Source organism: Francisella sp. SYW-2, from assembly GCF_008711475.1.
GTDB classification, from domain to species: Bacteria; Pseudomonadota; Gammaproteobacteria; order Francisellales; family Francisellaceae; genus Francisella; species Francisella salimarina.
In genome coordinates this window covers 1-47703 of the sequence record NZ_VXKO01000014.1, presented here as the reverse complement: position 1 = coordinate 47703, position 47703 = coordinate 1, and the positions used below count along the sequence as shown (strand labels likewise).

Here is a 47703-nt window from a genome sequence, read left to right as displayed (position 1 = left end):
GACTAGACATGATTGTAAATGCTATTCAAAAAATTGGATTTTATAGCAATGATTTCTCCTTGTGTCTCAAAATATTCAATAAAACTACTAAGGAACTTAAAATATGAAAAAATTATCGTGTACAGAGTATAATTTCTTATAAAACTTTAGTTCTATTTAGTATATCTTTATAGTTACATGTTTATTGCTTAGTTGTTGAGTATTTATTATATATTTTATAAAGAGGGTCTAATGTTAGTAACTAAATACCAAAAAATCGTTATAACTTTGATAGTTTTGACAGGTGTGTGCTCTGGCTTTGATATTGGAGTGATATCAGGAACATTACCGGTTATTAAAGATGAGCTATCTCTTAATCTTACGCAGCTATCTGAGATAGCTGGTATTGTGTTTTTTGGAGCTTTGCTATCAAAGCTAATATCAGGACCATTAATGGATATCTTTAGTAGAAAAAATATTTTGGCTTTTGGGGCGTTTCTATTTACAGTATCAATGATATTGATGATGGTATCTAATACTTATACAACTTTGATGCTATCAAGACTTCTACAGGGGGTGTCGATTGGGTTCTTGTTGACGGTAATTCCTGTTTATATTTCTGAAACTAGTGTAGCTAAGTTTAGAGGTAGGGTGATGGCTATATTTCAATTATCATTAGTTTCTGGAATTTTTTTGGCTAACTTTTTTGCAAGCTTATTTGTGGCAAGCTTTGGTTGGAGATTGATATTTGCTTGCGCTATCCCTTTTTCAATTTTACTTTTCATCATTAGCTTAATAGCACCATTTTCACCATCTTGGTTAATTTTAAAGGGTAGAAATGAACAGGCACTAACTATTAGTGAGCAATTAGCTCTCAAAGTTCAGCATTCATTAACCGAAAAAAATAAAACAGGTTTTGTTGAGTTTATTAAAATTGTTATCAAACAAAAATACTATTTATCTGTAATACTGATTAGTTTAATGGCGGTTTTAAATGGCTTTGTTGGTATTAATGTCTTTATAAGTTATGGTCCTACTATGTTTGGTCAACTCAGTAGTTGTAGTAATTGTGATGCTACTTATTATGGTACAGCAATGACATTAGTCAATCTTATAGCTACTGTATTTGGCTTATTCCTTGTCGATGTTATTGGTCGAAGAAAACTTATTATTAGTGGGTTATTAATTTCATTTGTATCTATATTTACAATGATCTTTTGTATAACAGCTGGTTATAATAATTTAGGTCTTCTGATGTTGATTATAGTTGTATTCGGAGGAGCTGTAGGTCCTGGAGTGTGTATATGGTTGGTATTATCAGAAGTTTTACCTGTACATATACGTGGTATAGGGATATCTGTAGCTCTTGTTTCAAAAGCATTAATAGAAAGTATGTTTATCTCGAGATTCTTGGATCTTACTCATAATTATGGTTATGCCCCTGTATTATATTTCATGGGAGCTTGTATTGTTGCATTTATATTTATTGTGTATAAGTTTTTGCCAGAAATGACAAATAAAGAGCTTATTTAAGATGTGCCACTAAATCATCAAGCTTATAGCTTGCGATATCTTTTTGTTTCGCATGATGCTCTTCTAAGAGTGCAAAGTCTGCATCAGCATAAGCACATAGATCGCCTTTTTCATTGAAAATATCAACTTTAATCCACACAGTAGTACGACCTTTACGAATTACGGTGGTTTTGAAAATATGTGCTACTTTACTATAGGTTGGTTTTAAGTATTTGATATTTAAGTTGCGGGTCATACAAAATGACTTACTAATACTTAAAACATGTTTGCCAAGAATATCATCGCATATAAGTGCGATAATACCACCATGAATAACATTGTCCCAGCCAACATGATTTGGCAGACATTTGAACTTTGTATACATATTTTCTCCGATATGATACAAAGGTAACCTCACACCAAGAGGATTCTTGGCTATGTCACTAAAGCAAGTAAAACTCCATGGAAAATCAATTGGTTTATAATTATCTAAATTTATCATTTTAGTTTAACCTATTGGATATTTAGTTATTTTTATATTAATGTTTAGGATTATTAGCTGCTAACAAGCTTCAATAATACCAGCTGCACCCATACCAGTACCAATACACATCGTAATCATAGCATATTTTTTACCAGTACGTTGTAGTCCATGTAACGCTTTGACAGTTAGTACAGTACCAGTTGCACCAAGAGGATGTCCTAAGGCAATAGCTCCACCACAAGGATTAACTTTATTCTTATCAAGTTTCAAATCATTAATAACAGCTAGTGACTGAGCTGCAAAAGCTTCATTTAGCTCAATCCAGTCAATGTTATCGATATCTAAACCAGTTTGTTTAAGCACTTTTGGTATAGCTTTGATTGGGCCAATACCCATAATGCGTGGATCAACACCAGCTACAGCAAACCCCAGAAACTTACCTAAAGGTTTTAGGTTGTGCTCTTTTAGGTATTTTTCACTAACTAAAATTACAGCTGCAGCACCATCTGATACCTGTGAGCTATTGCCAGCAGTCACAGATCCACCATTTGCAAAAGCAGGTTTTAGTTTAGCTAATGCTTCTAGTGAAGTATCTTTTCTAGCGCCTTCATCTTCAGTTATAGTTTGTTTGTGATTAATGATCTCACCAGTAGCTTCATCTGGTTTATTGTGATCAACATCTATAGGTAATATTTCATCTTTGAAATAACCGTTTTCAATAGCTTTGATTGCTTTTTGATGACTCCCAAGAGCAAAAGCATCTTGATCTTGTCGTGATACATTCCAATCTTTAGCAACCATCTCAGCAGTGATACCCATACCATAAGCTATGGCAACATTTTCATCTTTAGCAAAGATTTCTTTACTAAAAGACATTTTGTTACCACCAAAAGGAATCATACTCATACTTTCAACACCAGCACCGATAGCAACGTCGATATTACCTTGAGCAATCTCATTTGCTGCAATAGCAATTGACTGTAATCCAGAGCTACAATAGCGATTGATTGTAAAAGCAGGAACACTATTGGGTAGTCCTGCCAAAAGAGATGATATTCTTGCGACATTCAAGCCTTGTTCAGCTTCAGGCATCGCACAACCGACAACTATATCTTCTATATCATTAGGATTAATATTAGCTTTAGCGACAGTTTTTCTAAGTACATCGGCCAATAATTCATCAGGACGTTTTTTTGCAAAACCACCTTTTTTACCTTTTGTAACAGCAGAGCGTTTTGCAGCGACTATATATACGTTTTCACTCATGTCAATTACTCCTTAATTTCTTAGTGGTTTGCCAGTTTCTAGCATATATTTCATTCTAGCTTCTGTCTTCTCAGATATCGCAAGTTCTTTGAAGTTTATTAGCTCTCTTTCTAGTAGCCAATCTTCAGAAACCTCGGTATCTTTTTCTATTGGTCCACCACACATAGTATCTGCTAAATTTACTGCAATCTTATAATCATGTTCAGATATTTGATTACCATCACGCATATTTACTAATAAAGCTTTGATTGTAGCGATACCAGTTTCACCAAATACAGGGACTTTTTGTTTCAGAGGTGGTTGATAACCGGTTAGAGCCATAAGTTGAGCTTTTTTAATTGCTACAAGTAGGATCTCCTTAGTATTCATTACGATTATGTCATCATCACGCAAAAAGCCCATTTCTTTGGCTTCATAAGCACTTTTTGCAACTTGAGCAAGAGCAAGGTTTTTATAGCGATTTTCAAAGTCTTTCCAGTGATCTTGAGCTTGAGATGCTCTAATAGCCATTTCTTTTGAGCCGCCCCAACTAGGGATAATTCCCACAGCAGCTTCAACAAGGCCAATATAACTTTCATACGCAGCAACAGCAGCATCACTATGCAAGATAGTTTCACAACCACCACCAAAAGCAAAGCCTTTGACAGCTGCGACAACAGGTATTTTGCAATAGCGTAATTTTTTGCTGATAATACTATGCCCTTTACGGATTACCTCTTCGATAGCAGCTTCGCCATTCATAGCAAATTTGATACCAAATTCCTCTAAGTTAGCACCTACCGAAAATACATCTTGCTCTTGCCAAATAACAAGACCATCAAGATTTTCTTCAACATAGTTGATAGACTCGGATATACCATCTAAAACATCATCGCCAATAGCACACATTTTGCTCTTAAATGAGAGTATTCCTATATTGTTATAGTCATTAATTTGCCATAGTTTGACACCATCATTTTCATACAGTGTTTGTGTTGCTAAAGTACTAGTATGTTCAACTATATTATCAGCGAATAGTTGACGCTTATAAACATCTAGGTTATCACGAGATATTAGAGTTTTATCCCTAAAGCTAAACTCTTTATTATTTTGATAAACACCGATATCAAGAGTATCAACCCAGTTAGGTAGAGTATTTGTTGATAATGCTTTACCAGTTGAAACGTCATCCTTTAACCAATTAGCTACTTTGTGCCAACCAGCAAGTTGCCATATCTCGAAAATACCTTGTTTCCAACCAAATCCCCAACGAATTGCTAAATCCATATCTTTAGGGAAGTTTGATATATCTCCAACTAGATGAGCAGCATACAGAAACATTTCTCTAAAAGTTGCCCACAAGAATTGAGCTTGGGGATTATCGCTATTACGCAGACCTTCCAGTTTTTTGCTCCAATCTCTCTCAGCTAGTATATCTAAGACTTCTTTATCAGCTTTTTTATCAGAAGGGCGATATTCTTTAGTACCTAAGTCAAGTACTTTGATACCGTCAGACTCTTTGATATATAAGCCTTTTTTAGTCTTTTGACCAAGTGAACCTGAGTTAATTAGACTTTGAATCCAGTTGGGTGTGTTGTATAGTTTTTGCCAACCATCTTCGAGATTATCTTTCATAGTTTCAACAACATGAGATAACACATCTAATCCAACCAAATCAGCAGTTCTATAAGTAGCACTTTTTGCTCGCCCTAATTTTTTGCCAGTTAGTTCATCCACAATTTCTAAAGGGATATTCATCTGCTCTGTATAGTAGCAAGTGACTAGCATTGAAAAGACACCTAATCTATTAGCGATAAAATTTGGTGTATCTTTTGCGCGAATTATACTTTTACCAAGTTTTTCAACTAAGAATGTTTCTAGTTTATCCAAGATTTCAGAATTAGTATCTGCATGAGGAATTAGCTCAACTAAAGGCATATAGCGCGGTGGGTTAAAAAAGTGTACACCACAAAAATTAACTTTGAGATTCTCTGGTAATACCTCAGCTAATTTTGTGATACTCAAGCCAGAAGTGTTTGATGCTAAAATTGCATTTTCTTTGATGTGAGCAGAGATTTTAGAGTAAAGACTCTCTTTGATATCTATACGTTCGGCTACTGCTTCTATGATTAAGTCACAATCTGCTAAAAGTTCAAGATTATCCTCATAATTTGCAGGAGTAATGTATTTGATAGAATCTTTTGAACCAAAAGGCGCTGGGTTAAGTTTAGTAAGTTTTGCTAGAGAATCTTCAACAATAGCATTAGCGCTACCTTGTTGAGATTTTAAATCAAATAAAACAACAGGAAATCTAGCATTTGCAAAATGCGCGGCAATTTGAGCTCCCATAGTTCCAGCACCAAGAACTGCAATTTTATCAATAGCTTTACGCTGTGATTTATTTTCTACAGGTTCTAACTTATTTGCTATAGTGCTACTTGAGGTATTGCTACTTTCTCCAGCTGGGAGATATTCTTCGCCAAAAACTTTAAGATAACCTCGCATAGCATCTTCTTTTGACATACCTTTAATTGCATCCCAAGCCATCCACTTAGCTCGTTCAACCATTTTCAGTGCAGAAGGTTTTTTAGTATTATTATCACCTTCTTTTACTTGTTTATAAAAAGCATAGAGCTTTAACTTTTGACTATTATCAGGTTTGAAATCAATAGTTGCATCACGAACAGCCATTAACATTTCTTCAAATTTTTTCTCTAACTCTGTCATATTTTCCTCCCGATGTTGCTTTATACATCGTTTTTAGATTCCGTTCTTTAAACGAAATGACATTGGTACATATTATTTTTCGCTATTTTTTTGCCATTCTGGGTGAGCATTTTTAGGTCCTAAAGCATAATCGTCAAACTCATCTGTTTGAATTATATTATTAACCTTTGTAAGCATCTCATTAGCAATATCTGCCTCTTGTTGAGAGATTATTTTATTCTCTAAAGCTATTTCAATAGAGTCTTGCCAGCTTGCTTTTGGTAGCTTAGAAGTTTTGATAGCATCAATAATTTTTTTCTTAATAGGTTGTGTAGTTAGTGATGCAAGATAAGCATTCTCAACTCTACCAATTGGATCATTATCATCATTTGGTATATAGCACTTATCTTTCATCCATTGTCTTGTATCGCTATTGCTCACTAATGATTTACAAATTTGTGCTTCAAGCTTGTCAGATGGTCTTCTGAATTTTTTACCGTAAGGAAAAACAAAAAGTTTCATCTTGGTAGCAAATATTCTATTTGGGAAATTTCTAAATAAGTCTAACATCGCTTGTTGAGCTTGGTATAGACAGTGCTGAATACTCCAATCAACATAGATATCATCACTTTGAGGTTCGCCTGTGTCCTTATAGTATTTCAACACAGCTACAGCCATATATAGATAACTCATGATATCTCCCAAGCGAGCGGATAATCTTTCTTTACGTTTTAGGCCTGCACCTAATACTGTTATTGAAATATCATTAACATAAGAATAAGCAGTACTCATATGTGAGATATAACGATAGTAACGCTTAAATTTAGAAGGATAGCTAGGAGCTGTAAAGCCTCCACTTAAACCATACCAAAGAGTACGTGAGCCATTTAGAGCCATGTATTTAAAATGACCTTTGAAATTGTCTGTAAATTGTTTTTCATCCTCATTCATTAGGCTTTCTATCTCGTTACGAATATATGGGTGACATTTCATCGCACCTTGACCAAAAATCATTAGATTTCGAGTCATAATGTTGGCACCTTCAACTGTTATGCCAATAGGAGTTGCCATATATGGAATAGCTAGATAGTTATTTGGACCCATAATGATTGCTCGACCACCATGGATATCCATAGCATTGTTGATAGTTGTACGTCCCATCTCAGTTAGATGATATTTTGCAATTGCAGATGATACAGATGGTCGCAAACCACTATCAACAGCAGAAACTGTGAATTGACGAGTAGCATTGGCAATATAGGCAAGCCCTGCAGTTTCAGCTAGTTTTTCTTGAACTCCTTCAAATTGAGCAATAGGAACTTTGAACTGTTCACGCACACTTGCATAAGCTGCTGTCATTACAGCTGACATTAATGTGTTGGCTGTACCACATGCTGGCAATGAAATAGCTCTACCTATAGATAAGCACTCAACTAGCATTCGCCAACCCTCACCAGCCATTTTTTGTCCGCCGATTATCCAGTCAATTGGGATAAAGACATCTTTAGCTTTGATATAGCCATTCATAAAAGCTTGACCTAGAGGAAAGCCACGTCTACCAATTTCTAAACCTTTGTGATTATATGGTAGTAGGGCGCATGTTATACCTTCATTACCTGTTTCACCAAGTAAGCCATCAGGATCTTGTAGTTGAAAAGCTAAACCAACTAGAGTGGCAATAGGAGCTAATGTAATATAACGTTTGTTGATATTTTTTAGTTTGATACCTAAAGTTTTTTTGCCATTGAACTCTTCATGGCAGACAACACCATAGTCAGGTAATGAAGTCGCATCAGATCCTGCTGTTGGTCCTGTTAAAGCAAAACATGGTATCTCTTGACCAGAGGCTAATCTAGGTAGATAGTGATCTTTTTGCTCATCTGTACCATAGTGAACTAGAAGTTCACCAGGCCCGAGTGAATTAGGTACCATTACAGTGATTGCTGCAGTGACACTTTTGGTTGCTAGTTTCATAACCACTTCTGAGTGAGCCGCTGCTGAGAAGCCTTTACCACCGTATTGTTTGCTAATAACTAAACCTAAAAAGCCTTTTTCACGCATGTATTTCCATGCTTCAACACTTAGATCTTTGTCTTGATAATTAATCTTCCAATCATCAATTAGCCTGCATAACTCGGTTGTTTCATTATCTAAAAATGATTTCTCTTCAGCTGTTAGTTCAAATTTCTTTAAACTATGTAACTTATTAAAATCAGGTTTCCCTTGAAATATATCTTGTTCAAACCAGTTATCACCAGCATTTAGGGCAGTTTGTTCAGTTTGAGAAATACTAGGAGTAGCCTTTTTTGCAATATTATAAATTTTGTTGAACATCTTTAGCTCCTTAAGCAAAAAGCTGTTTAGTTATTTATTTTCATATTTTTCAGCATATTCTTTTTGTAATGCATTTACATCTATTTTTCCAACAGTATTTTTAGGTAACTCATCTATGAAAATTATTTTTCTAGGTAATTTATAATGAGCTAATTTAGTTTCACAGTATTTAAAAATTTCTCTTTCAGTAAGTTTTTTGTCATTTTTTAGTACAACAAAAGCAACTGGCATTTCACCTGTTTCGTTAGAGTGCCCTTTGATAACTGCTGCATCCTTAATCTCTTCTTTTTCAGTTAATACTAATTCAACTTCTTTAGGAAAAACATTAAAGCCTGAGACGATAATCATGTGTTTAATGCGTCCTGATATTACTAGGCGACCTTGCTCGTCAAGATAGCCCATATCCCCAGTCTTAAGCCAACCATCCTCAGTGAAGTGCTCTCTATTAATCTCTGGAAGACTCCAGAATCCCGGTGACTTTTGTGGGCCTGCTACCCATATCTCTCCTGTTTCACCTTGTGGTAACTCATTACCTTTATCATCATAAATTTTGATATCAGTATTTGGTAATGGAAATCCGACACTACCACTGAAATCTTCCTCAAGTAAAGAGTTTACAGTTACAACAGGCGACATTTCTGATAGCCCATATCCCTCTTTAATATTTACATCTGTGATTTTTTTCCATTCTTTAGCTACAGCTTCAGAAGTTGGCATGCCACCACTTATTGAGAGCTTGAAATTAGGGAACTTACTTTGTCTAAATTTTTTATTGTTTAATAGAGCAATATAAAGAGTATTTACAGCAAATATAGTTGAGAAATTACTTTTTCTCATTTCAGCAACTAAGCTTTTGATATCTTTAGGGTTAGGTATAAGTATTTGAAAGGCTCCAGAACAGTAAAAAAGAAATAGATTAGCAGTTAAGCTAAATATATGATAAATCGGTAGGGCAGTTAAGACAATTTGTTCACTGAGCTCGATATCAAACCCTTCTGTCCAAGCTTTTACTTGATAGATATTTGCAACAATATTTCTATGTAGAAGTATTGTGCCTTTAGGTGTACCTGTTGTACCACTAGAGTATTGAAGTGCGGCTATATCATCAGACTTTAATTCAATATTTGTATAGTCTGGAGTGTAGTCTGATTTTAGAGCATCTGTAAATGTATCAAACTTATCTTTTGAATATTTATCTTTCATACCTTTGATATATTTTACTACAAAGGAGATTATTTGTTTTTTTGGAGTAGGATAAAGATCAGCAATATCTGTAACCATTTTATATTTTAAGTCTTCACATTCATCAGCTATAGCTTCGACATTATGCGCAAGTCCAGATAATACAATTACTCCTTTAGCTTTTGAATCTTGTAGGATTCCTTTGACTTCTCTACTTGTATAGAGTGGGTTTATATTTACAAGAGCACAACCAAGTTTTACCAAAGCGAAAATAACAATTGGGAACTGTAATAAATTAGGCAGCATAATGGCAATATGGTCGGCTTTTTGTAATTTCCATTTGTTTTGTAAGAATCCTGCGAATTTATCAGAATAGCTGTTAATCTCGTCAAAAGTTAGTTTTTCACCGTGACAGCTAAGGGCATTTTTATTGTTGAAGCTTTTAGTAGCTTTTTCAAGCATATCTTTTAGAGTAATATTAGGGATATCTATATTCAGAGGAACCTTGTCGGGATAGTTTTTTGTCCATGGCTTAGTGATCATAAAGACCTCCTGATATCTTATAATTTGGTTGTTTTATTACCTTTATACTATTCTTGCACTCCAATGTATTTCTTATAAATTAATATAATTTATAGTTAAATATTATATGTTATTTAAGCGTATTTATATAATAATCATTCTTAATCGATTATTTTTATGATTTATACACCAATGTAATTTATAATAATGATAACGTTAATTGAATCACTATTTTTATGAAAATTTATCATAATCCAAAATGTTCAAAATCACGTCAAGCAAAGCAAGTTTTGGATCAAAACAGTATCAATTATGATACTCATTTATATTTAGATAATCCTTTGACAGTAAAAGAGATCGAAGAATTATTAGCAAAATTGAAACTTTCTATAACAGATATCATTCGTACTAAAGAAGCTATTTGGAAAGAGAACTTTAAAGATGGTGAATTCACCAATGATGAGCTCATACAAATAGTAGCTAGCAATCCTAAGTTATTAGAGCGACCGATTATTGAACACAATGGCTTTGCTGTAGTGGCAAGGTCTGACGAGAAAATACAAGAAATATTAAATACGTACTAGTTTTGTGTTAGTATTTGAAAGATGAAATTCTATCAATAGGAGATTTTTTTATGCATAAAATATTTTATACATTCACAGATGAGGCGCCAGCTTTAGCGACAGGTTCATTTTTACCAATAGTTGAGAGCTTTACTAAAGTTGCTGATATCGAGTTAGAAACAAAAGATATATCTTTAGCAGCGCGTATATTAGCTAACTTCAATGATTGTCTTACAGACGAGCAAAAGTGCTCTGATAATCTAGCAATACTTGGGGAGCTAGCGAAAACTCCAGATGCTAACATTATCAAGCTTCCTAATATTAGTGCATCAATCCCTCAACTTACTGCAGCTATCAAAGAACTTCAGTCAAAAGGCTACAAAATTCCAGACTATCCATTTGAGCCAAAAGATGACAAAGAGCAAGAAATTAAAGCTCGCTATGCAAAAGTCTTAGGTAGTGCGGTAAACCCTGTCTTAAGAGAAGGTAACTCGGATCGTAGAGTTGCAGATGCAGTTAAAAAGTACGCTGAAAAACATCCACACTCTATGGGTGCATGGACAAAAGATTCTAAATCTCATGTTGCTAGTATGGCAGATAATGATTTTTATGCTAATGAGAAATCTTATATTGTGCCAAAAGCAACTAAGGTTAAGATAGTCCATACAGATACTAAAGGTACTCAAACACTACTTAAAGATAATCTTGCTTTAGAAGAAAAAGAAATCATTGATGCTACTAAGATTTCAGTAAAAGCACTAAGAGAGTTCTACAAAACTGAAATTGCTAAAGCTAAAAAGGAAGGTACACTATTATCACTTCATCTAAAAGCTACAATGATGAAGGTTTCTGATCCAATATTATTTGGTCACGCAGTAGAGATTTTCTTTGAAGATGTTTTCAAAAAGTATGCTAAAGAATTTAAAGAGCTTGGTGTGAATCCTCGCAATGGTTGGGGTGATGCAGTAGAAAAGATTAAGCAACTGCCTCAAGATGTTCAAGATAAAATCAATGCTGATATTGAAAAGGTATTTGCTAAGCAACCAGATATTGCGATGGTTAACTCTGATAAAGGTATCACAAACCTTAATGTGCCAAGTGATGTAATTATTGATGCCTCTATGCCTGCAGCTATTCGCTCATCTGGTCAAATGTGGAACAAAGATGGTAAGCTTCAAGATATGAAGGCTATGATTCCTGATAGATGTTATGCAGGTGTATATGCTGCAACTATCGATTTCTGTAAAGAAAATGGTGCTTTTGATGTGACTACTATGGGCGATGTTTCTAATGTTGGTCTAATGGCAAAAAAAGCAGAAGAGTATGGTTCTCATGATAAGACATTTGAGATTCAAGCAGATGGTAAAGTTGAAGTTATTGATGCAGAAGGCAATGTTATATTTGAGCATAGTGTTGAGAAAGGCGATATTTGGAGAGCGTGCCAAACTAAAGATATTGCTGTTAAAGACTGGGTTAAATTAGCTGTTAATAGAGCTAGAATTACTCAAAATCCTGCGATTTTCTGGTTAGATTCAAAAAGAGCGCATGATAGAAATTTAATTGCTAAAGTTAATGAATATAAAATGTTGCATGATACTACTGGTCTAGATATCCAAATTTTAGCGCCGATAGAAGCTACAAAATACTCTTTAAAGAGAATGAAAGAAGGCAAGAATACAATTTCAGTAACTGGTAACGTTTTGAGAGATTACTTGACAGATTTATTCCCTATCTTAGAGCTTGGTACTTCTGCTAAGATGCTTTCTATTGTGCCTCTTTTAGCTGGTGGTGGATTATTTGAAACTGGAGCTGGTGGTTCTGCACCTAAGCACGTTGAGCAACTTATTGAAGAAAATCATTTAAGATGGGATTCTTTAGGAGAGTTTTTGGCGTTAGGAGCTTCATTAGAAGACCTAGCAATCAAAACTAGAGATCCTAAAATCAAGGTATTAGCAGAAGCATTATCTCAAGCAAACCAAGATTTCTTGGATAATGATAAATCACCAAAGCGTAAGGTAGGTGAGTTAGATACGAGAGGAAGTCATTTTTATTTGGCTTATTATTGGGTCAAAGCTTTGGCTGAGCAAACTGGTAATGCTGAAATCAAAGCTAAATTTGAACCAATTTATGCAGAGCTAAAAGCTAATGAAGATAAAATTGTCAAAGAGCTTAACGACGCTCAAGGTAAAAAAGTAGATGTTGGTGGTTATTACTTTATGGATAGTGATAAGCTAGCAAAAGTAATGAGACCAAGCAAAACTTTAAACTCAATTTTAGCTAAGCTATAGTCCTTTATTAAGTCAATTATTTCTTATTCATGCTATAATTCTTTACTAAGAATATGCAATTTCTACCATAAAATTATGAAATTTAAAACGCTACTATCATTATCAGAGCTTTTTTGGAATATTTTTAAAGATATATTAGTTTTATTATTTTTGGCTATTTTTGTATTTGTAAGTAGAGTCGTGATGATTTTTCTGAGATTAATTAATAAGATTCTAAAAATTACTGGTATAAAAAAGCGTCTAATGCAGTAGCATGAATACAAATAAAACTTTATTTAATGATTATCTTAATCAGATACCTACCAAACTTCGTGGCAAATTTATTTCAGCCATTAATAACAACAAGTTACCAAGACAGCAGCTACTGACTGATTTACAGCTTTTAGCGGAGCAAACTAGCCAAAAGGTCTTGCCTAAGATAACCTACCCGGATCTTCCTGTTGCTGAGAAAGTCAATGATATAAAAAAGCTTATACAGGATAGTCAAGTTATCGTTGTAGCAGGAGAGACAGGTTCTGGTAAGTCAACTCAGCTGCCTAAGATATGTCTTGATTTAGGGCTAGGCAAACGCGGATTAATTGGACATACTCAGCCGAGAAGACTCGCAGCTAGATCGATTGCTACTAGAGTAGCTACTGAGATTGGTGATCAATCAAAAGTATCTTTTAAAATACGCTTTTCAGATCAAACTTCTGAAAATACTTTAATCAAAGTGATGACAGATGGTGTGCTGCTATCTGAAATCAAGAATGATAGATTTTTATCACAATATGAGGTTATCATTATTGATGAGGCTCATGAAAGAAGTTTAAATATTGACTTTCTACTTGGCTGTATAAAAAAGATATTACCATATAGACCTGATTTAAAAGTAATCATTACCTCAGCAACTATAGATCATCAGAAGTTTATAGATTATTTTCAAAATGCTAAAGATATTACAATTAGTGGTAGAACATACCCTGTTGAAATCCGTTATCAAAATGATGAGGATTTTGAGGAGTTTTCATTACAAGAAAGAATATTGTATGCTCTTGATGAACTTGGCAGGGGAGATGTTTTAGTCTTTTTGCCTACAGAAAGAGATATCCATGAAACATTAGCATATTTAAATAAACAAGATCTTAGATTTACAGAAGTTTTACCTTTGTTTTCGAGATTATCAAATAAAGATCAAAACAAAATATTCAACCCAGAAGGCTCTGTACGTAGGGTTATTTTAGCAACTAATGTTGCAGAAACATCTCTAACAGTGCCGCGCATAAAGTATGTTATAGACTCAGGTTTAGCGCGAATAAGTAGATACAGCTATCGCACTAAGGTACAACGCCTACCGATAGAGAAAATATCTCAAGCAAGCGCTAATCAAAGAGCTGGTCGCTGTGGTAGATTATCAGCAGGTGTTTGCATACGTTTATATAGTGAGGAAGATTTTAATAATCGTAAAGAATATACTGATCCTGAGATTTTACGTACTAATTTAGAGTCTGTTATTTTGCAGATGTTGTTTTTAAAATTAGGAAGTATTCAAGATTTTCCATTTATAGATTTACCTGATTCAAGATTTGTTAAAGATGGCTTTAAGCTCTTGTTTGAATTACGAGCTATCTCCGAGCTTAATTATTCAAAGCCTAAAATTACTGATGATGGTATCAAAATGGCAATTATGCCTTTAGATCCTAAGTTGGCAAAAATAATTATAGAAGGTTATAGACAAAATACACTCAGAGAGATTGTCTCAATTGTTAGCTTTTTAAGTGTACAGGACCCGCGTGAGAGACCTTTGAATTTTCAGCAAAAAGCTGATGAAAAACATGCTATTGATAAAGATAAATCTTCTGATTTTATAGCGATTTTAAATTTGGCAAATAGACTGAATTCTGATTTAAAGAGTTTATCTAATCGAGAAAAAAAAGAATATTTTAAAAAGAATTTTATTTCACCGGTTAGGTTTAATGAGTGGAATGATATTTATCGACAAATTGTTGAAGTTGTTCATCAGTTTAAATGGAAATTATCGTCAAATGAAAAGCTTAATTATGAAAACCTACACAAAGCCATAGCCAGTGGATTTTTGAGTAACATCGGATTTAATTATGAAAATGTTGAATATCTAGGAGCTAGGGGGCTTAAGTTTTTTATATTCCCTGGGTCTTCTCAGTTTAAAGTAAAGCCAAAGTGGTTACTTTCATCGGAAATAGTTGAAACTACCAAGACATACGCTCGGAATGTTGCAAAAATAGAGCCTGAATGGTTAGAGGATTTAGCTGAGCATCTTATCAAAAAGCATTATGACGAGCCTATTTGGAGCAAAAAGCGTAGAGCTGTTGTAGTTAATGAAAGAGTAACTCTTTATGGCTTAGAGATAGTTTCAAAAAGATCTGTGCAATACGCTAAGATAAATCCTCAAGAGGCTAGAGAAATATTCATTCGAGAAGCTCTTGTAAATGGTGATTTTGATTCTAAAGCGTATTTTTATCAGCAAAATCTCAAGCTTATAAATCAAGTTGAAGAGCTCGAAAACAAATCACGCCGAAAAGATATTTTGGTTGATGAAGAGGTAATGTTTGCACATTATGATAGCTTTATCCCAGATGATGTTTGTAGTGGTGCAACATTTGACAAATGGTTAAAGTGGGTCACAAAAGAGCGGCAAAAAGGCTTTATCTTTGATATGGAAAGTCTAATGCAGCATGATGCTAAAGAAATTACGCAACAGAAGTTTCCAGATGTTTTGACTGTTGGAGATATGCATTTGCCATTAGAATATCACTTTGACCCATTGGATGAGAGGGATGGTGTAACAGTTACTGTACCAATAGTTTTTATCAATGATATAAACCCTACTGTTTTAGAGTGGGGAGTCTATGGTTTTTTGTATGACAAGATTGTCGCTTTGTTACGTGCTTTACCAAAAAATATTCGCAAAAATTGTGTGCCAGTGCCAACTTATGCTCAAGCTATATTTGAATCAATAGATTTTGATAAGGATAGGTACTCTCCTTTGAAGTCTGTTATTGCTAAACATATTACGCGAATAGTGGGTTTTGTGGTAGATGAGACAGTGTGGCAGGATGAGGAGTTGGAGAAACATCTCGTGCTGAATGTAAAAGTTGTTGATGAGCAAGGTAAAACACTAGCAGTTGGTAAGGATATTCATATATTAAAGCAAAAGCTTAAAAACCTTGTAGCTAAACCAAGCCAAGAAGTTGATGAGATGGTTTATTATGATTGGGATTTTGCAGATATTGCCATGACTAGTCAAATCAAAGAGTACGGTATAACGGTCAAAGCCTATAATTGTCTGGAGGAGTATAAAGATGGTGTGAAGCTATCTTATAAGGCAACATTTGATGAAGCCAGACTATGTATGCAAAAGTCTTTGAAAAAATTAATTAAACTACGCTTACAGAATCAGTTATCAAAAAATATCAAAAGTAATGACCTAACAAGCTTATCAATGTCATTGAAACTAAGTGGCTCAAAAGATAGTGTGATTGATAAAGCTATAGATTTGAGTTTTTTTGATAATATTGAATTGCCATATACTAAAGTAGATTTTGAAAACTTCTATACTTTAGGAATGCAAAAAGTTGCTTCAAATAAAATCAAAGTTGAAGCATTGCTTTTAGAAATAACAAAGTTTAAATCGCAGCTTGAAAAAAAGCTTAATGTTAAAAAAATAACACTTAATTTTATCGAACTTTTTACAGATGTTAGAAATGAGCTTAATGAGCTTTTTACAGATGATTATATGTCTCAATCTGTAGAGTTTTTACAGAGGTATAAATACTATCTCCAAGCTTTGGAGAATAGGTTAGAAAAAGCTAAATTAAATCTCCAAAGAGATCGAGGATATCAAATAGAAGTTGATGAACTAAGATCTAAATTAGCTAAAAAAATAACAGCTAATCATATTGATAAAAGTGAGTTTGTTGTTGTGAAAATTTATAATTTAATACAAGAGTTATGGATATCATGGTATTTGCAAAATGTTAAGACCATCGAATCAGTATCATATAAGAAAATTTTAGCTTACATAAATGAGATATAGTTATGATACTTTGATATAATTAACAAACTATAGGTATTATTTTTGCTTTATGAAATATTTCTACGATAAGAGGGTTCTTAATTTTGCAGTGATTATAGTTCTGACTATTGTGACTGTTAACTGGACTTCTTATATTTTTAAGCAAGATGTTAATACATATCTTCTACTTTCGCTTATTTTTTTGAGATGTTTGACATCTTTTTTACTTTTGCGTGATTATATGGCTAGTTGGCGTAAGTCGACACAGAAGACTTTTTTGCGTAAGGTATTTATTAATGTTCCTGTGTTTTTTATAGTGGCTTTTGCCTTTTATGGTCAGGTTAGATTTGCACTTATTTTCTCTGAGTTTCTATCTTATGTGTTTTTAATCAATTTGAGTGTATATTTTTATTGGTACCTTACAAATAGAAGTCAAATAGAGAAAACGAAAACAGCCGTCATTTATGGGGCGGGTGCAGCTGGAACAAAAATAGCTCAAGAGTTATCAGCGACAGGTTATCGGATTAAATTTTTTGTAGACGATGATAAGGCGTTACAAAAGAGAAGTATTGATGGCAAGAGAGTTTTGTCAAGCTCGAAACTGCGTAAAGAGCTACGTTCTTCAAGGTTCGATTTGTTGGTTGTTGCACTGCCTAAGAGCGCTAATCATATAGTTAAAAAAATTTATAAAAAACTAGAATCAAACTTTAATCAGATTAGGATTATGCCTCCTCTTGAGGATGTACTTCAAGATGAAAGTTTTATGTCACAGCTAAAGCCTGTTTCGGTATATGATCTTCTATCAAGAGATTCTAAGAGCCTTGATCAAAAATCTATCTCAAAATTTATCAAAGATAAAGTTGTCCTAGTTACAGGTGCTGGTGGTAGTATAGGATCTGAGATTGTTAGACAATGTATTAAGTATGAGGCAAAACAGATAGTCCTACTTGATCACAGTGAGTTTAATTTATATAAGATTACAGAAGAGTGCCATGGATATAATATCAAAAGTATCTTATGCTCAGTATGTGATCGAGAATCATTTGTCAAAGTTTTTAGCAAATATTCGCCAAATGTAGTTTTTCATGCAGCGGCATATAAACATGTCCCTTTGGTTGAGGAGAATATCTCTCGGGCTATCAGAAACAATATTCTAGGCACAAAAAATGCTATAGACTTAGCTATTAATTCAGGTGTTGACTCATTTATCTTGATATCTACAGATAAAGCTGTGCGCCCAACTAATGTTATGGGAGCCACCAAAAGGGTTTGCGAGTTATACTTACAAAATGTTGATTCAAAAAGTACCAAGCTTGCTGCTGTTAGGTTTGGTAATGTGCTAGGAAGTAGTGGTAGTGTTATACCAAAATTTGAAGAGCAAATCAGAAACGGAGGTCCTGTTACAGTTACACATCCGGAGATTACAAGATATTTTATGCTTATACCGGAGGCTTGTGAATTGGTATTACAAGCTGGTGCAATTGCAAAAAATTCAGAGGTTTTTGTGTTGGACATGGGTCAGCCTGTCAAGATATTAGATCTTGCTAAGCAGTTTATTAAACTATCAGGTAGAGATGATATTAATATCGAGATAATAGGTCTACGCCCAGGTGAGAAACTGTATGAAGAGCTACTTATTGATGAAAACGATATTAGTACTGAATACAAAGATATTTTTATTGGTAGAAGAACTTTTTATGATTTTGAAGAGTTAGAGAATAATCTTCAGGAATTGTCTGTAGTACAACCAGATAAACAGTTAGAACTGTTGAAGAAGATTGTTCCAGAGTTTGATCATAAGTTAAATGGGTAGATGGTTATGTTGTATAAGTTTCTAAAAAGATTTTTAGATATTGTTTTGTCTTTTGTTGGTCTGGTTCTTTTAAGTCCGGTATTTTTGATTGTCATATTTATGATAAAAAAAGATTCAAAAGGTCCAATACTCTTTAAACAAAAGCGCTATGGTAAGGGTAAGAAATTCTTTTATATATATAAGTTTAGAACGATGTATGTTGATACTCCTAAGGATATGCCGACACATATGTTACAAGATCCGTCTAAGTGCATTACAAAAGTTGGTGCTTTTTTGAGAAAGACCTCTCTAGATGAGTTACCTCAGATTATAAATATCCTAAAAGGTGAAATGAGTATTGTTGGGCCAAGACCTGCATTATGGAATCAAGACGATTTGATCGCTGAGCGAGATAAGTATGGAGCTAATGATGTGCCTGTTGGATTGACTGGATGGGCGCAAATTAATGGTCGTGATGAGTTGCCGATTGCTCAAAAAGCTAAGCTTGATGGTGATTATGTTAAATACAAAAGTACTTGGTTTGATATTAAATGCATATTTTTGACAGTCTTTTCAGTATTTGCTAGTAGGGGTGTAGTAGAGGGTGGTACTGGTTCACTAGATAACAAAAAAGATAATAAGTAATAATGAAAAAAGTTCTAATTACTGGTTTAAATAGTTATATTGGTAATTCTTTTGAGAAGAATTGCGGAGATGGTTTTATAATCGAAAAAATATCACTAAAAGATGGATTATGGCAAACATTAGACTTTAGTAAATATGATGCTATATTGCATGTTGCAGGCATTGCACATACTTCAAAAGATCCTTCTTTAAAAGATAAATACTATGCTGTAAATACTGAATTAACTTATGAGTTAGCTAAGATAGCTAAAAACTCAGGTGTCAAACAGTTTGTGTTTATGAGTAGTATAATTGTATATGGGGATAGTGCGCCAATTGGACAGCGAAAAATCATCACAAAAGATACTCAGCCGCAACCGGATGATTTTTATGGAGATAGTAAGTTTCAAGCTGAGCTTAAGCTAAAAACTTTAGTATCAGAAGATTTTAGTGTTGCGATAGTTAGACCTCCAATGGTATACGGAGAAGGCTCAAAAGGTAACTATCCTAAGCTTGTTAAACTTGCCAAGTATGCTTTTATCTTCCCTAAAATAGCAAATCAGAGAAGTGTGATACATATTGATAACCTTACTAGTCAATTGAAAGATATTATAAGCAATAATTATGTGGGGATATTTTTACCTCAAGAGGATAAGTATTTTTGTACATCTGAATTTATCAAAGAGTACCGACAAAAAATGGGAAAAAAAACATATCTAACAGTCATTTTTAATCCATTAATCAAGTTAATGGCAACTAAGATAGGTTTTTTGAATAAAGTTTTTGGTAGTATGATATACAAGAAATAGTATATTTAGACTGTTTTGGTTTGTAGAAAAATTCTTTTAAAAGTAATATAATTTCAGGATGTATAGTTTCGTTGTCTAAAGCGATGTCAGAGGAGAAGTAGTGGTAAACCTAATACTTTGTGGTGGTAGTGGTACTAGGCTTTGGCCTATCAGTAGGAAGCTGTTGCCAAAACAATTTGTGAAAATGTTTAGTGATAAATCATTGTTTCAGTTAACTGTTGAGAGAAATTCTAGTTTGTGTGATTCAACAATGGTTGTTTCAAATGAGGGGCAATTATTCTTAGCAAAAGATCAGTTGGGTGAGCTGGGTATTCTAGATAAAAGTATCTTTCTAGAAGAACCTGTCGGTAGAGATACTGCCCCTGCAATTGCCCTGGCATGTATGAAATTAGATCCACAAGAAATAGTATTTGTAACTCCATCAGATCACGTTATTAATGTTGATGATGAATATAGAAGTATTTTAGTTCAAGCTAAAAAATTAGCTACTGAAGGCTCTCTTGTGACATTTGGTATTACACCTACTTTTGCTAATACTGGTTTTGGATATATCAAATCAGCTGGTGATTTTGATGTGGAGAGTTTTCATGAAAAGCCAAATGCTGCTACAGCAGAAAAGTTTTTAGCAGATGGTTCATACTACTGGAATTCTGGAATGTTTATGTTTAAAGCAGGTGTCTTTTTAGAAGAATTAAAGAAACACTCTCCAGAAATATATGATGCGTGTATTGTAGCATACGATAATGGCGACCTAGATAATTCAGATGCTATTAAGTATGATGATATGATGAGTATTCCAGCTAAATCTATAGATTATGCTGTGATGGAGAAATCCAACAAAATAAAGATGGTTGTTGCTGATATTGTGTGGAATGATGTGGGCAGCTTTGACTCGCTATTTGATCAATTACCTAAAGATGACAACAATAACACGATAAATAGTAATCATATTAGTATTGATAGTAAAAATAACCTGATTCATAGTGAAAAAGGTCCTAAAAAGGTTGCTACTATTGGGGTGGAAGATCTGATAGTTGTTGATAGTGGCGATGCTCTATTGATTGCTAAAAAAGGTAGCTCTCAACGAGTTAAAGAGGTTGTTGAGCTTCTAAGTGACGATCTTAAAAACATCCACTTAACAGCACATAGACCTTGGGGTACTTATACAGTATTAGAAGATACCCCAGGATATAAGATTAAAAAAATAGAAGTTAAGCCAGGTAAAAGATTATCTTTACAGAAGCATTATCACCGTAGCGAACATTGGATAGTGGTCTCAGGTACAGCCACAGTAACTAAGGGAGATCAAGAATTTATTGTTAGACCTAATGAGTCTGTGTATATTTGTATGGGTGAAGTGCATAGGCTAGCAAATAATGGTAAGATTCCAGTAGTACTGATAGAGGCGCAAGTCGGTGAATACACTGGTGAAGATGATATCGTTAGACTAGAAGATGATTTTAATAGAATTTAATTTAATAACGTAAATATAAGGATTGCAGATGAAAAAAGTAGCATTAATTACAGGTATTACTGGTCAAGATGGTTCATATTTGGCTGAGTTTTTATTAAAAAAAGGCTATATTGTTCATGGTATCAAAAGAAGAAGTTCACTTTTTAATACTGATAGAATCGACCACTTATACCAAGATCCTCATGTTGAGAATAGAAATTTAATTCTACACTATGGTGATATGACTGATTCCATGAATCTAACGAGAATTATTGCTGATACTCAACCAGATGAAATCTATAACCTAGCTGCGATGAGTCATGTGCATGTATCTTTTGAAACTCCAGAATATGTTGCTAATGCTGATGGTACTGGTACTTTGAGAATCTTAGAAGCTGTTAGACTTCTTGGATTAGAGAAAAAGACTAAAATCTACCAAGCAAGTACTTCAGAGCTTTATGGTAAGGTTCAAGCAATTCCACAAAGTGAGACTACACCATTCTATCCAAGATCTCCTTATGCAGTAGCTAAGATGTATGCATTTTGGATTACTGTTAACTATAGAGAAGCTTATGATATGTTTGCTTGTAATGGTATTTTATTTAACCATGAGTCTCCAGTGCGTGGTGAGACCTTTGTGACTAGAAAGATTACAAGAGCGGCATCTAAGATAGCGCTTAATCTTCAAGACAAGCTGTATCTAGGTAATCTAGATGCCAAGAGAGACTGGGGTCATGCAAAAGATTATGTAAGAATGATGTGGATGATTCTGCAAGCAGATCAACCAGAAGATTGGGTGATTGCTACCGGTCAGACTACTACCGTTAGAGATTTTGTCAAATTATCATTTGCTTATGCAGGTATTAACCTTAGATTTGAAAATGAAGGTGTTGATGAGATCGGTGTGGTTGATTCAGTAGATTTAGCTAGAGCTGAAAAAGCAGGTGTTGACTTATCTCATATATCAGAAGGTCAGGTAGTTGTTTGTGTAGATCCTAGATATTTCAGACCTACAGAAGTAGATCTATTATTAGGTGATCCTACAAAAGCTGAACAAAAATTAGGTTGGAGTAGAGAATATGATCTTGAGCATCTTGTAAATGATATGATGGAAAGTGATTTAAAGCTGATGACGAAGGATGTTTACCTAAAAGATGGTGGCTATAAAATTATGAGTTATTTTGAGTAAGGAATTATTTAAAATGCATAAAGATAGCAAGATATATGTAGCTGGTCATAGAGGTTTAGTTGGCTCAGCTATTGTTAAAAACCTTCAATCTAAAGGCTATACTAATCTAGTATTGAGAACTCATGCTGAGCTTGATTTAACTAATCAAAAAGCTGTTGAGGATTTTTTTAAAGTTGAAAGGCCTGAGTATGTGATTTTAGCGGCAGCTAAAGTTGGTGGAATTGTTGCGAACAATACTTATCGAGCAGAATTTATTTACGATAATATTCAGATTCAAAATAATGTTATTCATCAAAGTTATGTAAATGGTGTGAAGAAGCTTCTATTTTTGGGTAGTACATGTATATATCCTAAAGAGGCTCCACAGCCTATGCCAGAAAATTGTTTATTAACTAGTCCGTTAGAGTATACTAATGAGCCGTATGCTATCGCTAAGATAGCTGGTATCAAGATGTGTGAGAGCTATAATTTGCAGTATGGCACAAACTTTATATCTGTGATGCCAACAAATCTATATGGGCCAAATGATAACTTCAATCTTGAAAAGTCGCATGTTCTTCCTGCTTTGATAAGAAAGGCTCATTTAGGTAAATGTCTTGAAAGCAGCGACTGGGATGCTATCAGAGCCGACTTAAAAACTAGCCCTATTGAAGGAGTAGATCATAAATCTTCTCAAGAAGAAATCTTGGCTATACTTGAGAAGTACGGTATACAATTAAACATTGAAAATTCAAAATTTAACACTGCTATTGAAATATGGGGGACAGGTAAACCAAGAAGAGAATTTTTATATTCTGAAGATATGGCTGATGCATGTGTGTTTTTATTAGAAAATAGAGACTTCAAAGACACCTATTCTAAAGATGCTAAAGAGATAAGAAATACTCATATTAATATCGGTACTGGAGTTGATATTTCTATCAGAGAGTTAGCTGAGCTTATTAAGGGTATTATTGACTTTAAGGGTGAACTTAAGTTTAATGCTGATAAGCCAGATGGTACAATGGTTAAACTCACAGATCCTTCTAAGCTTCATTCTCTTGGATGGAAGCACAAGGTTGAACTTGAAAATGGTATCAGAAAAATTTATGACTGGTATCTTTCGAAGTCATAGTTTTTTATCTATAATTTTTATTTCTTACAATATTTTCAATATACCTAGCTCTGTGATTGAAATTTTAGATCGCTATTCGTATACTATCTTATAGTTATCGATTTGTTCTATTGGGGTGTTTATTGTGAAAGGTATAATATTAGCAGGTGGTAGTGGTACTAGACTATATCCAATTACAAAAGGTGTGAGTAAGCAACTTACTCCCATATATGATAAACCTTTGATCTATTATCCTTTATCTGTACTTATGCTAGCAGGTCTGAAAGATATTCTAATAATTACAACAGAACAAGATCAGCCTAGTTTTAAGAATCTTTTAGGAGATGGTTCTGATCTTGGTATCAATCTTGAGTATATTATACAGCCTAGTCCTGATGGGCTTGCTCAAGCTTTTATATTAGCTGAGGAATTTTTGGCTGGTGATTCAGCTTGTCTTGTACTTGGTGATAATATTTTCTATGGTCATGGTCTACCAGAGATGTTTGCTGAAAGTATCCAAAATGTAGAGAAAGAAAATTGCGCTAGCATTTTTGGTTACTATGTTGATGATCCAGAGAGATACGGTGTTGCAGATTTTGATGCTGAAGGTAATGTTGTCAGTATCGAAGAGAAACCAAAGAAACCAAAATCAAACTATGCGGTTGTAGGCTTATACTTCTATCCTAGTGATGTAGTGGTTAAGGCTAAGCAAGTACAACCGTCTGAGAGAGGGGAGCTAGAGATTTCTACACTTAATCAGATGTATCTTGATGAAGCACGCCTTAAAGTTAATACTATGGGTAGAGGGTATGCATGGCTTGATACTGGTACACATGAGAGTATGTTGGCTGCGAGTAACTTTATCCAAACTATAGAAGATAGACAAGGATTAAAGGTTGCGTGTCTTGAGGAGATCGCTTATGAGATGAGATATATCTCAAAAGAGCAACTTCTTAAACTAGCACAACCACTCAAGAAAAATCAATATGGTCAGTATTTGATCAAGAGAGCAAAAGAGCGAGCAGTACCACGATGAAATTTACACGTACACATATTAATGATGTTGTTATTTGTGAGCCTACTGTTCACGGTGATGATAGAGGTTATTTTGTAGAGACTTTTCGAGAAGATAAACTCTTTGATTTCTTGGGTTATAAGATCAACTTCTGTCAAGATAATGAGTCTAAGAGCTCTTATGGAGTGCTTAGAGGCTTACATTATCAGCTAGCTCCACATGCACAAACCAAGCTTGTTAGGGTTATTCAAGGTAGAGTGCTAGATGTTGCTGTAGATATTCGTAAAGGTAGTCCTACTTTTGGTCAACATGTGGCAGTAGAGTTAAGTGCTGAAAATAAAAAACAACTATTAATTCCTAGAGGGTTTGCTCATGGCTTTGTGGTTTTAGAAGACGATACTGTATTTGCATATAAGGTCGATAGTTATTACTCTCCGGAGTGTGATAGAGGTATCGCTTTTGATGATGAGAGTATCGCTATAGATTGGCAAGTGCCTGCTGATAAGCTCAAGTTGTCAGCAAAAGATAGGGTTCAACCGAAATTGAATGAGACAGTTGATTTATTTGAGTATGGTAAGAGTTATTATTAATGCTGAATTTTGAATTATAAATTTTGAATTAGTAGTTGATGAGTAATTTGATATAGCGCAAAATATTTTAATAAACATTAAACATTAAACATTAAACATTAAACATTAAACATTAAACATTAAACATTAAACATTAAACATTAAACATTAAACATTAAACATTAAACATTAAACACTAAGCATTAAGCATTTAACATTAAGCATTAAGAATTATGAAAGTATTAGTAACAGGTAGCAATGGTCAATTAGGCTCTGAGTTAAAAGAGTTGGTATCTAATTCAAAATTGGAAATTCAAAATTACACATTTATATTTGCAGATAGTAAGTCCTTAGATATTACAGATCACGAGGCTGTTAAGCAATTTACTATTGATAATGACATACGCGTTATCATTAATTGCGCTGCATATACGGCTGTTGACAAGGCTGAGTCAGATATCGAAAAAGCTGATAAAATAAATCATCTAGCTGTTGCAAATATTGCTAAAATTGCAAAAGAGTATGATATAAAACTAGTGCACGTATCTACAGACTATGTCTTTGATGGTCATAACTATAGGCCATATCTTGAAGGTGATCAGACAAATCCACAAGGTGTTTATGGTGCTACCAAGCTTGCTGGTGAACAAGCAATTCTGGATATAAATCCCAAAGATTCAATAATTATCAGGACATCATGGGTTTATTCCTACTATGGTAATAATTTTGTCAAAACAATGCTTCGCCTAGGTAGAGAGCGAGATTCTTTAGGTGTGATATATGATCAAGTAGGTACTCCTACTTATGCTAAAGACTTAGCAAAAGCTATTTTGGATATACTTCCAAAAATTCAAAATTCAAAATTCAAAATTTATAATTATAGTAACGAGGGTGTGACTAGTTGGTATGATTTTGCTAAAGAAATCATGAGCATTGCAAAAATAGACTGTCAGATCAGTCCTATAGAAACAGTCGACTATCCAACACCTGCGAAGCGTCCGCATTATAGTGTACTTAATAAGAGTAAGATAAAGTCTGATTTCGATATAAAGATACCGTACTGGAAAGACTCACTGAAAGATTGTATAACTAGGATTCTGAGTGATAAGTAATCCATAGAACTAGGGTCATGCTCTTTGTCGTTATAGCCGTTAAGACTATATCTCATAACTAGCGACGTGTGATAAAGATTTCCACCTGCGTGAGAATGACATGGACATATTATTATCTTACTCAGTTGTAATGCATAACTTAAAATTCACTTATGAAATTAATTGACGATTAACTAATAGTCAATAATAAGCTATAATTACTCTATAAAGTTTTAAAATATCAAAATAATATTTAAACTAATAAAGGAATATATAAATGGACTATAAACCTAAAAACATATTAGTAACGGGATCAGCTGGTTTTATAGGTAGTAATTATGTGCGTATGATGTTATCAAGATATAATGATGTGAAAATAGTATCTTATGATAAGCTTACTTATGCTGGTAGCTTAGATAATCTGAATGATCTAGAAAATGAGCATAATCATACTTTTATCAAAGGTGATATATGTGATGAGACTTTAGTGTATGAAACTCTTAAGAATCATAATATTGAAACTATAGTTCATTTTGCAGCAGAATCTCATGTAGATAACTCAATTGCTAATCCTAAGGTATTTTTAGAGACGAATGTAATAGGTACATTTACACTTTTAAATTGTGCTAAAAGATATTGGTTAGATGAGTTAGGGTTAGATGAAACTAATTGTAAGTTCCATCATGTATCTACAGATGAGGTGTATGGTACATTATCAAAAGATGATCCGGCATTCACAGAGACAAAGGCATATGAGCCTAACTCTCCATATTCAGCATCTAAGGCAGGGTCTGATCATATTGCTAGGGCATATCATCATACTTATAAATTACCAGTTACGATTTCAAATTGCTCAAATAACTATGGACCATATCAACATCCTGAGAAGTTGATACCAGTTGTGATTAATAGTTGTATTAACCAAAAGCCTATTCCGGTATACGGAGATGGTTCAAATATTCGTGATTGGCTGTATGTGGTAGATCATTGTGATGCTATACAAACAGTAGTTGAAAAAGGCACTATAGGCGAAGTGTATAATATAGGAGGTATTAATGAGGTTGATAATCTGACACTTATAAATACTATATGTAAGCTAATGGATGAGTACAAACCAGAGAATGCTCCACATAATAGATTAATATCATTTGTCGAAGATAGAAAAGGACATGACTGGAGATATGCTATAGATAATAGTAAGATCCAAAATGAGTTAGGTTGGAAACCATCACAAGACTTTGAGAAAATGTTTAAAGAAACTATTGAGTTTTATTTGGGATAACTAATTTTATATGAAATATCTAAAATTTATAAAAGAAATATATGCTAATAGATATTTGCTATTGTCATTGTCGAGAACTGATTTAAAAGATAGGTATCTCAATAATTTTTTTGGAATTATTTGGGCATTTGTTCAGCCTCTAGTGACAATATTGATAATGTGGTTTATTTTCTCTGTTGGTTTTAGGAGTCAGCCTGTGCAAGGGATCCCTTTTATACTGTGGTTGATGTCAGCAATGATACCATGGTTTTTTATTGCTGAAGCTGTATCCGGTGGAAGTGGTGCCATTATTGCTAATCGGTATCTGGTAAGTAAAATAGTGTTTAGAGTATCATTACTGCCGATAGTACCTATCATGTCAGCTTTTTTTATTCATTTGTTTTTTGTATTGTTTCTATTTTTTATGTTTATTTTGTATGGTTACTATCCATCAATCTATTGGTTGCAAGTAGCTTACTATACGCTTTTTGCCTTTGTTTTCATTTTAGGGCTTTCTTGGTTTACTAGTTCGGTGATAGTTTTCTTTAGAGATGTGGGGCAAATTGTAGCAGTTATAATTCAATTTCTATTTTGGTTGACACCTATTATGTGGCCATTAAGTATGATGCCTGCGAGATATCAATATATAATGGAGCTAAATCCTGCATACTATATAGTTAATGGTTATAGAGATAGTATGATCAATCATATATGGTTTTGGGATAAGCCTATTGTAACAATTTACAATTGGGTCTTGCTTATATGTGTATGTATTTTAGGAATGTCAATGTTTAGAAAGCTTAAGCCTCACTTTGCGGATGTGTTGTAAGATGAGAAATAATATAGCAATTGAAATTAAAAATTTAACAAAGTCATATAAACTCTATGATAATCATGTAGATAGATTTAAAGAATCTATACATCCTTTCAAAAAAAAATATCATCATGACTTTTTTGCGCTCAATAATGTGAGTTTTACAATTAGAAGAGGTGAGGTTGTTGGTATCATCGGTCGAAATGGAAGTGGAAAGTCAACATTGCTTAAGATGATAACTGGTGTGCTAACTCCTACTAGTGGTAGCGTTGTAGTTAATGGCAGGATATCAGCAATTCTTGAATTAGGTGGTGCATTCAATCCTGAATATACAGGCATGGAAAATATTTATCTGTATGGTATGCTCAATGGTAGAACAAGAGAAGAGATGGAGACTAGGCTTCAAGATATACTTAATTTTGCAGATATTGGAGAGCATATACATCAGCCAGTTAAGACATACAGTAGTGGTATGAGTGCAAGACTTGCGTTTGCAGTTTCTATAAATATAGAACCTGATGTTTTGATAGTTGATGAAGCATTGGCGGTTGGTGATACTGCATTTCAGAGGAAGTGCTTTGCAAAAATGGAAGAAATCAAAAATAGTGGAGCTACTATACTTTTTGTAAGCCATAGTGAGCAAAGTATAGTTAATCTCTGTGATCGAGCAATTTGGCTTAGTAAGGGAGACTATATAATTGATGGAAGTCCTAAGTTAGTAACAAGTCTATATATGAAGCATTTCGATGAGGCTAAAGTCGATAGAGATCAAATCATAAAAGAATTTACAGAATTGAAAAATTCTAAAAATAAAGAAATAAAAAAATCAGCTGATGACAAACACAGCAACCTCGAAAATAGTGTCAAAGAAGAGCAAAATATTAAGATTATAGAAGATTTTTATGATCCTTCTTTGAAACCTCAGTCGACAGTATATTATGAAGAGAAAGGCGCAAAAATTAGTAATGTGAAGATTACTACCGTTGAAGGCAAAGAGGTTAATGTTTTGACTCAAGGAGTTAGTTATGCTTTTTGTTACGATATCTTATTCAGAGATTTAGGAGGTAGTTATTTAGCTGCTATGATGATTAAAAATGTATCAGGTTATATGTATGGTGGTGGACATTATCCTGAGAGATTGAAATATACAAAAGTAACTAGTCATAAGGTTGAAATGAAATGGTATTGGGAGTGTAATTTAGTTTCGGGGGAATATTTTTTTAATTGTGGAGTTCGTAATGAAAGTGGTTTTATGCATAGAATATTGGACTCTTATTGTTTTAGAGTGTTGGATAATGAAGATCGTTCTCAGTCTATAGGCCCCATAGACTTTAAAATAAAAGTAGATGTAAATGTTGAATAATGAGAGTGTATATTTATACATGAGTTGGTCGATATAGCCATGATTAGAGGAATTTTGAAGGAGCGAGTGAAATGAGTAATAAACAAACATGTATTTTAGTATTAGGTATGCATAGAAGTGGTACTTCTGCATTGACAGGACTGTTGAGTATGTTGGATGTGTATCTTGGCAATACTACTGTTGGTGATGATGACAATGAAAAGGGTTATTTTGAAAATTCTAGAATTCAACAGTTCAATGATAAAATGCTTGGCTCTATTGATAGTAGTTGGGATGATGAATTTTTTAGTGTTGATAAACTAAAGAACTTACAGTGTTATGTTGATGATTTAATTAATCTCATAAGAGAAGAGTTTGGAACTTCAACAATATTTGCTATTAAGGATCCTAGAATGTGTTTGTTGTTTCCATTATGGGAGAAGGCTTTAAACACACTTGATGTTGATATAAAAATTATTATTCCATACAGAAATCCTCTGGAGGTTGCTAGGTCATTAAGTAAAAGAAATAGTATGTCTATAAATAAAGCGATGTTACTTTGGGCTTATCACTTTTTATTTGCAGAAAAATTTAGTAGATTGTATGATAGAGTTTTTGTTAGTTTTGATGATCTCTTATCTAATACATTATTTGTTGTTGAATATATGACTCTGAAATTGAATATAAATTTTAGAAGTAAGTATAATGATAATGAAAATCTGATATCAGAATTCTTAGAGCAAGGATTGAAGCATCATAACTCACCGATGATAAATCCCAAAGATATTGCTCCAAAAATTGTAAAAAGCATATTGGAAATGAAAAATAACTTTAACCAAGGTTGCATTGTTAATGAATGCGAAGCTTTAATGGATGAGTTATTTGATTATAAAAAAATTTTTTATAACGATAATCTTTTGATGGTGCTGAAAGAAGGTGAGGCTGCCAAATACAAGGTTAGACTCTGGAGTGAAGAGTATCATCAAATAAGTGATTCCAGAAGTTATATCCAAGGATATATTAATTCTGGAAATGGATACGACGAAGTAGATTCTATATGTTTTGATGTTTTGCAAAACGGCCAAAGTCAAGAAATAATATTTGATTTAAGCAAGTATGATACTGTTAACAAAATAAGAATTGACCCCTTAACTACCTCATGTATTGTCAAGATAAACAGTATTTTTTGTGATGATATAGAAGCTTCGGTATGTTATTCAAATGCTTCTTATGTATGTGACAGTGTTTATTATTTCGACGATTCTGATCCTCAAATATATCTTGATGTATCGTGTTTTGAAGGGTTAAAAAAGCTAGTATTAAACTTTCAGTTTATTAATATAGCTGATTCTGCTTTGACCATAATTGATGATTTCAAAAGTAAAGAATCTGAAAAAGATCAAGAGTTGGCTCAAAAGGATCAAGAGTTGGCTCAAAAGGATCAAGAGTTGGCTCAAAAGGATCAAGAGTTGGCTCAAAAGGATCAAGAGTTGGCTCAAAAGGATCAAGAGTTGGCTCAAAAGGATCAAAAGCTAGCTCAAAGAAATCAAGACTTAAGTGAAAAAGATTTTAAATTGAATAAGGTGAGCTATGAGTTAAAGCAGACATTATCTAAGTTAGAGGCTAGAAATAGATATGTATCTCAATTAGAGAGTGAGTTAACTGAGGTATACACAAGCACTAGCTGGAAAGTATCAAAACCTGTTAGAATAGTTAAAAAAATATTAAGAAGAATAAAGAAGGTATTTCTAAAATGATAAAAAAATATCTAAGATATAAAAAGTGGAGTAGAATAATTAAAGGTAGTGATTTATTTGATTATAAATATTATCTTTTTAAATATCCTGAAGTCCGTGTTAGAGATATTGATCCAATTATGCATTATTTGAGATACGGAGTAAAAGAAAGTTATAATCCAAGTCCTAATTTTAATACAAATAAATATCTTGAAGACAATGATGTAGGAGATCTCAACCCATTAGTACACTTTATTGTAACTAAGAATAAAAAAGTCATCACAGAAGAAAAAGAAGAAAAAGAAATCGTTATAGATTATGAAATTACAGATAGTACGGATAGCCATCAAAATGATAAAGTTGATTTTATAAAGGAACAAATAGGATATAAAAAAGATATATTATATAATTTAGAAAGACATAGGTCTGAAGATTCTCTTAAGCTTTATGATAATACTTTAGTTCTTGATGACAAACTAGAGACATTAGTTGATAAAAAAATTGTTTTATCATTTAGTCATGATAATTATGCTAAACATGTTGGGGGAGTTCAGTTGTGTATATTGGATGAGCAGGAACATCTGAATGAAAATGATATTGTCTACATCCATTTTTCTCCATCAATAGTTAGAAGTTATTTATTAAATCATCAAAATTATAACTTAAATATAACTATAAATGGACTATCTATAGGTGCCTTTAATTCTATTCAGCTTTTAAAATCATTAGAGGTTTTGAAAAAAAACACTTCATACCTTATAGTTCACTCTCTTTTAGGGCATAGTGTAGAGACTATAATAAAAATATCTAAACTTCTAGCTTTTAGAAAAAGTTTTTTTTGGATTCATGATTATTTTTCTATTTGTGAAGGGTATAATTTGTTAAGAAATTCTCTCTCATACTGTGGAGCACCTCATTATGCTTCTCAAGCATGCAATATATGTTTTTATGGGCAGAAAAGGAAAAAGCATATATCCATGATCGCAGAGCTATTTGATAATATATCGTTTGATGTATTAGCACCATCCATATTTGCAAGAAATTTATGGATGGAGAAAAGCAATTATAAGTATAATCAAATATCAGTTTTAAATCATAGGAGTGTATCGACTACAATAAACGTACGCAATAGAGATAAGTCTAAAAGTATTAAAATTGCCTATATTGGGCATTCGGTATTTCACAAGGGCTGGCATATATTTAAAGAATTATATAATAAGTTTAAAGATGATTGTAGGTATGAGTTTATCCACATAGGATCAAATATACATGATTTTATTGGAGAGATTAAATTTGTAGAGGTATCTGCTAATAAGGATGACTTTAATTTAATGCAAAAATCAATAGCTAATGAGTGTGTAGATATTGCATTTTTATGGTCCACGTGGCCTGAAACTTATAATATTGTAGCATATGAGGCTCTCGCTGCTGGTGCAAGCATAATAACTAATAAAAATAGTGGAAATATTGCCTCTTTAGTGGAAACAGAAAGTTGTGGAATTGTTTTTAATGATGAACAAGAACTTATGACTGGTTTTGATAGTGGCAAAATTGAGACTTTGATGGATGAGATTGAAGTATATAATGAAAAGAAATTACTGTCGAGTAATATTACAGCATCATTGATAACTAGTAGGGGTTAATTATGGAAAAGGTAATTTGTTTCACAAGCTTCACATTTAGTTATATCGATAAGGCAAGGCTTTTGGCATGGAGTTTTAAGAGGTTTCATCCTGATTGGGATTTTGTAGCCTTAATTACAGATAAAGAACCTTTGGGCTTTAAGCTAAATTTGGATGAGGAGTATTTTGATAGTGTCATATGGGGACAAGATTTAGATGTTGATAATATTAAGTCTTGGATGTTTAAACATAATATTGTTGAAATGTGTACTGCTGTTAAAGGCCCGGTGCTAGATTTACTTGCTAATAGTGGTGCTGATAAGATAATATATCTAGATCCTGATATTGCGGTATTTGAAACATTAAAACCTATCGCAGATTTACTAGATGTTTATGATATTATTCTAACGCCTCATCAATTAGAGCCAGATAAAAATGATATGGCAATATTAGACAATGAAATTGGTTCTTTAAAGTATGGGATATATAACCTAGGTTTTGTTGCAATTAGTACTAGGAAAGAAGGCAGAAAGTTTGCAAAGTGGTGGAGTGACCGACTGTTAAAGTATTGTTATGATGATGTTTGTAATGGTCTTTTTACTGATCAAAGATGGTGTGATCATGTTCCAGTTTTTTTTGAAAATGTTAAGATTTTAAAAGACCCTGGGTATAATGTAGCTAGTTGGAATATTAGTAAAAGGAAAATTTCTATAACTGAAGATGGTAAGATACTCGTTAATAAAAAATATTTATTACGGTTTTATCATTTTACTAAGTTTGGTCCTGTTGGAGAGGCTATGACATCTAGGTATGCGAAAGATAATGTGGAAGTATATGAGTTATGGAAGTGGTATGAGAGGTTAGTAAAAGAGAGGTTTGCCGAGCAAAATATTCCAGACCGTTGGTGGTTCTTTGGTATTTTTGAAAATGGGGAACAGATTACTCAAGAAATGAGAACTTTCTATAAAAATAGAAATGATGTAAGCACATACTTTATAAATCCGTATAAAACAGATTTTATTGAATACTTTAAAAATCTATAGTATTAAAATACTTTTTATGTCTACGCTGTAAATTATATGCAAGTGAATTTTGATTTAAGTATAATATTGTCATGCGTTAAGAAGATTAACTTGCTAGTACAATTCAGCATTCTTTTAAAATATGAAAGTTTATTCGTAAATTAGTAGCTAATTATTTATTTATGGGTCTAGATAACTTTAGTACTAAATTTTCTTACTAAAGAGCACATGATTTTATATAAATCATTATCTTTGTTATTCCACCTAAACTCACACTCTTTTAAGTGTAAGACAAACTTATCATCACTTAATCCATTAAATTTAGCAAGTCTTCTTTTAGAAAAAGACCAAAATGACTCTATACCATTAACATGGTTTTTACCACGAGCAAACTCATTGTGAGAATGATAAATTCGGTAGTGATCATAACCGTTAAGAATTAGTCCATCATATGCTTTCCAGCCATCAGTATAGATTGTACTGTTTTCGAGTATTTTGCCCTGTATTATAGGCATTAAGGACTCTTTAGAGCAGTTTGGCACAATAGAAACATAGACTTTATTGTTTTCATTTCGCTTTAAAACACCAAGTACTGGTGTTTTACCTACAGCTCCACGACCACGCTTACCTCGTACTCGTTTAGCTCCAAAATAAGACTCATCTAGTTCAAACTCTCCAGTAGATGCTAAGAATTTTTCATCAGATAATAGAATTATTTTACGAAATCTATCAAAATAGCGGTTAATTGTTACTCTGCTAACATTAGTTATTTTACTCGTATTTGTCGCTGTTAAATCCAAGCAGAAACACTTCAAAATCTCTCTAATTTTAGCATCTGAAATATGCGAACGTTTTTTATACCATCCAAACATAGATAAAATATAGCTCCATCAATGATTTTTGACAAGCTAAAGTTATCTAGACCCTTTTTTAAATCTTGTGGTAATAAAATTAACCAAGTAAATATAGTTGTGAAAACTAAAACAGTTATTAGCGCAGGAAGTATTCTTCGCATTCTTCTGAGATAAAAATTCTTTATAGAGAAACTATCATTACTTAAATCTTTGATAATTATTCTAGTGATTAAAAAAACAGAGATAACAAAAAAGATATCTACACCTAAAAAACTAGATTTGACCCAACTTACATCTAAGTGGAATAATACAACAGAGATTACTGCTAAAGCTCTTAGACTATCTATATTTTTAATATTCTTCATGACCATTGATTTGGCAAGCTAAAGTAATCCAACATTCTATTGCTAAGTGTAAAGTTTTGCAAGTCTAAGTAGCGTAACTCAATTGCGCTAAGTATAAGTTGGATGGTTGTAAAAAAGTTGAAAAATAGCATAATAGTCCTAATTTAAGTTGTGCAATTTGATAATCCTGATTAATCTATATTTTTTGTAGGACACGATCTAATTTTTTTTCAAAAAAAAATGTTAGTATGTATAATTAATAGCTATTGTATTTAAATTATTTATTTACCATGCAAACACATCTAAAAAAACTTGAAAATGAGTCAATAGAGATATTTAGAGAGGTAGTTGCACAATTTGAGAATCCTGTGATGCTATATTCTGTAGGTAAAGACTCTTCAGTATTGCTTCATTTGGCGCGTAAGGCTTTTTATCCTGGTAAGATTCCATTTCCTTTGCTTCATGTTGATACTACATGGAAATTTAAGGAGATGATAGAGTTTAGAGATAGTATGGCAAAAGAGTATGATTTTGAGCTTTTGGTACATATTAATCAAGATGGGATTGACCAGGGTGTAGGGCCATTCTCACATGGTAGTGCAAAACATACCGATATTATGAAAACTCAATCACTCAAGCAAGCTTTAAATAAAGGTAAGTATGATGCTGCATTTGGCGGTGCTCGCCGTGATGAAGAGAAATCGCGTGCTAAAGAGCGAGTATTTTCATTTAGGGATAAAAATCATCGCTGGGATCCTAAAAACCAAAGACCAGAGCTATGGAATATCTATAATGGTATGGTAGACAAAGGTGAGAGTATCAGAGTCTTTCCACTCTCAAACTGGACAGAGTTAGATATTTGGCAATATATTTATATGGAGAATATCAAGATCCCAAGTTTATACTTTGCCAAAGAAAGACCAGTGGTTGAACATGATGGTATCTTGATGATGGTTGATGATGATAGAACACCTGTTGAACTAAGACAAAAGGCTGTAAATAAAAAAGTTAGATTCAGGACATTAGGTTGTTATCCACTAACTGGAGCTATAGAGTCAGAGGCTGATACTCTACCAGAGATTATCCAAGAAATGTTACTAACCAAAACATCTGAGCGCCAAGGTCGAGCTATAGATAAAGATAGTTCTGGATCTATGGAAAAGAAGAAAATTGAGGGGTATTTCTAATCTTCGGTTAGAAATAGAGCTCAGTTTTCAGAGTTAAGAATTCAGAGATATTTTATTATGAGATGTGAAAATTTAGATGTCTGGAAGAGAAGTTCTAGAGTTAGTGTAGATATCTATAAATATTTTGTACAATGTAAAGATTTTGGATTTAAAGACCAAATTACAAAAAGTAGTTTATCTATTGCTTCGAATATTGCAGAGGGTATGGAGAAAGAATCTATAAAAGAGCAACTAAGATTTCTTGAAATAGCTAAAGGATCATCTGCAGACTTAATAACACAAATATATACTGGTATTGAAATAACATACATTGAAAAAGAGGTTGGTTTTAAGTTGGAAGATGGAAATTGAAGAGATTTTAAAAATGATTGTAGGACTTCAATATAAACTAAAATCAAAATTCTAAGTTCTGAACGCTGGAAACTCAATACTTATTTCTAAGGAGCAAAAATGTCACACCAATCAAACTTAATAGCGACAAATATTGAACAGTATCTTAAACAACATGAGCAAAAAGAATTGCTGAGATTTATCACATGTGGAAGTGTAGATGATGGTAAGAGTACCTTAATTGGAAGGCTCTTACATGATAGTAAGATGATATTTGAGGATCAGCTAGCTGCTATTACAGAAGATAGTAAGAAAGTTGGTACACAAGGTGATGATATTGATTTAGCATTACTTGTCGACGGTTTACAGTCTGAGAGAGAGCAAGGTATCACCATAGATGTAGCATATAGATATTTCTCTACTGATAAGCGTAAATTTATCATAGCTGATACACCAGGGCATGAACAGTACACGCGTAATATGGCAACAGGCGCATCAAACTGTGATTTGGCGATAATCCTAGTTGATGCTAGGAACGGAGTACAAACTCAAACTCGTAGACATAGTTTCATTTGTTCACTCTTAGGTATCAAGCATGTGATAGTAGCTGTGAATAAAATGGATGCAGTAGGCTACTCGCAACAAGTTTATAAGGCAATCCAAGATGATTATCTAAAACTAGCAGGAAGTCTTGAGATACCAGATATTAGGTTTGTACCGATATCAGCGCTAAAGGGCGATAATGTAGTGACTAAAAGTGAAAATATGCCATGGTTTAGAGGCTCCGCACTAATTCACTATCTAGGAACTTTGAAGATAGAACAATCAGTTAGTGACGAGTTTCGTTTTCCGGTGCAGTTAGTGAGTAGACCTAACTCAGATTTTAGAGGCTTCCAAGGGACTGTAGTATCTGGCAAAGTCAGTGTTGGAGATACTATCAGAGTTATGCCTAGTGGTAAGATTACTACCATTAAGTCGATAGTATCATTTGATGGAGACCTAGAATTTGCAGAGGCTGGGCAAGCCGTGACTCTAACAACAAATGATGAGGTTGATATTAGTCGTGGTGATATGATTGTTCATAAGGATTCTATCTCACATGTGTCATCTAACATCAAAGCACATATCGTTTGGATGCATGAGCAACCACTAGTAGAAAATAAAGATTATTATGTCAAGTTTTTGACTAAGCAAGTGACAGGCTCGGTACATAAGTTTAATTACAAAACAGATATAAACACACTCAAAGATATTGATTGTGGTAAATTGGATCTAAATGAAATAGGTGCAGTTGAGCTAAAATTGTCAGAGCCTGTTTGTTTTGATGATTATCAAAAAAATAGAGCTACAGGAGCATTCATAGTTATAGACAGATTGTCTAATGCAACTGTTGGTGCTGGTATGATTATCAAACCACTTGCTGATGGAGAGCTTAGAGATCATGCTCATAGTTACTCAGAGTTTGAGTTAGAATTAAATGCTCTTATTCGTAAGCATTTTCCTCATTGGGGTGCTAAAAATTTAAGAGATTAGCTATATGAGTGCTATTTTACTATTTTTGATGATTATTGTTATGCTTGTGTTGCTTTGCTTTTATCAGCACAAAACATTGATGATTTTTGGTGTGGTGATGTTTGCTTGTTTTGCTTTTGGTTGGGTTAACCAAAAAGAGCTATTGGGTAATGCATCTAATGCATCTTTGGTTACATTAGTAATCATCATGATACTTGCATCAGTGATTGAAAAAACAAGTGTATTACGCAAGTTACAAAATCTACTGATTGCCAAGACGGAGAAAAAAACCCTAATAAAGGTTTTGGGTATTTCAGCTATATCATCGTCTGTGCTAAATAATACCGCAGTTGTAGCTATTCTTATCAAAGCTATTAATAACTCAAAAGCAGTTCTACCATCGCGACTTTTGATACCGATGTCATATGCAACTATTATGGGCGGTACTTTGACATTAATTGGTACCTCAACAAATCTAGTTGTCAGTAGTATGTACTCAGCTGCGACTGGATCTAAAGGTTTCGGTTTCTTTGATTTTACAATTGTTGGAGCTGTGGTAACTGTATTCGGTTGCATAACATTATATTTTACTAGTAAATTTCTGCCCAAAAAAGAACCACAAATTAATAGCTATAATAGCTATATGGTTGAGGCCGAAGTGCTTGCTAAATCATCACTTATTGGCAAAAGTATTGAAAGAGCTGGATTACGACATCTCGAGGACTTATTCCTTGCTGAGATTATAACCAAGAGTGGTGATAGGATGTGTCCTGTCAAACCCCATGATATTCTTGCAGAGGGAGACAAGTTATTATTTTCTGGAGATATCCAAAAAGTTTCGATATTAAATCAGTTTGATGGTTTGCGGTTATATGCTCAAACAGAGGGCTTTGATACTTTTCAGTTAACAGAAGTTCTTGTTAAGCAAGATTCGAGTATAGTTGGTAAAAGTCTCAAAGAAATTGAGTTTAGATCAAAATTTGATGCTGCTGTAGTTGCTGTACGTAGAGATGGTGAAAAAATTTCTGGTAAGCTTGGCAAGCTAATTATCAAAGCTGGAGACTTTTTGTTATTGGCTACAGGCGATGATTTTAGAAGTAGAGCTAATATATCCCAAAATTTTCTGGTCATAAAAGGGGTGGAGCCTAAAAGAGTGATTACAGGCTGGCGCGAGGCTTTGGTAATATTTGGTTTTATTGCTGTTATTGTTTATTCTGTTTTTTCTGGGGATTCGCTGTTTTCAGGGATGCTTATATTATTAGGTATCTTGGTATTAACTAAGAGTGTATCTATTAATGAGATCAAAAATAGCTTCCCTACTGAAGTTTGGTTGATAGTGACTAGTTCATTATGTATTGCAACGAGTATGGATAATACTGGTTTAGCAGCTACTATTGCTGATTTTTCGCGCATATATTTAGCAGGACATTCTGCCATAGTTATATTTGTAGGGATTTTTATCACGACAATATTGTTGACAGAGTTTATAACCAATAATGCTGCTGCTGCATTGATGTTTCCGGTTGCATATAATCTAGCATTAGGTGTTGGTATCAATGTGTTTCCAGTGGTGCTTGGGGTGGCGTTCGCAGCATCTGCAAGTTTCTTGACTCCGTATGGTTATCAAACTAATCTAATGGTAATGAATGCTGCAAACTATAAGTGGCGGGACTTTATCGTAACTGGGGTGCCAGTCTCAATCGTATATGTAGTATCCTGCTGTGTTATGATACCTATAATTTATCCTTTATATTAATGGAGATATAAGTGAGTAAAAATATCGTTTGGCATGATACTAGCGTTTCAGCTGATGAAAGAGCTAAGCAAAAAAATCATAAAGCCACAGTGCTTTGGTATACGGGTTTAAGTGGCTCTGGTAAGTCAACTATCGCAAATGCTGTTGATCGTATGCTACATCAAAAAGGCTATCATACCTATGTGCTAGACGGGGATAATGTTCGCCATGGGCTAAATAAAGATTTAGGTTTTGATGAATCTAGTCGTATCGAGAATATTAGACGTATTTCTGAGGTTGCTAAGCTTTTTGTAGATGCTGGGATTATAGTTAGTACAGCTTTTATTTCGCCATATATATCCGATAGAGAGCAAGCAAGAGAGCTTATTGGCAAAAATAACTTCATTGAAATTTATATAGATACCGAATTATCAGAGTGTGAGAATAGAGATCCCAAAGGTTTGTATAAAAAAGCAAGAGCAGGAGAAATAGCAGATTTCACAGGCATAACATCACCATATCAAAAGTCTATTGCTTCAGATATACATATCCTAACTCAAGCAAAGTCTGTAGAGGATTGTGCTAAGCAGATTTTTGACTATCTAATTTCAAATAATAAAATCTAAGGTATATGTAATGTATATAGATATTTTTAACGGTGATGCCGATGGGATATTATCACTTATTCAGCTACGCAAGGCATTGCCAGTAGCTAGTAATAATCATAGGCTAGTAACAGGAGTCAAAAGAGATATTTCTCTATGTAAGAATCTCTCTAATCAGGATGCTAATGACGCAATTGTGACAGTATTAGATATATCATATGATAAGAATTATCAAGATATAGAAAGGCTACTAAAATATGTCACTCAAATAATTTATTTTGATCATCATCAGGCTGATAAGCTAATCTCAAATCCAAAACTAAAAGCTCATATAAATACAGCGGCAGATGTTTGTACAGCATTATTAGTTAGTGAAAGTTTAGGTAAAAAATATCATCTTTGGGCAATTGTAGCAGCGTATGGTGATAATTTGCATCATGTGGCAGACAATGAGGCAGATTTGCTTAAACTAAATAGTGAGCAAAAAGCTCAACTAAAAGAGCTAGGGATGCTGATTAACTATAATGGTTATGGTAGTGCGATTGATGATTTGTATTATCATCCAGCTGATTTATATCATGAGTTAGTGAGATATGAGACTCCATTTGATGTGATTGCGGATAAACATTCTTGCTTTTATAAATTGAGAGATGGCTATGAAAATGACAGTAAAAATCTAGATAATTTAGATATCCAGGATTTTGATAATGTCAAGCTAGTTAAACTTCCTAATCATCCATGGGCAAGAAGAGTTAGTGGGACTTTGGGTAATGATTTAGCAAATAAGTATCGTAATAAGGCTATAGTAATTGCAACAATAAAAGACAATGGTAATTGTCTAATAAGTCTAAGAGCTCCAAAAAATAAACCATTTGGTGCGGCTGATATTTGTTCACAATTCGCCACCGGAGGTGGTAGAGAGGCTGCAGCTGGAGTTAATAGTTTATTAAAAGAGGAGTTGGATAAATTTGTGAGTAAAGTTCAAAGGTATTATAGTTAAGGATTGATTATGGTAAAAGAGTGGGCTGTAATAGGTGGTGGAGTAGCTGGAATAATAGCTGTGGCTAAGCTTCTGGATGAGAATGTGGATGGTAAAAATATTCATTGGATATGTTCGGATTTCTGTGTTGGTGATCTAGGGAAAAAATGGCGCAATGTTTCAGGTAATACTTCTGTAAAGAGGGTTAAAGAGTTCTTACTGACTTATGATTCTTTTGATTTGAAAAAAAGACAAAGTGATTTTGATATTTTTAAAATGCCAGAAGATCAGACTTGTTATCTGAGTGATATTGTAAAACCTCTTGAACATTCAACAAAAGTATTGATAACTAAGGTAAATATATATAATCAGTTGGCTATAGATGTGAAATCTACTGACCAAAGTGTAACTATAACATTAGATAATGGTCAAAAGATAACAAGCAATAAAACAATAGTTGCAATTGGCGCTGAGCCGAAGAAAGCATTATATCAAGATGTACAAGAGATCGGTTTGGATATTGCTCTCGATCCAAGTAGATTATCTAAAGTGGTATCGGTAGATGATATTGTTGCAGTTTTTGGATCGTCACATTCAGCTATTTTAATTCTTAAGTCGTTAGTTGAAAACAATGTCAAAAAGATTGTTAATTTTTATATTGAAGATATAAAATATGCGGTTGATACCCCAGATGGTATTGTAAATGATAATACTGGTTTAAAGGGTGTAGCTGCTGAATGGTCAAGAGAGTTTTTGGAAAATAATTTATTAACGAATTTAATTAGAGTGAAGTGTAGTGAGCATAATCTTAAAAGATATTTACCAGTAGTCAATAAAGCTATTTACTCAATAGGTTTTGAAAGACGAAAACTTAAAATTAATGGAAATAATAATCGAGACTATAATAAAGAAAATGGTGAAATAGTTGAAAATGTCTATGGTTTTGGTATAGCTTATCCTAATTTAAAAAAAGATCTATCAGGTCAAGATGAGTACCAAGTAGGTGTTGGTAAATTTGTCAAGCATATTAATGACTGTTTCACTCTTTGGAGTAAATAATCTATGAATTTGAGAAGATTAACTTTTTATATTGAACATGATCTGTTTAGGAGTTGTTTTTTGTGAGAGTTGTGGAATTAACAGAATATTGTGTTTTTGCTAGTTATAGATATGTTGTTGATGACTTCAGTGTGGTGATCTCTCCTAATAAGAAGATTAAAATGCTATATAATGTTCATGAAGACTTAATAAGTATGTTTAGTAAAGTGCGCAGTTCTTGGAATAGTTAATTATGAATGTTAATTAGACTTTGTCAGAAATGCTTAGTAATTAATTAAAAATTAATTAAAGTTCCCAGACTATGTAGGTATGTTATGATTTACTTAAGATTTTTTTCTTAAAAATCTAATCTTTTTAAAGAAGTATCTAATAGAAAAAAATACTTTACCTTTTAAGCCCATTTGTCCAAAATCATACCACTTGTTACTTTCAAGCTGTATAATGTATTGTTTAAGTAGGTCTATCTCTTTATCTTTATCTTTTATGAAATTTTTATACTGTTGTATTTGTAATTCAGTAGATTGAGAAAAGTCATCAGAGCCACGAAGAAATGCAGCCAAGTATTTTATAGGAATCATATTCTCCTTACCTGCTTCTTTCTCTGCCCATTCAACGTTTTGTGTGGCTAGCTGGGGCTGAGTAAATAAGAAGGGAAATGTTTTTACTATATTCTTGTACTCATTTTGTTCAAAATTATGATCAAGAAGAAATGGAAATCTTTTTAAAATAGGATCGTCAACAAAGTCTTGTTTCGAATATGTTTGATATGTACCATATATTGATACTTTACATCCTGTATATGCAGCATATAAGACGTGTGAGCCAATAATATTGGTAGTCATGTATTCGAAGTGTTTAAATATTCTATTCATTCTTACAAGACCAAATTTATCATCTGCATTAGCTCCTGTAATGATAGGTATTCCAGCCTTTTTAAAAGAGTTGACCCAAAGACCTTTTTTATAACATGAGCTGTGTATACATACTGCAATAAAATCAAAATGATCTTTGATTTTTAATATTTCATTAACATATAAGCTTTCATCAAAGGTGTGTTCTGTGTGTGGTACTGAGTGGGGAGGCATAATCAATAGTGAGTTGTTATATCTGTTTTAAAAATCTTTTTTTCTTCTTTATTTTTTTATATTAATTGAATTATGTGAAAAAATATTGCAAGCATAGTGTTAAACCTCCTTAATTTTAGATAAGCTGACATCTATTCCTCCTATCTCATAAGAAATAAAGTTGTGAAGTAGCTCTTCTTTTGATGGCGATAGGGTCGCAATAGTGTCAGCAAAGTCAAAGATCACTAGTTTTTGTTTCAAAATTCACTCTACTGATTTTTCTACTTTCCTTAGAAGATAACTTAATTTTCATAGGGGGCGTGTATATATTTAAAATTCACTGAAAAAAATTTTATAATAATTAATTGTTATAAAAATAAAATTCTATTTTTTTTATTATATATTTAACTGTTTCTAGTTCAAGATCATAGAATAGAGGTAATCTTAACAGTCTTTCACTTTCGGTTGTTGTGAAAGTATCTTTACCTGTGAATCTGGTGTTATGTTTGCCATATTCAGAACTGTGCAAAGGAACATAATGAAAAGGTGCTGTTATATTGTTATCTTTTAAAAATCCAATTAATTTATCTCTCGTTTTTAAATCTTTAACTTTTATGTAAAACATGTGTCCATTATGTTGACAATTATCGGGTATGGTTGGCAATTCAATAATTTTTTTATCAGAGAGTGATCTTAAACTAGTGTAATAATTTTGCCATAAACCTAAACGCTTGTCATTAATTCTATCGGCGACTACTAGTTGAGTATACAAGTAATAAGCTAAAATATCGCTTGGTAAATAAGAAGAGCCTATATCAACCCAACTGTATTTGTCAATCTGTCCTCTAAAAAATTTAGATCTATTTGTTCCTTTTTCTCTTATGATTTCAGCTCTCTCGATGAATTTATCATTATTGATGATAATTGCCCCACCCTCACCCATGGAGTAATTTTTTGTTTCATGAAAACTATAGCAACCTATATCACCTATGGTGCCCAATGCCTTCCCTTTATAGCTAGACATTACACCTTGAGCAGCATCTTCAACAACAAAGAGATTATGTTTTCTGGCAATTGTCATAATACTATCCATATCACATGCAATACCCGCATAATGAACTGGAACAATAACCTTAGTGTTTGCTGTTATAGCAGCTTCTATTTTTGTTTCATCTATATTCATGGTATCTGGACGAATATCAACAAATACTATTTTTGCACCTCGTAAAACAAATGCATTTGCTGTCGATACAAAGGTATACGAAGGCATAATTATTTCATCACCTTCTTTTATATCAAGCAAAATGGCAGCCATCTCTAAAGCATGGGTGCAAGATGTAGTCAATAGAGCTTTTTTGCACTTAAATTTATCTTCAAACCATTTGTGGCATAGCTTTGTATATTTATTATCACCACAAGTTTCTTTTTCTTTGAATGAGTTATCAAATTGATAGGGGATATTAAATCTAATCATGATAGTTTCTCGATTTTTGTATATTGTTTCTCAAGATTTAACAAATCTTTTTTTCTGTTTTTTAATTTTCTTGCTGGAGATCCTACGTATATTGTCCAAGCTTCGGTTGATTTGTTAATTAGGCTCATGGCTCCAACAGAAGTACCTTCATTTAAAATAACGCCTGGCATAATTATAGAGCCAGCTCCAATAATTGTATGTTTTTTTAATGTTACCTTAGAAAATAATTCTTTTTTGTAAATTTTAGGAATAGTTGAGTTTGTCATGGTCTCCCCACTGTAATCATCTGATTGTGTGAAAATTTTAACTCCATAAGCAACTGTAGTAAAATCCTCGAAAATAATCCCTTCGACTCCACCGGCAATTAAGCATTGAGGTGTTATGTGAACATTTCTGCCGATTTGTAATTTTCCTGAGATAACACAAAAATCATCTATTCTTGAATTATCACCAATTTCAATTTGATCATGATTATAGATACTTGCTTTTCGGCTAATTTTCACATTTTTGCCAAGATTTTTGAACCCAAGTGAGTAAAGCTCTTCATTTGTATAATATGACATAATTACATTTAACCTTTGTTGTGTAATATGGGTAGCATTATTAATGTACGAAATTATAGGTTTAAATACCTAAATTCTACCGTAATAAAATTATTAAATCCAAGATTTTTCTTGCTATAAATATATGATCTTTTCAAAAGATGCTGAAGCTTATGTTACAATAATTATTGATATTATAATTTATATTTAGAGGATCTATGGTGTTAAGAAGTGAGGACAATATTATAAGCAAATGGAGAAATGTTAATAAGGGCAATATGGTAACTATACTCTGCCAGACATATAACCAAGAGCAATTCATAGGTCAGACTTTGGATAGTTTTCTTATGCAACAAACAGACTTTCCATTCAATATAATAGTGCGAGATGATGCATCTACAGATGGAACAGTAACTATAATAAAAGATTACCAGCTTAAATATCCAAGTATTATAAAGCCAATATTTGAGAAAGAAAATCAATGGAGTAAGGGTATTACAATGATACCTAGAGAAATACCTAGAATCATGCAGAATATTGAGGCTATGTATATAGCTCTTTGCGATGGTGACGATTATTGGACAGATTCTTTAAAACTTCAAAAGCAGGTTGATTTTCTTGAGCGAAATCCTCATTTTGTGGCTTCTGCACATGCTAGTAGATATTTGAGGAATGGTAAAGAGGCAGAACTGGTGTCAGTCCCTCCTCAGGGAAAGACCGAGTATACATTCGAGGAGTATTTAGGTAATTGCTATTTTCAAACTAGCTCATGGGTCTATAGGTATGATAGAAAGTTTAGAGCCTCGGTTGAAGGATATTTTCATACCGGAGGGGATGTTTACATGAGTTTGGTATTTTTGAATTTTGGACCATTTAAATATTTTAATGAAGTAATGTCTGTATGGCGAGTTCATGATCAGGGCGAGTGGAATAAAAATTCAGTTGAAGGTCAGGCTATGGAAAACTTAGCGGCTTCTGCTAAAGTTGCTAATATTTTTGATAAGAAATATAAACCTAAGTTTTATGAATTATTTTATAGTGATATACAGAAAATTTCTCCTAAACGCTTTTCGGAATTGGTTTTAAAGAATTATAGTCGTATTGATGCACAAGAGGTTATAGGTATGTTAGCTGAAGTTGTGGTTGATAGTGAAAGCCCAATTGCTAAAGAACTTGATTCTAAGAGAGTTGAGTTGGCATCTAGGGATGCTACAATCAAAGAGTGTAACGAGTATATCAAATTACTTGAAGATTTGCTTGAGGCAGAAAAGAATAAAAATTTGTTGAAAATTATTAAATCTAGGGTATTCAAGAAATTAAAGTAATTAGCCTCTGTACACGATAAAAAATATTGAAAGGACTGATTAAAGCCTTATATATTCATTATTTGCGAAAGATGAAAAAGTACTTTAATCAGCTAAGAGGAAGTCTATCTGAAATATTCAATTGGCACAAGTCAAGAATAGATTGCTTTAGCAATCTATTACTTGGATTAATATCATCACAAACGGTCAATCTATCAAAAATAGCTGTCCACTTTAAAAACAATAACAAAATATCTTCAAACTATAGAAGAATTCAAAATTTCTTTAAAGATGTAAGTTTTAACTTTGAAAGACTGTTGATTTAATCTTTCATTAAACTTATGAACTTTTGTAAAATATAGATATCGTAGATATTTATATTTTTAGTAGTTATGGATTTTTTCTTTTTAGGTTTAGAAGAATCATTAGGTAAT

Annotated in this window: 40 protein-coding genes and 1 pseudogene; 30 read left to right on the top strand and 11 right to left on the bottom strand. The window is 33.2% G+C overall.

Going from position 1 to position 47703, the window contains the following annotated elements; translation table 11 throughout:
- The first annotated feature begins 231 nt into the window (after nucleotides 1–231).
- The gene (locus tag F3D57_RS05860; RefSeq protein ID WP_150465551.1) at nucleotides 232–1512 is read left to right on the top strand and encodes an MFS transporter; all 1281 of its coding nucleotides are present in this window, start codon (nucleotides 232–234) and stop codon (nucleotides 1510–1512) included.
- On the opposite strand, the gene F3D57_RS05855 is transcribed toward F3D57_RS05860, so the two are convergent.
- The 5 genes from F3D57_RS05855 to F3D57_RS05835 all read right to left on the bottom strand — a co-directional run bounded on the left by F3D57_RS05855 (nucleotide 1505) and on the right by F3D57_RS05835 (nucleotide 9985).
- Nucleotides 1505–1993, bottom strand: a complete 489-nt coding sequence (locus F3D57_RS05855) for a PaaI family thioesterase (RefSeq protein WP_088821582.1) — start codon at nucleotides 1991–1993, stop codon at nucleotides 1505–1507. The genes F3D57_RS05860 and F3D57_RS05855 overlap by 8 nt on opposite strands.
- A gap of 60 nt (nucleotides 1994–2053) precedes the next feature.
- Complete coding sequence (locus tag F3D57_RS05850) at nucleotides 2054–3241, bottom strand: acetyl-CoA C-acyltransferase (RefSeq protein WP_150465550.1); 1188 nt, start codon at nucleotides 3239–3241, stop codon at nucleotides 2054–2056.
- 12 nt (nucleotides 3242–3253) lie between these two features.
- Nucleotides 3254–5947, bottom strand: a complete 2694-nt coding sequence (locus F3D57_RS05845) for an acyl-CoA-binding protein (RefSeq protein ID WP_150465549.1) — start codon at nucleotides 5945–5947, stop codon at nucleotides 3254–3256.
- 72 nt (nucleotides 5948–6019) lie between these two features.
- Complete coding sequence (locus F3D57_RS05840; RefSeq protein WP_150465548.1) at nucleotides 6020–8260, bottom strand: acyl-CoA dehydrogenase; 2241 nt, start codon at nucleotides 8258–8260, stop codon at nucleotides 6020–6022.
- A gap of 30 nt (nucleotides 8261–8290) precedes the next feature.
- Nucleotides 8291–9985, bottom strand: a complete 1695-nt coding sequence (locus F3D57_RS05835) for a long-chain-fatty-acid--CoA ligase (RefSeq protein WP_150465547.1) — start codon at nucleotides 9983–9985, stop codon at nucleotides 8291–8293.
- Nucleotides 9986–10200: 215 nt separating this feature from the next.
- Between F3D57_RS05835 and F3D57_RS05830 the strand changes: the two genes are divergently transcribed.
- From F3D57_RS05830 to F3D57_RS05745, 19 genes are all read left to right on the top strand, one after another.
- On the top strand, nucleotides 10201–10548 hold the full coding sequence (locus F3D57_RS05830; protein ID WP_150465546.1) for an arsenate reductase family protein: 348 nt from the start codon (nucleotides 10201–10203) through the stop codon (nucleotides 10546–10548).
- Nucleotides 10549–10598: 50 nt separating this feature from the next.
- Entirely contained in the window at nucleotides 10599–12815 is a 2217-nt protein-coding gene (locus tag F3D57_RS05825) for an NADP-dependent isocitrate dehydrogenase (protein WP_150465545.1), read from the top strand.
- A 75-nt stretch (nucleotides 12816–12890) separates the two neighbouring features.
- A complete protein-coding gene (locus tag F3D57_RS10235; RefSeq protein ID WP_030005731.1) occupies nucleotides 12891–13067 on the top strand; it encodes a hypothetical protein in 177 nt (58 codons plus the stop codon).
- A gap of 1 nt (nucleotide 13068) precedes the next feature.
- Nucleotides 13069–16869: an ATP-dependent RNA helicase HrpA gene (gene hrpA / locus F3D57_RS05820; RefSeq protein WP_150465544.1), complete on the top strand. Its 3801-nt coding sequence runs from the start codon at nucleotides 13069–13071 to the stop codon at nucleotides 16867–16869.
- Nucleotides 16870–16918: 49 nt separating this feature from the next.
- A complete protein-coding gene (locus F3D57_RS05815; protein WP_150465543.1) occupies nucleotides 16919–18661 on the top strand; it encodes a polysaccharide biosynthesis protein in 1743 nt (580 codons plus the stop codon).
- A gap of 6 nt (nucleotides 18662–18667) precedes the next feature.
- Complete coding sequence (locus F3D57_RS05810; RefSeq protein ID WP_150465542.1) at nucleotides 18668–19285, top strand: sugar transferase; 618 nt, start codon at nucleotides 18668–18670, stop codon at nucleotides 19283–19285.
- A complete protein-coding gene (locus tag F3D57_RS05805) occupies nucleotides 19285–20073 on the top strand; it encodes an NAD-dependent epimerase/dehydratase family protein (RefSeq protein WP_191092360.1) in 789 nt (262 codons plus the stop codon). The genes F3D57_RS05810 and F3D57_RS05805 overlap by 1 nt, the downstream gene beginning before the upstream one ends.
- Before the next feature lie 100 nt (nucleotides 20074–20173).
- A complete protein-coding gene (locus F3D57_RS05800) occupies nucleotides 20174–21547 on the top strand; it encodes a mannose-1-phosphate guanylyltransferase/mannose-6-phosphate isomerase (RefSeq protein WP_150465540.1) in 1374 nt (457 codons plus the stop codon).
- A gap of 28 nt (nucleotides 21548–21575) precedes the next feature.
- Nucleotides 21576–22715, top strand: coding sequence for a GDP-mannose 4,6-dehydratase (gmd, locus tag F3D57_RS05795; protein ID WP_146420724.1), 1140 nt, complete (start codon nucleotides 21576–21578; stop codon nucleotides 22713–22715).
- 13 nt (nucleotides 22716–22728) lie between these two features.
- Complete coding sequence (locus F3D57_RS05790; protein ID WP_150465539.1) at nucleotides 22729–23829, top strand: GDP-L-fucose synthase family protein; 1101 nt, start codon at nucleotides 22729–22731, stop codon at nucleotides 23827–23829.
- A 124-nt stretch (nucleotides 23830–23953) separates the two neighbouring features.
- Complete coding sequence (gene rfbA / locus F3D57_RS05785) at nucleotides 23954–24844, top strand: glucose-1-phosphate thymidylyltransferase RfbA (protein ID WP_150465538.1); 891 nt, start codon at nucleotides 23954–23956, stop codon at nucleotides 24842–24844.
- On the top strand, nucleotides 24841–25413 hold the full coding sequence (gene rfbC / locus F3D57_RS05780) for a dTDP-4-dehydrorhamnose 3,5-epimerase (protein WP_150465537.1): 573 nt from the start codon (nucleotides 24841–24843) through the stop codon (nucleotides 25411–25413). The genes rfbA and rfbC overlap by 4 nt, the downstream gene beginning before the upstream one ends.
- Before the next feature lie 212 nt (nucleotides 25414–25625).
- Nucleotides 25626–26504: a dTDP-4-dehydrorhamnose reductase gene (gene rfbD / locus F3D57_RS05775; RefSeq protein WP_150465536.1), complete on the top strand. Its 879-nt coding sequence runs from the start codon at nucleotides 25626–25628 to the stop codon at nucleotides 26502–26504.
- Between the two features lie 256 nt (nucleotides 26505–26760).
- Complete coding sequence (gene rfbB, locus F3D57_RS05770; RefSeq protein WP_150465535.1) at nucleotides 26761–27765, top strand: dTDP-glucose 4,6-dehydratase; 1005 nt, start codon at nucleotides 26761–26763, stop codon at nucleotides 27763–27765.
- 10 nt (nucleotides 27766–27775) lie between these two features.
- Nucleotides 27776–28573 carry an ABC transporter permease gene (locus F3D57_RS05765; RefSeq protein WP_150465534.1) on the top strand — a complete coding sequence of 266 codons (798 nt, stop codon included), beginning with the start codon at nucleotides 27776–27778 and terminating at the stop codon, nucleotides 28571–28573.
- A gap of 1 nt (nucleotide 28574) precedes the next feature.
- Nucleotides 28575–29921, top strand: a complete 1347-nt coding sequence (locus F3D57_RS05760; RefSeq protein ID WP_191092359.1) for an ABC transporter ATP-binding protein — start codon at nucleotides 28575–28577, stop codon at nucleotides 29919–29921.
- A 71-nt stretch (nucleotides 29922–29992) separates the two neighbouring features.
- The gene (locus tag F3D57_RS05755) at nucleotides 29993–31657 is read left to right on the top strand and encodes a sulfotransferase family protein (RefSeq protein WP_150465532.1); all 1665 of its coding nucleotides are present in this window, start codon (nucleotides 29993–29995) and stop codon (nucleotides 31655–31657) included.
- Nucleotides 31654–33279, top strand: a complete 1626-nt coding sequence (locus F3D57_RS05750; protein WP_150465531.1) for a glycosyltransferase family 4 protein — start codon at nucleotides 31654–31656, stop codon at nucleotides 33277–33279. The genes F3D57_RS05755 and F3D57_RS05750 overlap by 4 nt, the downstream gene beginning before the upstream one ends.
- Nucleotides 33280–33281: 2 nt before the next feature.
- The gene (locus tag F3D57_RS05745; RefSeq protein ID WP_150465530.1) at nucleotides 33282–34301 is read left to right on the top strand and encodes a hypothetical protein; all 1020 of its coding nucleotides are present in this window, start codon (nucleotides 33282–33284) and stop codon (nucleotides 34299–34301) included.
- Nucleotides 34302–34468: 167 nt separating this feature from the next.
- On the opposite strand, the gene F3D57_RS05740 is transcribed toward F3D57_RS05745, so the two are convergent.
- Nucleotides 34469–35152, bottom strand: coding sequence for an IS1595 family transposase (locus F3D57_RS05740; RefSeq protein ID WP_150465529.1), 684 nt, complete (start codon nucleotides 35150–35152; stop codon nucleotides 34469–34471).
- Nucleotides 35092–35499 carry an acyltransferase family protein gene (locus F3D57_RS05735; protein ID WP_411961499.1) on the bottom strand — a complete coding sequence of 136 codons (408 nt, stop codon included), beginning with the start codon at nucleotides 35497–35499 and terminating at the stop codon, nucleotides 35092–35094. The genes F3D57_RS05740 and F3D57_RS05735 overlap by 61 nt, the downstream gene beginning before the upstream one ends.
- 269 nt (nucleotides 35500–35768) lie before the next feature.
- Here F3D57_RS05735 and cysD point away from each other — a divergent pair, with 269 nt between their 5' ends.
- The 8 genes from cysD (at nucleotide 35769) to F3D57_RS10230 (ending at nucleotide 43115) form a co-directional block, all read left to right on the top strand.
- Nucleotides 35769–36665 (top strand): sulfate adenylyltransferase subunit CysD, encoded by an 897-nt coding sequence (cysD, locus tag F3D57_RS05730; RefSeq protein WP_150465528.1) that lies wholly within the window; start codon nucleotides 35769–35771, stop codon nucleotides 36663–36665.
- 57 nt (nucleotides 36666–36722) lie between these two features.
- A complete protein-coding gene (locus F3D57_RS05725) occupies nucleotides 36723–37016 on the top strand; it encodes a four helix bundle protein (protein WP_224728158.1) in 294 nt (97 codons plus the stop codon).
- Nucleotides 37017–37115: 99 nt separating this feature from the next.
- Complete coding sequence (gene cysN, locus F3D57_RS05720; RefSeq protein WP_150465527.1) at nucleotides 37116–38528, top strand: sulfate adenylyltransferase subunit CysN; 1413 nt, start codon at nucleotides 37116–37118, stop codon at nucleotides 38526–38528.
- A 4-nt stretch (nucleotides 38529–38532) separates the two neighbouring features.
- Complete coding sequence (locus tag F3D57_RS05715) at nucleotides 38533–40263, top strand: SLC13 family permease (RefSeq protein ID WP_150465526.1); 1731 nt, start codon at nucleotides 38533–38535, stop codon at nucleotides 40261–40263.
- An 11-nt stretch (nucleotides 40264–40274) separates the two neighbouring features.
- On the top strand, nucleotides 40275–40868 hold the full coding sequence (cysC, locus tag F3D57_RS05710; RefSeq protein ID WP_150465525.1) for an adenylyl-sulfate kinase: 594 nt from the start codon (nucleotides 40275–40277) through the stop codon (nucleotides 40866–40868).
- A gap of 10 nt (nucleotides 40869–40878) precedes the next feature.
- Nucleotides 40879–41847, top strand: coding sequence for a DHH family phosphoesterase (locus tag F3D57_RS05705; protein WP_150465524.1), 969 nt, complete (start codon nucleotides 40879–40881; stop codon nucleotides 41845–41847).
- A 9-nt stretch (nucleotides 41848–41856) separates the two neighbouring features.
- Entirely contained in the window at nucleotides 41857–42885 is a 1029-nt protein-coding gene (locus F3D57_RS05700; protein ID WP_150465523.1) for a pyridine nucleotide-disulfide oxidoreductase, read from the top strand.
- A gap of 62 nt (nucleotides 42886–42947) precedes the next feature.
- Nucleotides 42948–43115, top strand: a complete 168-nt coding sequence (locus tag F3D57_RS10230; protein WP_191092358.1) for a hypothetical protein — start codon at nucleotides 42948–42950, stop codon at nucleotides 43113–43115.
- Nucleotides 43116–43208: 93 nt separating this feature from the next.
- On the opposite strand, the gene F3D57_RS05695 is transcribed toward F3D57_RS10230, so the two are convergent.
- From F3D57_RS05695 to F3D57_RS05685, 4 genes are all read right to left on the bottom strand, one after another.
- A complete protein-coding gene (locus F3D57_RS05695) occupies nucleotides 43209–43970 on the bottom strand; it encodes a hypothetical protein (protein ID WP_150465522.1) in 762 nt (253 codons plus the stop codon).
- Between the two features lie 99 nt (nucleotides 43971–44069).
- On the bottom strand, nucleotides 44070–44210 hold the full coding sequence (locus F3D57_RS10225) for a hypothetical protein (RefSeq protein ID WP_191092357.1): 141 nt from the start codon (nucleotides 44208–44210) through the stop codon (nucleotides 44070–44072).
- 100 nt (nucleotides 44211–44310) lie between these two features.
- Nucleotides 44311–45423, bottom strand: coding sequence for a dTDP-4-amino-4,6-dideoxygalactose transaminase (gene rffA, locus F3D57_RS05690; protein ID WP_150465521.1), 1113 nt, complete (start codon nucleotides 45421–45423; stop codon nucleotides 44311–44313).
- Nucleotides 45420–45986 (bottom strand): acyltransferase, encoded by a 567-nt coding sequence (locus F3D57_RS05685; protein ID WP_150465520.1) that lies wholly within the window; start codon nucleotides 45984–45986, stop codon nucleotides 45420–45422. Before F3D57_RS05685 ends, rffA begins: the two co-directional genes overlap by 4 nt.
- Before the next feature lie 200 nt (nucleotides 45987–46186).
- On the opposite strand from F3D57_RS05685, the gene F3D57_RS05680 reads away from it, so the two are divergent.
- Both F3D57_RS05680 and F3D57_RS05675 read left to right on the top strand, forming a co-directional pair.
- Nucleotides 46187–47290: a glycosyltransferase gene (locus F3D57_RS05680; RefSeq protein ID WP_191092356.1), complete on the top strand. Its 1104-nt coding sequence runs from the start codon at nucleotides 46187–46189 to the stop codon at nucleotides 47288–47290.
- A gap of 71 nt (nucleotides 47291–47361) precedes the next feature.
- Nucleotides 47362–47586: pseudogene (locus F3D57_RS05675) on the top strand (hypothetical protein); the annotation flags it as partial.
- Between the last annotated feature and the right edge of the window lie 117 nt (nucleotides 47587–47703).

What these genes read in the sequence shown, in the direction of transcription:
- F3D57_RS05755 (WP_150465532.1), top strand. Translation starts at nt 29,993, where the DNA reads ATGAGTAATAAACAAACATGTATTTTAGTATTAGGTATGCATAGAAGT.
- F3D57_RS05830 (WP_150465546.1), top strand. Translation starts at nt 10,201, where the DNA reads ATGAAAATTTATCATAATCCAAAATGTTCAAAATCACGTCAAGCAAAG.
- F3D57_RS10235 (WP_030005731.1), top strand. Translation starts at nt 12,891, where the DNA reads ATGAAATTTAAAACGCTACTATCATTATCAGAGCTTTTTTGGAATATT.
- rfbB (WP_150465535.1), top strand. Translation starts at nt 26,761, where the DNA reads ATGGACTATAAACCTAAAAACATATTAGTAACGGGATCAGCTGGTTTT.
- F3D57_RS05705 (WP_150465524.1), top strand. Translation starts at nt 40,879, where the DNA reads ATGTATATAGATATTTTTAACGGTGATGCCGATGGGATATTATCACTT.
- F3D57_RS05750 (WP_150465531.1), top strand. Translation starts at nt 31,654, where the DNA reads ATGATAAAAAAATATCTAAGATATAAAAAGTGGAGTAGAATAATTAAA.
- F3D57_RS05810 (WP_150465542.1), top strand. Translation starts at nt 18,668, where the DNA reads ATGTTGTATAAGTTTCTAAAAAGATTTTTAGATATTGTTTTGTCTTTT.
- F3D57_RS05815 (WP_150465543.1), top strand. Translation starts at nt 16,919, where the DNA reads ATGAAATATTTCTACGATAAGAGGGTTCTTAATTTTGCAGTGATTATA.
- F3D57_RS05725 (WP_224728158.1), top strand. Translation starts at nt 36,723, where the DNA reads ATGAGATGTGAAAATTTAGATGTCTGGAAGAGAAGTTCTAGAGTTAGT.
- F3D57_RS05745 (WP_150465530.1), top strand. Translation starts at nt 33,282, where the DNA reads ATGGAAAAGGTAATTTGTTTCACAAGCTTCACATTTAGTTATATCGAT.
- F3D57_RS05825 (WP_150465545.1), top strand. Translation starts at nt 10,599, where the DNA reads ATGCATAAAATATTTTATACATTCACAGATGAGGCGCCAGCTTTAGCG.
- F3D57_RS05685 (WP_150465520.1), bottom strand. Translation starts at nt 45,986, where the DNA reads ATGTCATATTATACAAATGAAGAGCTTTACTCACTTGGGTTCAAAAAT.
- F3D57_RS05850 (WP_150465550.1), bottom strand. Translation starts at nt 3,241, where the DNA reads ATGAGTGAAAACGTATATATAGTCGCTGCAAAACGCTCTGCTGTTACA.
- F3D57_RS05740 (WP_150465529.1), bottom strand. Translation starts at nt 35,152, where the DNA reads ATGTTTGGATGGTATAAAAAACGTTCGCATATTTCAGATGCTAAAATT.
- gmd (WP_146420724.1), top strand. Translation starts at nt 21,576, where the DNA reads ATGAAAAAAGTAGCATTAATTACAGGTATTACTGGTCAAGATGGTTCA.
- F3D57_RS05845 (WP_150465549.1), bottom strand. Translation starts at nt 5,947, where the DNA reads ATGACAGAGTTAGAGAAAAAATTTGAAGAAATGTTAATGGCTGTTCGT.
- F3D57_RS05735 (WP_411961499.1), bottom strand. Translation starts at nt 35,499, where the DNA reads ATGAAGAATATTAAAAATATAGATAGTCTAAGAGCTTTAGCAGTAATC.
- cysD (WP_150465528.1), top strand. Translation starts at nt 35,769, where the DNA reads ATGCAAACACATCTAAAAAAACTTGAAAATGAGTCAATAGAGATATTT.
- F3D57_RS05760 (WP_191092359.1), top strand. Translation starts at nt 28,575, where the DNA reads ATGAGAAATAATATAGCAATTGAAATTAAAAATTTAACAAAGTCATAT.
- F3D57_RS05790 (WP_150465539.1), top strand. Translation starts at nt 22,729, where the DNA reads ATGCATAAAGATAGCAAGATATATGTAGCTGGTCATAGAGGTTTAGTT.
- F3D57_RS05695 (WP_150465522.1), bottom strand. Translation starts at nt 43,970, where the DNA reads ATGCCTCCCCACTCAGTACCACACACAGAACACACCTTTGATGAAAGC.
- F3D57_RS05855 (WP_088821582.1), bottom strand. Translation starts at nt 1,993, where the DNA reads ATGATAAATTTAGATAATTATAAACCAATTGATTTTCCATGGAGTTTT.
- cysN (WP_150465527.1), top strand. Translation starts at nt 37,116, where the DNA reads ATGTCACACCAATCAAACTTAATAGCGACAAATATTGAACAGTATCTT.
- F3D57_RS05840 (WP_150465548.1), bottom strand. Translation starts at nt 8,260, where the DNA reads ATGTTCAACAAAATTTATAATATTGCAAAAAAGGCTACTCCTAGTATT.
- F3D57_RS05860 (WP_150465551.1), top strand. Translation starts at nt 232, where the DNA reads ATGTTAGTAACTAAATACCAAAAAATCGTTATAACTTTGATAGTTTTG.
- F3D57_RS05765 (WP_150465534.1), top strand. Translation starts at nt 27,776, where the DNA reads ATGAAATATCTAAAATTTATAAAAGAAATATATGCTAATAGATATTTG.
- F3D57_RS05700 (WP_150465523.1), top strand. Translation starts at nt 41,857, where the DNA reads ATGGTAAAAGAGTGGGCTGTAATAGGTGGTGGAGTAGCTGGAATAATA.
- rfbC (WP_150465537.1), top strand. Translation starts at nt 24,841, where the DNA reads ATGAAATTTACACGTACACATATTAATGATGTTGTTATTTGTGAGCCT.
- F3D57_RS05715 (WP_150465526.1), top strand. Translation starts at nt 38,533, where the DNA reads ATGAGTGCTATTTTACTATTTTTGATGATTATTGTTATGCTTGTGTTG.
- F3D57_RS05835 (WP_150465547.1), bottom strand. Translation starts at nt 9,985, where the DNA reads ATGATCACTAAGCCATGGACAAAAAACTATCCCGACAAGGTTCCTCTG.
- rffA (WP_150465521.1), bottom strand. Translation starts at nt 45,423, where the DNA reads ATGATTAGATTTAATATCCCCTATCAATTTGATAACTCATTCAAAGAA.
- rfbD (WP_150465536.1), top strand. Translation starts at nt 25,626, where the DNA reads ATGAAAGTATTAGTAACAGGTAGCAATGGTCAATTAGGCTCTGAGTTA.
- hrpA (WP_150465544.1), top strand. Translation starts at nt 13,069, where the DNA reads ATGAATACAAATAAAACTTTATTTAATGATTATCTTAATCAGATACCT.